Raw genomic sequence first — 57,671 nt, 5'->3', positions numbered from 1 at the left:
GGAACCTCCGGGAAAATTACCGCCTGAATCTGAACCGCATGCTGTAACCGGAAGCGCATGCCGATCGGAATCGTTCAGGCGTTCAGGCGATCGGAGCGGCTCGCCATGACGATATTGACGCGCGGAGGCGGTCTGTGATAGGATAATTTCTGCCGCGGCAATTTAGCGTGATAAACTGGTAAACCAATAAAGCGGACGGGCGCCGGGATAATGCCGGGGAATACCGGAGCGGCGGAACAGCAGGAACGTGGGAGCAATGAGGGAGGACTGGAATGATGAAAAAGAAAATGGTATTCGGAAACACGGCATCCGGGAGAAAGGCGCTTGGAAAGGCGGCGCTTGCGCTGACGGCGGCTCTGCTGGCGGGGGCTTTCGCCGGCTGCGGCAGCAGTGAGACAAAGACCTTTACCGTCGGCTTTGACGCGGAATTTCCGCCCTACGGCTTTATGGGCGACGACGGCGAATACACCGGCTTCGATCTGGAGCTGGCCGAAGAGACGGCAAAGCGCAACGGCTGGACGTTTGTCGCGCAGCCGATCGACTGGGATGCCAAGGACGCCGAGCTGAACGCCGGAACCATCGACTGCATCTGGAACGGCTTTACGATGAACGGCCGGGAGGAGCAGTATACATGGTCCGCCCCGTACATCGACAACAGTCAGGTCTTTGTCGTGCCCGACGACGGGAGCATTTCAAGCCTTGCGGAGCTCGCCGGCAAAAAGGTCGGCGTGCAGAAAGACTCGAGCGCCCTGTCCGCTCTCGAGGGCGACGAGGCGGAGCTGGCTTCGACCTTTGCGGAGCTCACGCAGTATGCGGATTACAACATGGCGTTCATGGATCTTGAGCAGGGGGCGATCGATGCGGTGGCCATCGACATCGGCGTCGCAAGCTACCAGATCGGGAAACGGGACGGCGGCTTCCGCATGCTGGACGAGTATCTGTCCACCGAGCAGTATGCCGTCGGCTTCCGGCTGGGAAACGAGGAGCTGCGCGATGCGGTGCAGAAGACGCTGGATGAGATGGCGTCCGATGGAACGGTGGCAAAGATCGCGGAAAAATATGCAGACTACGGCGTACCGGAGGCGCTCTGCATCGGGAAGTAAGGATGAATCCGCGCGGGGACGGGGAGAAATATGAGTACAGAAACGATTTTCATACAGCTGATGGGGGGCATGGGCGTCACGGTCGCCATCTTCATACTGACGCTGGTGTTTTCCATGCCCCTCGGCATGGTGGTTGCGCTGCTCCGGATGACGCGGAGCCGGCTCCTCTCCCTGCTGGTGCAGGTCTATATATCCGTTATGCGCGGGACGCCGCTGATGCTTCAGCTGATCGTGATTTATTTCGCGCCCTTTTATCTGTTTCATATTAAAATCTCCTCCTCATATCGCTTTGTGGCGGTAATTTTAGCCTTTGCGCTGAACTACGCGGCGTATTTTGCGGAAATCTACCGCTCCGGTTTTCGATCGATTCCGGCGGGGCAGTATGAGGCGGCGCATGTCCTCGGTTACAGCCGTGCGCAGACATTCTTTCATATCATTCTTCCGCAGGTTGTGAAGCGGGTTCTGCCTCCGGTCACGAACGAGGTGATCACGCTGGTCAAGGACACCTCGCTGGCCTTTGCCATCGCGACGGCGGAGATGTTTACCATTGCAAAGCAGATTTCAGCGAAAGAGGCCTCTCTCATGCCGCTGATGGCGGCGGGAGTGTTTTATTACATCTTCAACGTTCTGGTGGCGTGGGTCTGCGCCCGGATCGAGAAGCACTACGATTATTACAAAATATAAGCCGGAGCTGGGAGCGACCATGATGAATCTGCTGGAAATCAGTCATATGAAAAAGAGCTTTGACGGCGTGCCGGTGATTGAGAATATTTCTCTCTCCGTCCGGGAGGGGGAGGTGCTCTCCGTCATCGGGCCCTCCGGATCGGGAAAATCGACGCTGCTTCGCTGTGCGACGCTGCTGGAGACGATGGACAGCGGCGAACTGCGCATCGGGGGACGGTGCGCGGCACGGGAGGAGGGCGGACGGAGCGTCTATGCGCCCGCGCAGGAGCTCCGTCTGATCCGTCGGGAGCTGGGGCTTGTGTTTCAGAGTTTTCATCTTTTTCCTCATTATTCCGTGAAGAAAAACATTGTCGAGCCGCAGCGCATCGCGGGGCGCTCCCGGGAGGAGGCGGAGCGGAAAGCCGATGAACTCATGGAGAGCCTCGGCCTCTCGGATCACGCGGCCAAATATCCCTGCCAGCTCTCCGGCGGACAGCAGCAGCGGGTTTCCATTGCGAGGGCTCTCGCGCTGGACCCGAAGATCCTGTTTTTCGACGAGCCGACCTCGGCGCTCGATCCGGAGCTCACGGCGGAGGTGCTGCGGGTGATTCGCGCTCTTGCCGGAAAGCGGATGACGATGGTGATTGTCACGCATGAAATGGAGTTTGCGCGGGAGCTGTCCGACCGCATCGTATTCATGGAGAACGGCTATATTCAGGAGGAGGGAACGCCCGAGGAGCTCTTTTCCACCGAAAATGCCCGCGTGCGGAGCTTCATCGGCCGCCTCCGGGCGTGATGCGCCCCGCGAGGCGAAATACACAGCGGCCCTGCATGGAGGAAACTTGGCGCCGCAGCGGGAGGGAAAACGTGCTATGATAAAGACGATTCTGTTTTTGCCGACGTTCTCCGCCCGCGGCGGGGGAGCGGCCTCGTATGATATTCCATGGAGGTAAGTACATGCCGACAGACCGTTACAGCAGCCCGCTTTCCGAGCGCTACGCAAGTCGCGAAATGCAGTATATTTTCTCGCAGGATATGAAGTTCACGACATGGAGAAAGTTGTGGATCGCGCTTGCGGAGGCGGAAAAAGAGCTGGGACTCGATATTACGAACGAGCAGATCGAGGAGCTGCGCCGTCACGCAGAGGACATCAATTACGACGTGGCGCGCGAGCGGGAGAGAAAGGTCCGGCATGACGTGATGAGTCATGTCTACGCCTACGGGCAGCAGTGCCCGAACGCGGCGGGGATCATTCATCTGGGCGCGACGAGCTGCTTTGTCGGCGACAACACGGATATCATCGTCATGCGGGAGGCGCTGCAGCTGGTCCGCCGCAAGCTCATCAGCGTGATTGCGGAGCTCGCGGATTTTGCGGAGCGCTACCGGAATCAGCCGACCCTCGCGTTCACGCATTTCCAGCCGGCGCAGCCGACGACGGTCGGCAAGCGGGCGGCTCTCTGGATCAACGAGTTCATGCTCGACCTCGAGGAGACGGATCATGTGATCGGCAATCTGAAGCTCCTCGGCAGCAAGGGGACCACCGGAACGCAGGCCTCGTTCCTCGAGCTGTTTCACGGCGATCTCGGCAAGGTGGACGCGCTCGATCCGATCATTGCGGAAAAAATGGGCTTTGACGCCTGTGTCCCGGTGTCCGGGCAGACCTATTCCCGCAAGGTGGATACACAGGTGGCAAACGTTCTCGCCGGGATCGCGGCCTCCGCGATGAAGATGGCGACGGATATCCGGCTGCTTCAGCATCTCAAGGAGGTGGAGGAGCCCTTTGAGAAGAATCAGATCGGCTCCTCGGCCATGGCCTATAAGAGAAACCCGATGCGCAGCGAGAGAATCTGCTCGCTTGCCCGCTATGTGATGGCGGATGCGCTGAATCCGGCGTTCACCTCCGGGACACAGTGGTTTGAGAGAACGCTGGACGACTCCGCGAACAAGCGCCTGTCCATTCCGGAGGGGTTCCTTGCGGTCGACGGCGTTCTGGATCTGTGCCTCAACGTGGCGGACGGCCTCCGGGTCTACCCGAAGCTGATCGAGCGTCATCTGCGGGCGGAGCTGCCGTTTATGGCGACGGAGAACATCATGATGGACGAGGTCGGTCAGTACGGCGGAAACCGGCAGGAGCTCCACGAGGAGATCCGGCGGATGTCCATGGAGGCCGGCCGGAGAGTCAAGGAAGAGGGACTCGACAACAATCTGCTGGAGCTGATTGCCGCTAATCCCATGTTCCATGTGACGCTGGAAGAGATGGAGGCGAGAATGGACCCGCAGCTCTATGTGGGCTGCGCGCCGCATCAGGTCGAAAGGTATCTGGAGACGGTGGTCCGGCCTGTGCTGGAGGCGAATCGGGACGCGCTGGGGGCGACGGCGCAGATCAACGTCTGACGGTCCGACACAGCCGACAGGCAATCGGCAGGTGACGGCCAATGGGCGGCCGGATGGTGGCCGGCCGATGAACAATGATCAGCGGAGCGGCGACCGGACGACATGGCATAAGTGTTAATTAGGATAAATATTAAAAATATCGATTTTATTTATATCAGGAGGGAATATATACTGGTAGACGTTGCATGACGACCGTTGCAGAATCCAAGGGAGGCCGAGGGATATGGTAAAGGCAGTTGTAGGTGCAAACTGGGGCGACGAGGGCAAGGGCAAGATCACGGACACGCTCGCGGACAGCGCGGATGTGGTCGTCCGTTTTCAGGGCGGTGCGAACGCGGGCCACACGATTGTGAACGAGTACGGCAAGTTTGCGCTCCACACGGTTCCGTCCGGCGCGTTTCATCAGAATATCATGAATATCATGGGGGCGGGGGTCGCCTTTGATATCGAGAAATTCATGCGCGAGATCGAAGAGATCACGGGGAGGGGTGTTCCGATGCCGCAGCTCATGATTTCCGACCGCGCGCAGGTTATGATGCCGTACCATGTGCTGCTCGATTCTCTTGAGGAGGCCCGTCTTGCGGGCAAGAGCTTCGGCTCCACAAAGTCCGGCATCGCGCCGTTCTATTCCGACAAGTTCGCGAAGATCGGCTGGCAGATCAATGAGTTCTATCAGGACGACGATGTGTTGATGGAGAAAATTAACCGCGTGGCGGACATCAAGGACTGCCTGCTGGTCAATCTGTATCATACGGACCCCATCGACCGGGAGGGGCTTCTTGCGTGGATCCGGGAGCAGAGGGAGAGGGTGCGCCCCTTTATCGGGGATGTTTCCTCGTACCTTGCGCAGGCGATCCGGGAGGGAAAGGAGATTCTTCTCGAGGGACAGCTTGGAACCATGAAGGATCCGGACCACGGCATCTATCCGATGGTCACCTCCTCCTCGCCTCTCGCCGCCTTCGGCGCGGTGAGCTGCGGCATTGCGCCCTATGAGCTGCGGCAGATCGTGGTCGTGACCAAGGCGTACAGCTCCGCGGTCGGAGCGGGTGAGTTTGTCTCGGAGATCTTCGGCGACGAGGCGGTTCTTCTGCGCAATCACGGCGGCGACGGCGGCGAGTACGGCGCGACGACGGGAAGACCCCGGCGCGTGGGCTGGTATGACTGCGTGGCCTCGCGCTACGGCTGCCGCGTGCAGGGAGCGACCGACGTGGCCTTTACCGTGCTCGACGACCTTGGCTATCTCGACGAGATTCCGGTCTGCGTCGCGTATGAGCTGGACGGAAAGGAGACGACGGAGTTTCCGACCACGGCAAAGCTCGCGGAGGCGAAGCCGGTGTACCGGGTGTTCAAGGGATGGAAGTGCGATATTCGCGGGATCCGCCGCTTTGAGGAGCTGCCGCAGGAGGCGCAGGACTATGTGAACTTTATCGAGGGGCGGCTCGGCTTCCCGATCACGATGGTCTCCAACGGTCCGGCCCGTGAGGATATCATTTACCGCGAGAGCCCGCTGAAAAGGTAGACGGGCGGCGCCCTGCCGCGAAACCCGAAAGGGGCTCCGTACAGGGGAAAAGCAGAAAAGGAGGCTGTGCGCATGACGGCGAATCTCGAATGGTATCGGGTATTCAATCATGTGGCGCAGTGCGGCTCTCTGACGCTGGCTGCCGAGCAGCTTTCCGTCTCCCAGCCGGCGGTAAGCCAGTCCCTGAAGCAGCTTGAGGGGGCGCTGGAGACACAGCTGTTTGTCCGGTCGTCCCGCGGCGTCAGTCTCACCCGGGAGGGGGAGCTGCTCTGGTCATATGTCCGCCGCGGCTGCGATCTCATCGAGACGGGGGAGAAGAAGCTGCGGCAGATGCAGAATCTGGACATCGGCGAGCTGCACATCGGGGCCAGCGATATGACGCTGCGCTTCTATCTGCTTCCGTATCTTGAGCGCTTTCATGAGCGCCATCCCGGCGTAAAGGTGATCGTCAACAACGCCCCGACGCCGGAGACCATTGCTATGCTCGAAAACGAGAGCATCGATTTCGGCGTCGTTTCCGGACCTCTTCCGTCTCTGCCGCATATTTCGGCGATCCCGGTGCGGGAGATACAGGACTGCTTCGTGGCGGCGCGGCGCTTCATCCAGTATCGGAACCGGATGATGGATCTTCACGATCTGGAGGGGCTCCCTCTGATCTGTCTGGAGCAGAGGACCTCGAGCCGGGCATATATTGACGCCTTTATGTCAAAAAACGGTGCGGAGATTCATCCGGAATTTCAGCTTGCGACCAGCGACATGATTGTTCAGTTTGCTCTCCGGAATCTGGGGATCGGCTGTGTCGTGCGCGATTTTGCATTGGATTATCTGGAGAGCGGACAGCTTTTTGAGCTGCGCTTCAACAAATATATTCCGAAGCGCAGCTTTTATGTGATTCTGAGCAGAAAGAGCGTCCTGCCCGCGGCGGCGACGGCGCTTCTTTCGCTGATCCGGGCGGATCTGGACAATACGGCGGAAAGAGTATTATGACGAAAAAAATAAATACAGTGATTTTTGATATCGGCGGCGTTCTGGTTGACTATCATCAGGAGGAATACTACCGGAGAAGGGGCTATGCTCCGGAGACGGCGGCGCGTCTTGCCGCGGTGACGATGCGTTCAAGCTGGTGGGACGAGTATGACCGGGGGCTCCTCTCCGACGAGGAGATCCGCGGCTGTTTTAAGAAAAATGCGCCGGAGCTGGCGGAGGAGATCGACGCCTCGCTGACGCATATGGCGGGCATTGTCACGAAGAGAGAGACGGCGATTCCGTGGATCCGCTCGGTAAAGGCGCGCGGCTGCCGCGCGCTGGTGCTGTCCAATTTTTCGCACACCGCCTATGAGGACTGCCGGGAGGACGCCATGCAGTTTCTGGACGAGACGGACGGCGGCATCCTGTCGTTTCGCGAGCATGTGATCAAGCCGGAGCCGCTGATCTACGAGCTGCTGCTCGGGCGCTATGCGATCGATCCGGCGCGGGCGGTGTTCATCGACGATACGCAGAAGAACCTTACCGGAGCGGAGCGCTTCGGCATCCGCACGATACACTACCGGAGTCAGGAGCAGGCGGAGAGCGAGCTGGACGCGCTGCTGGGGCGCTGAGCTGCGTCTGCCGCGCGGCGTCAGACAGGAGGACAGAGCAGTATGAGCAGAAAAAAATATCCGTGGACGTTGAAGCGGACGGCCGCGTGGCTCTGCATTGCAGGCCTCGGGGCGATGTACGTCATAACGCTCCTTGCGGCGTTGACGGCAAGACCCGGCGCGGCGGCGCTGTTCCGGGCAAGCCTTGCCCTCACGGTGTTCCTGCCGGCCGTGTGCTGGCTTGTGATCTGGCTGTACGGCATCTTTGCGGGCCGGCGGACGATCGCGAGTCTCGATCTTTTGAATTCCGATCCGGAATCGAGAAAGAGGATGGAAGAGGAGCTGCAGGGAAAAACGGCCGCGGAGGACGGGCCGGAGAACCGGAAGTGACCGGGAGACCTGCCAAGGGCGGCCGGCTCCGGTAAGGAGGGGGAGTATGATTTCACGGGTGATCGGACAGGGCTGGAGGATGCTTCCGGCTAAAGATATAGAAGCGGCAGTGCTCTGCGATGCGGCTTCCCGGGAGGACTTCGGGGCTGGTAGGACCGGCTTCGCGGAGGAGTGCGGCGAAGTGTACGGCATTGTGCAGGCGCGCGGCGGGATGCCGGCCTCTGTGCCGGGGACGGTGTACGGCACGCTCCTTGCAAACGGCCTCATCGGCGATCCGTTCTGGCGGGATAACGAGCTTGCGCTCACAGGGTGTATGGACAGGGATTACACATTCGTGACGGAGCTCTCGCCCGAGGCGGAGGAGCGGGACGCGGATCAGTGGATCCTTTGCTTCGACGGGATCGATACGCTGGCGGATGTGTACCTCGGGGGCCGGCATCTCGGCAGTACGGACAATATGCACCGCACATGGGAATTTGACGTTACGGAGCTCCTGCGGACGCTCCCGATGCCGGCGGAGCTCAGGGTCGTTCTCCATTCTCCCACGGAATATATTGCGCGGGAGGACGAGCGGGTGCACGCCGGCGGAACGCCGGACGCCATGATCGGCTTTCCCCATATCCGCAAGACGGCCTGCATGTTCGGCTGGGACTGGGGGCCGCGTCTGCCCGATGCGGGGCTTTTCCGCCCGGTTCGTCTGCTCTCGGTGAAGCGGGCCCGCCTCACCGATGTGCGCCTCTCGCAGCGGCATCTCATCTCCGGCCGGAGCGTGCGCGGGAATCTCACGGACAGCGTTCTCATCAGTCTGGATACGGAGGTCACGTGGGCGGGTGCCCCGTCTGCGGAGGAGGAAGAAAAGCTCTGCACGAGCCTCCGCATCGTTTCGCCGGACGGGAGCCGGAGCTGGGGGAGCGACGACGGAGAGCTTGAGATCGATCACCCGGAGCTCTGGTGGCCGAACGGCTACGGTCCGCAGCCTCTCTACACGGCAGAGGTTTCGCTTCTGCTGGGCGGGGAACTTCTGGATGTGAAGACGCTCCGCATCGGTCTTCGCACCTGCACGGTGAACCGCGATCCGCTCCCGGCGGAGACCCGGGATTCGCACATGCAGGGGCAGGCGGAGGATACGGAGCCGGGGGAAAATTTTGCGCTTGAGGTCAACGGGCTGCAGATTTTTTCCATGGGTGCGGATTATATCCCGGAGGATTCTCTGCTCGCTCGGCAGTCGCGGGAGCGGACGGCGAGCCTCCTGAAATCCGCGGCGCAGTGCCATATGAATACGATCCGCGTCTGGGGAGGCGGCTATTTCCCCGACAACGATTTCTACGAGCTGTGCGATGAGTACGGGCTGCTTGTCTGGCAGGATTTTCTGTTCAGCTGCGCCGCCTACGAGCTGGAGGATGCGTTCGAGGAGAATTTTTCGCAGGAGATCCGCGACAACATCCGCAGGCTCCGTCATCATGCCTGCATCGCGTTCTGGTGCGGCAACAACGAGATGGAGACGCAGACCCTCGAGGGCGCATGGGGGCCGTCGCCGAAGCAGCGCCTCGATTACATCAAGATGTTTGAATACATCCTCCCGAAGCTGGTGAAGGAGGAGGATCCGGAGCGTCTTTACTGGCCGAGCTCTCCGTCCTCGGGCGGGGATCAGCGGAATCCGTGGGCCGAAAATGTCGGGGACGCCCATTACTGGGGCGTCTGGCACGGCGGGGAGCCGTTTACGGCATACCGCGGTCACCATTACCGCTTTCTGTCGGAATTCGGCTTTCAGTCCTTTCCCTGTCTTGCGACGGTCAAGAGCTTCACGTGCCCGGAGGACCGCAACGTGTACTCCCGCGTCATGGAAATGCACCAGAGAAATTCGGCCGCGAACGGCAAAATTATGAATTATCTGTCGCAGACCTATCTCTACCCGAAGAGCTTTGACGACCTGCTGTACTGCTCGCAGCTTCTGCAGGCGGATGCGATCCGCTACGGGGTGGAGCACTTCCGCCGCTTCCGCGGAAGCTGCATGGGAACGGTCGTGTGGCAGCTCAATGATATCTGGCCGGTGGCAAGCTGGGCGGGCATGGATTATTTCGGCCGGTGGAAAGCGCTGCAGTATGCGGAGAAGCGGATGTTCGCGCCGGTGCTGCTCTCCTGCGAGGAGCACGGGGAAATCGATCAGCAACCGTTTCCGAACGCGCAGAGGAAGCCCGTCGATTTCTCGGCGCTGCTCCATGTCGCCAATGAGACGGCGGAGCCCTTTGAGGGAACGGTGCAATGGGCTCTCCGTCTGCCCGACAGCACGGTGGTTGCGGAGGGGAGCTTTGCGGTCTATGCCGAGCCGTTCGGAGGCACATGGCTGCCGTCGCTCGACCTGAATGCGCTGATCTCCGAGGAGGCCGCGGCGGAGAGCCCGGAGGGCCGGAGCGTTTCTTCCGCTGCGGTGCGGAGCTCCTCTGCAGCAGGACCGTTCAGCCCGCTGGACGTCCACCTCAGCTATGCGCTTCTGGATGCGGCGGGAGAGAGGATCTCCGGCGGCAACACCCTTTTCTGTGCGCCGAAGCACTACCACTTTGCGGACCCGGAGCTCCGGCTTCGCTGCGACGGAAACCGGGTGGAAATCACTGCCGGGGCGTATGCCAAGGCGGTCGCCGTCGAATCGGCGGACGGGAATCTGCGTCTGGACGACAACTTCTTTGATATGGAGGCCGGAACCGTCGTGCTCCGTATTGTGGATGAGGACGGGGAGCCGGCGGAGGAGGGCTCCCGTTCCGGCGTGACGGGGCTTGCGGCCGCCTATGTGAGCCGGAGCTTTGCGCAGGACGAGTTGGTTGCATGCAGCAGGCATATCCTCGCTGGAAACGGGGAGGAGGCCCGGCCCGCTGCGATCCCGCCCGGGCCGTACCGGGTGCGCAGCGTCTATGAGACGGCGCTGCGCTGAGGCTTTGTCTGATGGCGGACAGGGTGTCGTGGCAGCGTCAGTCCGGCGGACTTCCGGCGAATGAGCTCGGCGGACGGAAAGAAATTATTTGACAGGCGCCCCGCAGTATGCTAAGGTATCAACGGCTGTAAAGCAGTCAAACATAGAAAGCAGAGTTTTCCACTCTCACCCGGCGGCGCAGCTTCCGGTGTTGATATGGCGGTCATACCGCCCGCGTCCGCTTCTTTCGGCAGGACGGCCGACGCGGTGTCTATGGATTCTGACCAGTGGATGCTCTGTGTGTCCACTGGTTTCTTTTATATGCGGGGGACGGCAGGGCCGCACGGCGGTTCCGGTCTCTGCCCGGGGGAGGGTATCAACATTAATAACAACAGCAGAAACAGCAGAGGCAATGATTTTGCCGTGAATGAGCACATCCGCAGCAGAGAGGTCCGTGTGATCGGCGCGCACGGCGAGATGCTGGGGATTCTGTCGATCGGCGACGCGCGCAGAGCCGCGGAGGAAGCGGAGCTTGATCTCGTCATGGTTTCGCCCAACGCTCAGCCGCCTGTCTGCAAGATTATTGATTATGGTAAGTTCCGCTACGAGCAGTCCCGCAGGGACAAGGAAGCGAGGAAAAAGCAGAAGACCGTCGAGATCAAGGAGATCCGCCTGTCACCGAACATCGACGACAACGATCTGCAGACCAAGGTCACGGCAGCCCGCAAGTTCCTGACCCGGGGTGACCGCGTCAAGATCACGCTCCGTTTCCGCGGGCGCGAGATGGCGCATATGGGTGCAAGCGTCCACATTCTCACGGATTTTGCAAATTCTCTCGCCGACTGTGCGGTGGTCGACCGCATGCCGAAGGTCGAGGGCCGCACCATGACCATGTTCTTAGCTGAAAAGAAGAACTGAGAGGTTCATCGATCAGTTATTAAGAATCCAGATGTAAAAAACAGGAGGAAACAGCAATGCCCAGCATGAAGACAAACAGATCCGCCGCAAAGCGTTTCAAAATCAGCGGAAGCGGAAAGCTTATGAGATTCAAGGCGAACAAGCGCCACATCCTGACCAAGAAGAGCACGAAGCGGAAGAGAAATCTCAGACAGACTGCGCCGGTTGACGCGACGAACGTAAAGAGCATGCGCAAGATCATGCCCTACGCATAAGCGGAACGGCGGCAGAAACCCTGAGAACTCCGGACGACGGTGCGCGCCGGGAGCTTTTGCGGGGACAATCAGATTGGAGGATAATTCAGCATGGCACGTATTAAAGGTGGCTTAAACGCCAAGAAGAAGCATAACAGAGTTCTGAAGCTGGCAAAGGGATACCGCGGAGCCCGTTCCAAGCAGTACAGAGTGGCCAAGCAGTCGGTTATGAGAGCGCTCGCCTCTTCCTTTGCGGGACGCAAGCAGAGAAAGAGAGATATGAGATCGCTGTGGATCACCCGTATCAACGCGGCGGCCCGCATGAGCGGCATTTCTTACAGCAGACTGATGCACGGGCTGAAGTTGGCCGGCGTCGACATCAACCGCAAGATGCTTGCGGAGATGGCAGTGAACGACGCGGCGGGATTCGCAGCGCTTGCGAAGCTGGCGGAGGAGAAGGTTTCTGCGCCGGAAAAAAATTGATCATTCAAAAACTGTCTGCAAGGCCTGAACGGCATTCCTGCCGGTCAGGCCTTGTTCGTTTTTGCCATGAATTCGGGTGGCATGTCAAGAGTGTCCGTGCAGAAGGCCGAATTTTGGGGGACTGTTTGGGGCTGAGCTTCAGATTGTCCGGCGCAGTACCAGATTGGTGGAAATTTCAATATTGACCGAATAGCGATCTCCCGTTCGGATTGCGGAGAGAAGCCGCTCCGCGGCCACGATGCCCATATGGTGCTTTGGAACATGGACGGTGGAAAGCGGCGGTTCGGTATAGCTGCACATGGGGATGTCGTCAAAGCCTATGAGAGCGACATCCTCCGGGATGCGAAAGCCCTTTTCGCGGAGTGCCCGCATGGCGCCGATCGCGATCTGGTCATTATCGGCAAAGTAGGACCGGACGGGCTTTTCCCCGCTTTCCAATATAGCTGTCATATCGGCAAAGGCGCCGTCTATGGAGGGGGTCAATTCATGGACGACGATATTGGAAACAGACATTCCGTTGTGGCGAAGGGCCTTGTGGAAGCCCTCGGTGCGCTGATCAAAATTGTTGATGGGGTAAGAGGAATGAAGATACCCCGGCTGCACCTTGAGCTTTTTGATAAGATAATTGGCGGCGGTAAAGGCGCCGTCGGTATTGTTGATCTGAACAGAGTCGATGCGGGCGGAAATAAAATGATTATCGAGCAGGAGGCAGGGGATTTCGGCAAACGGAAGGATATTGAAATCATCCTGCTTCATTTCTGTCCCGAGGATCATGAGACCGGCGGTCTTCATATTGGAAAGCTCGCGGATCTGTATTTCCAGATCCTCGGGAGAATATACATTGACGAGGCTGACGCGCCAGCCCTCCTCCGCGCATTTCTGCTCTACCCCTTCGGTGAGTTCGGTGAAAAAGGAGCTGTCATTGAGAACGGCCCCGTGCTTGCGGTAATAAAGCAGACAGATGGTGCCGGCAGATGGCGCCGCTGGTCTGCGCGGCGGCATTCCGTATTTTTCCGCCGCTTCGAGTACACGGTTGCGGGTCTGTGTGGAGACTCCCGCCTTGCCGTTCAGTGCAAAGGAGACGGAGGTCTCGGATAATCCAAGGAGTTTTGCCAGTTCTTTGGAGGTCATGGGCATCCTGTTCCGGGGCGGTGCGGCTCCCGCAATCCTCCCTGCATTCGGATTCCCGCGGCGCTTCGCACCGCTCCATCCTCATGCAGGACTTTATGATTCTGTAGGACAGTGTATCAGAATAATAAATATCTGCAAGTCAAATGCCCCGCAGCAAGCTACGGGGCATGATTTAGTTTGTTTCCGATTTGTGCACCCCAAGGGGCGGGGGAGATTTGACCCTCGCGGCATTCGCCAAATGGACATGCAAGCATGTCCATTTGGCTCATTGCTCGCGGGAATAAACTTGGAAGAATTTAGAAAATATAAACTAAATTATAGATTTAAATTTAGAAAAAACCTTGCTATCATCAGGGTAATTACGGAGTCCCAGAGAAAGAATTTTGGATTTTCCGGATGTGGGAACGGGTGACTGCGGAAGCGGGGGGCGGTTTTTCAGGCAGGGAATGCTCCCGGAAAGGATGGAAAGGGAATGACGGCACAGATCAGAATCGGTTTTGCGCCCACACGGCGTGCGATTTTCAGTGCACCGGCCGCGGTGCGATACGCCGACTACACGAGAAAAAAAATGGATGAGCTCGGCATCGATTACGTAGATATCAGGGAATTCAATGAGGAGGGTCTTCTTTACGACGATGAGGATCGCAGGAAGATTGCACAGAAATTCAGAGAGGAGAAGATCGATGGACTCTTTCTTGCACATGAGAATTTCGGTACGGAATATGAGTGTGCGCGTCTTGCGAAAGAGCTGGATGTACCGGTGCTGCTCTGGGGGCCGAGAGACGAAAGACCTGATGCGAAAGGCTCACGTGAGCGGGATTCGCAGTGTGGTCTCTTTGCGACCGGCAAGGTGCTGCGCCGTTTCGGCGTTCCGTTTACCTATATGACCAACTGCGGTCTGGAGGATCCGGAGTTTGAACGCGGAATGCGGGATTTCCTGCGTGTCTGCAATGTGGTCAAGAAATTCCGCGGACTGCGTGTTCTGCAGATAGGGCCGCGGCCTTTCGATTTCTGGTCGACGATGTGCAATGAGGGGGAGCTGCTTGAGAAATTCAACATACAGCTCGCGCCGGTGCCGCTGCCGGAGCTCTATAAGGAGATGCACCGTCTGGAGGCGGAAGAGCCGGAGAAGATCCGCGGAGTGGTTGAATACTGCCGCGCCAATATGAACTGCGACATTGAGGAAAGATACCTGACCTCGGTCGCCTCTCTCAAATGTGCGATGCGGAATCTTGCGGACAGGTACGGAGCGGGCGCGGCGGCGATCCAGTGCTGGAATGCGCTGCAGGACGAGATAGGGATCATGCCCTGCGCGGCAAATTCCCTCCTTATCGAGGAAGGACTGCCGGTCGTCTGTGAGACCGATATTCACGGTGCGATCACGCAGATCATGGTGGAAGCGGCTGATATGGGCGAGCACCGCGCGATGTTTGCGGACTGGACGGTGCGCCATCCTGACAACGATAACGGTGAGCTTCTGCAGCACTGCGGTCCGTGGCCGATCAGTGTGGCGAAAGAGAAGCCCACGATCTGTGTGCCGGTTGCGTTTCCGCAGAACGGCGCGGTTTCCGCAGAGGCAAGGCACGGAAAAATTTCGATTGCGCGTTTTGACGGAGACGGAGGGGATTATTTTCTGCTGCTGGGCCATGCGAAAGGGATCGACGGCCCCTACACGAGAGGAACCTATCTCTGGATAGAGGTGAGCAACTGGAAGCGTCTCGAGGCCAAAATCGTCGAGGGCCCCTATATTCATCACTGTGTTGCCATTCATTCTGATGTCGTGCCGGTTCTGTATGAGGCGTGCAAATATCTGGGCATCACGCCGGATCTTTATGATCCGATCGAGGATAAGGTCCGGGCCTGTCTGCGCGGTGAGGACGTTGTATTTGATGAAATCTGAGCCCTGAGGCCGTGCATGAGCTCCGGATGGTGCTTGAGATGGTATTGTGTGCTCTGCGCCCACAGAGAGAGCGCGGGGTGCCGGAAGAGCTCCGGCAGGGGAAAGGAGGATCGGAATGGAGAGCATGGAAAATCTGAAGCGCAGGGCATATGACCTTCGCAGGGATACGCTCGATATCATCATGGCGGGCGGCGGAGGCCACATCGGCGGCGATATGAGTGTCATGGATACACTGATCGAGCTGTATTTCAACCAGATGAATATTTCCCCGGAGAACCGGGAGGATCCGGATCGGGATTATTTTATTCTCAGCAAGGGACACGCCGTGGAGGCGTATTATGCGGTCCTGTGCGCGAGGGGCTTTCTTGATCTGGAGGATGTCAGGGCGCGTTTCTCCCGCTTCGGGTCGCCTTATATCGGGCATCCGAACAACAAGCTGCCGGGCATGGAGATGAATTCGGGCTCTCTTGGCCACGGTCTTCCCGTGGCGGTGGGACTGGCGCTCGGCAACCGGATGAGCGGGAGGGACAGCCGCACCTATGTGGTCATGGGTGATGGTGAGCTCGCGGAGGGCTCGGTGTGGGAGGGCTTCATGTCCGGACATATGTACGGACTGGATACGCTCTGTGCCGTAATCGACAGGAACCGGCTGCAGATTTCCGGCAGTACGGAGGACGTCATGGCGCAGGAGAAGCTGGCGGACAGAGTGCGCTCCTTTGGCTGGCACGTCGTGAATGTGGAGGACGGCAATGATCTTGATGCGCTGCATGCCGCCTTTGCAGAGGCCCGTGAGACAAAGGGATGTCCCACCTGCCTCATAGCGAATACCGTCAAGGGCAAGGGAAGCCCCGTAATGGAAAACAAGGCGGAGTGGCATCATCATGTGCCGACGGTGGAGGAATATGAACACATCGTCCGCGATCTGGATGCAGGAAAGGAGGCGCTTCTCAATGTCTAACCGTATTCCGAACCGCAAAGTGATCTGCGATGTTCTGATGGAGCATGCCGTGGTCGACAAAGATATTGTCGTGCTGTGCAGCGATTCCCGCGGCTCTGCGTCGCTCACCCCGTTCTTCGAGCGATACCCGGGGCAGTCGGTCGAGGTCGGTATCGCCGAACAGGATCTCGTCGGTATCGCGGCGGGACTTGCCAAGAGCGGAAAGAAACCTTACGCAGCCTCTCCGGCGAGCTTTCTCTCTACGAGGAGCTATGAGCAGGTCAAGGTGGACTGCGCCTACTCCGGCCAGAACGTCAAGCTCATCGGGATTTCCGGAGGCATCAGCTATGGTGCTCTGGGCATGAGCCATCACAGCGCGCAGGACATCGCAGCGATGACAGCCATTCCGGGCATGCGCGTATATCTTCCTTCGGACCGCTTCCAGACGAGAAAGCTGTTCGAGGCCCTTCTGGCAGATGAGAAGCCGGCCTATATTCGGACAGGAAGAAATCCGGTGGAGGACGTCTACACGGAAGAAAACTGTCCCTTTGAAATGGACAGGGCGACGCTTGTCCGGGAGGGGAGCGATGTGGCGATCCTCGCCTGCGGAGAAATGGTGCGCCCTGCGGCGGATGCAGCGGAGCTGCTCGCGGCGGAGGGCATCAGCGCACAGGTCCTTGACATGTATTGTCTGAAGCCGGTCGACAGGGAGGCGGTGCTCCGCGCGGCACGGACAACACGCGCCATCGTCACGGTGGAGGAGCACGCGCCGTTCGGGGGACTGGGCGCCATAACCGCGCAGATCGTCTCGGAGAACGATCCGAAAAAGGTGCTGGAAATCGCACTTCCGGACGAGCCCGTCATCACGGGGACTTCTGCGGAGGTTTTTGACTATTACGGTATGAATGCAGAGGGCATTGCCCAAAAGGCAAAGGAAGCGCTTGCCTGATGCCTGCGCTGCGCGGATACGGGAGAGACGTCTGCCGGGACAGGCCAGACATAAGGATGAGACGATGGGAAAGTATATTCTGAGCATCGACCAGAGCACGCAGGGGACCAAGGCTCTGCTCTTCGACGCCGGGGGCAGGCTCATGCAGCGGGCGGATCTCGCACACAGGCAGATTGTGAGCGAACGGGGCTGGGTCAGCCATGACCCGGAGGAGATCTATGCGAACACGCTGCAGGCCGTCAGGAATGTGGTGGACAGATCCGGGATTGACAGAAAGGAGATCGCAGCGCTCGGCATCAGCAACCAGCGGGAGACCACGGTGGCTTTTGATGATGCGGGGAAGCCGGTCTGCGATGCCGTTGTCTGGCAGTGCGCGCGGGCGGCGGAGCTCTGTGAGCGGATAGCAAAAAGCGGAGAAGATATTTCGGGGAGGGTGTATGCGGCGACGGGGATCCGCCTCTCTCCGTACTTCCCTGGGGCAAAGCTCGCATGGATACTGGAAAATGTGCCGGAGGCGGGACGCGTTCTGAGAGAGGGGCGTCTGCGTATGGGGACGATGGACAGCTATCTTGTGTACCGGCTTACGCACGGCAGGGTATACCGCACGGACTGCTCCAATGCTTCGAGAACGCAGCTGTTCAATCTGGCCTCGCTCTCGTGGGACAAGGAGATATGTGCTCTGTTCGGCGTGCCGGAGGAGGTGCTCGCGGAGATCACGGATTCAGACGGCGACTTCGGGGAGACGGACCTTGAGGGCTACCTTCCGTACCCGATCCCCATCCGGGGTGTGCTGGGGGATTCGCACGGCGCACTGTTCGGTCAGGGCTGTCTCGAAAAGGGCATGATAAAGGCGACCTACGGCACCGGCTCGTCGATCATGATGCATATAGGGGACAGGCCGGTGCTTTCCGGAAACGGCTTGGTGACCTCTCTTGCGTGGAGAATGGGGGGACGTGCGGAGTATGTCCTCGAGGGAAATATCAATTATACCGGCGCGGTCGTCACATGGCTCAAGGATGATCTGGGGCTTATCGATTCCGCGGGACAGACGCAGACGCTCGCAGAAGTGGCGAATCCGGATGACCGCTCCTATCTTGTGCCTGCTTTCACGGGCCTTGGGGCCCCTTATTGGGCTCCGCATGCGAGGGGGCTGCTCTGCGGCATGTCAAGGACGACAGGGCGTGCGGAAATCGTGCGTGATGCCCTGCAGTGTATTGCCTATCAGATCACGGATGTTCTGCGCGCGATGCAGGCTGATACGGGACTGCCGCTCCGGGAGCTCCGTGTGGACGGCGGGCCTACCGGCAACCGTTACCTTATGCAGTTTCAGAGCGACATCACCGGGATCCCGGTCGCGGTTCCGCCGACCGAGGAGCTCTCCGGAATGGGTGCTGCTTATGCGGCGGGGCTCGCGGTCGGTCTTTATGACAGACATGAGCTTTTTGACAGTGTGGAGCGGCGGAGCTATCAGCCTTCGATGAGCGGGCAGGAGGCGGATGAGCTCTACGCGGGCTGGAGGGCTGCCGTGGGCATGGCGCTGCATAAATGACAATACGCAAACAGATATTCATTGCCCTTGTAACCGTCGCGGTGCTCACCACGACGGTTCTTGGCGCTGCTCTTTATTATTTCTCCAGCCGGACGATACGCGAGGAATATCAGTCCGCCCATGCGGACGGCATACAGGTTGCGAATCATGTTCTGGAAATCACGCTGAAGTCCGTCGTTGATGAAGAACGGTCGTTTCTTGCGAATACTGTCTTTCGGAGTGCATTTGCGGAGGAGAATCCGGGGAGCCGGACGTTCACGGCGAGCGGCAGCCGCATCCTGCTCGACCAGCTTCAGAAGCCGCTTTTTTCGGGAAATGCCGTGCGGGATATTCTCGCAGTCAACATGGCGGGCAATATCGTTTTTGCCTCGCAGAATGATTCAAACCGCAGCTATATCGTTCCGTACCAGACAGAGGAAAATATTCTGCAGAGAGCATGGGTGGCGGACTGCGATGCAGCAAAGGGGCGCGAGGTCTTTTATGTCGGCAACATTCTCTTTGACAGCGGCAGAGATGATGCTTTCTCGGTGGCCAAGCTCCTGCTGTCCGCCTCGGGGGAGCCGATGGGGTATCTCGTTTTTAATGTGCGGAAATCGTCGCTCGCGTCGGCTTTCGGGACCCCGAAGGAGGGATATGACAATTCGGAATATCTGATCCTTGCGGCAGATGCGCCCGGGAGCGGGGAACACAGCGCGGCTGGGAAGGTGAGGCCGGTGTATACCTCCCTTCCCGCAGACGATGAGGAGCTTGCCGGGATTCTCGCGGCCTTTGGGGGACAGGGCCGAGGAAGTTATGTTTTTGCGCAGGAGAACAACCGGATCAGCGGCTGGACTGTGGTCAGCGCTATTTCAGAGGCGGAGCTTTTCTCCCGCAGCCGCCTCGTCGCGATGACGGCGCTTCTGCTGGCATTTCTGCTGATCGGGCTGGCAATTCCGGTTTCGGCCCGTGTTTCGCGGACGATTACTGCGCCGCTGTCGGTGCTGGAGGGGACGATACGGAGTGTCGGCGAGGGAAATCTGCGCGTCGAGGCGAGCTTTGACGACAGCGAGGCGGGGAGGATCGGAAACCGCTTCAAGGATCTTGTCAACAATAATCTGGAGCTCAAGGATCGACTGCTTCAGTCAACGATCCGGGAGCGGGAGTCGGAGCTTCTGCTCCTCCAATCGCAGATTAATCCGCATTTTCTGTATAATACGCTGGATACGCTGTATTTCATGGCCATTCTCAAAAACGAGGATGAAATCGCCGATTTCGTGCAGTCCCTCTCCGAAAATTTCAAGCTGAGCCTCAATCAGGGGGACAAGCTGATACCGGTCAGCAGTGAAATGCAGCGGATCGCGGCATACATGAAGCTCCAGAACTACCGTTTTCACGGCCGGTACACGCTGCACATCGATGTGGAGGAGAAGATGAGGGAGGAATATATCCTTACGTTCATCCTCCAGCCGCTCGTGGAGAATGCGGTTTATCACGGACTCGAGCCGAAGCCCGGACCGGGTACGGTCACAGTGCGCGGGAAGCGAAACGGAGGCGTGCTGGAATTTTCCGTTCTGGACGACGGGGTGGGGATCGCTGATGCTGATGCGCTGGATCACGGATACGGGATCCGCAATATCAGGGAACGCATCAGACTGTTTTACGGGGAGGAGTACGGAATCTGCTTCCGGAACCGGGAGAGCGGAGGAACTGTGGCGGAGATCCGTATTCCCTCTCTTTCCGGGAAGCAGGTTGAGCAGGCAATTAAGGAGTCGGGGCATGTACAGACTGGTGGTTGTGGATGATGAATACATTGTAGTCGAGGGGATCCGCGCTCTCCTTAGAAGGCTCGGAACCCCGGCGAAGGTGGCGGGGACGGCGCAGGACGGGCGGACGGCACTCACGCTCATACGGGAGACAAGACCGGATGTGGTCATCACAGACATACGCATTCCCTATATGGACGGTCTGTCTCTCATCGAGTCCTGCAGGGAGCTTCTGCCGGAGACGGAATATATTGTGATCAGCGGCTATCAGGAATTTGAATATGTGAGGACGGCGCTTCGTCTGGGTGCGCTGGATTATATCGACAAGCCGATCACGCAGGATAAGCTGGCGGCCGCTCTCGGGAGATACGAGGAGAGAAAGAGAGGAGATGCGGGGGCTTCCCTCCGGGAAAAAGACGGCAGAGCTTCGGAATGCGGCGAGACTTCAGAATGGCCGGGGGAGAGCTCTTTCGATGTGCATGCCGCGGCAGAGCGGGCAGAAGCCGGAGGCCATGCGGCGATCGTCCGGGTGCTGTCTTATATTCAGCAGAATTATGACAGGGACATCGGTCTGCTTGAGCTGTCGGAACTCGTGGGAATGAACCCGGCCTACCTCAGCGTCCTCTTTAAGGAAAATGTCGGGATTTCGTTCATCAAATATCTGACGGGGATACGGATCGAAAAAGCCAAACAAATGCTCGCGGAGGGCAGGAAAGCCTCGGAGGTCGGAACTGCGGTGGGATATAATGACCCGCACTATTTTTATGAAATATTCAAGAAAAATACGGGAATGACGCCCAGTGAGTACAAGGAGCGGGGGTAAAGAACGGCCATCGCTTCGCGTCGTGCAGCGCTGCGGCGGCGGGAAGCCGATTCCTGCCGCAGAAGCAGGGGACGGAAAAGGGAGAGGACATTTTCTGCGGCCTGTGCCGTCAAATCTTCAACACATCCAAAGAATCTCTGAAAATCCTAAAAAAAGCGGACGTAATATATATTTTTTGACCTTTTTTCACGGCATTGTGCCGTGATATTGTTCAAATATAAGGAAAACCAATCAATTTCGATGTGTAAAATCCACATCAAAACAAAAAAGGGAGGGTACAAATGAAGAAAAAGGTTTTGGCGGCAATGCTGAGCGCCGCGATGACGGCGGCTCTTCTTTCCGGCTGCGGCTCTTCGGCGGCTGATGTGCCGGCGGCGGGAGCGGCGGCAGAGACGGAGGAGAGTGCCGCAGCGTCCGGCGATTTTACCGGAGAGGATCCTCAGCTTGCAAAGGACTTCCACATTCTTTCGATCTGGGCGGAGGATAATGACAACGGCGTCCTTATTACCAGAATCTGTGAGGACTATAAGAAAATCAATCCGAATTTTACCTATGAGTATGAGCTGGTCGCTTCGGATGACCTGCGGCAGAAGGTTTCGACGCTGGCATCCTCCAACGACCTTCCGGACATGTTTGCCTATGAGTCCGGTAAGCCGATCGTGGACCTGATCGAGGCGGGTCGGATCACAGATATCGGTGCGCTTCTTGAAGAGGTCGGCTCTGCGGATTATGTGACGCCGTCCGCCACCTCTCTGCTGCAGACGCTTTCCGGTACCGACACAATCTATGACCTTCCGCTCGGCCTCAATGTGGAGGGCTTCTGGTACAACAAGGCGCTGTTCGAGAAAGCGGGCATTACGGAAGCACCGGCAACATGGGATGAATTCGAAACGGTTCTGCAGAAGCTCAAGGATGCCGGAATTCAGCCGCTCGCCTGCGGTGCGGCAGACAAGTGGGGAGCAACCCGCCTCATCAACGCCTATACGGTGCGCAGTCTCGGAGCGGACGCCATGCGGAAAGCGGCGGCCGGGGAGGCTTCCTACACGGAGCAGGGCTATGTGGATGCAGCAGCCAAAATTCAGGAATGGGCCGACAAGGGCTATTTCGGGGAGGGCGTCAATACGGTGGATATGGGCACGGCGGGTTCCATGCTGATGACCGGGAAAGCCGCTGTCTTTTATAACGGATCATGGTTCACCTCCAATCTCAATGATGCGAGCGCCAATGAAGCGGGAGAGGACGGGATCGGCTTCTTTAATGTCCCGGTCGTGGACGAAGCGGTCAGCGACGCCGGCGCCTATTCGATGAACTGCGGCAATATTCTCTGCCTCTCCAGTGCAAAGACGGATGAAGCGACCAAATGGTTCGTGAAATACTTTGTAGAGCATATCGGCGATGTGGCGATGGAGCTGCAGGGATCCATCAAAGGCTATACTTATTCGGCCCAGCCTGAGGATATGAGCGGCTACACGCAGCTCGTTCTCGATGAGATGGGCAAGGCGACCAGCGCTTTCACATGGTATGAATCCACCATGGTTTCCGAAGTCTCTGATGCGGCGCAGCAGAACGTACAGACTCTTCTGTCCGGGGAAATGACGCCGGAGGAGTATATGCAGTCCATTCAGGACGCGGCGGATATGGCCGGAATGTAACAGGCAGAGAATATGCAGGCGGGGCCGGCCGGCTCCGCCTGTGATGCGAAAATCCCGGCTTCAGGCGGTATGAGGTTCCTATGAAGAAGGTACTTGGAAATAAAAAAGCGATAGCGCTGTTTGTTCTTCCTCCTCTGATCCTGTACTCGATTATTGTGGTGCTTCCGGTTCTTTGGTCTTTCTATTATTCGCTTTATTCCGGGACGCCGGGACTGAAATGGAAATTCAGCGGCCTCGGAAACTATCTGAAGCTCTTTCGGGACAGGAACTTTCTGGAAGCGCTCGCCGTAAATCTGAAATATATCGGTTTTACCATGCTGGGGCAGGTCGGAGGCGGTCTTCTGATGGCGCTGCTGTTCCGCTTCTGGCTTAAAAAATATAAGAATATCATCCGGACCATCATTTTCTTTCCGACGGTTTTGCCCACGGTAGCGGTAGGCCAGCTCTTCGCCAAGATCTATGAGATTCAGCCCAATTACGGCCTTTTGAATTCGCTGCTCTCGAGGATCGGCCTGCAGCAGCTCGTACAGCCGTGGATCGGACAGGCCTCGACGGCTCTTCCGGCCCTGATTATCATGGATATCTGGACCGGCATAGGCTTTCACTCCATCATTCTCTATGGTGCGCTGCTCGATATTCCCGGAGACATCATAGAGGCGGGCCGGATCGACGGCTGCAGCAGCTGGCAGCTCTTCCGGAGCATTCTTGCGCCGCTTCTCAGGCCGATGCTCATCAGCTCTGCGGTGTTCTCCTTTTCCGGAACGGTCAAGATGTTCGAATCGGCGCTGGCTCTCACAAACGGAGGCCCGGGCACGGCGACGCGTTCTCTGTCCATGTATATGTATTCTGTGTCTTTCACCTATAACAAGGCGGGCTACGGATCCGTCATCGCGATCTTTATCTTCCTGCTGTGCATTTTCGGCTCGGGGCTCATTAATCTGTTTGACAGGAAAGAGGAGTGACAAGGCGGAAGAAACGCGCGGGATAATAGGGGTTATTATTATGAACAGCAAGAGGAACAGGAAGCGGCTTACAGTCTCCGGGACAGCGGTGAAGGTTATAATTTTTGTGATCTGTCTGATCGATATTTATCCGATCTTCTGGATGCTTACGGCATCATTCAAGAAATCCAGCGAATGGTCGGCCAAGCCGGCCTATGCGCTGCCGGACGGCTTCTACTTTCGCAACTATATCGACGCGTGGAACAGGGGGCACATGTCTACGTTTTTTAGAAATTCACTGGTGGACACACTGATTTCTCTGGTCTTCATCGTCATTTTCTCTTCGGCGGTGGGTTTTGCGGTGACCAAGATGGACTGGAAATTCAGGAATGCTGTCAACCGGTATTTTCAGCTCGGCATCATGGTTCCGGTCGCGACGGCGCTGATTCCTCTGTTTCAGATCTATAACAGCGCCGGACTGTATAATACGAGCAGCGCACTGATTCTGTCCTATATCGCGTTCGGGCTTTCCCTCTCGGTCTATCTGGTTACGGGATATCTGCGTTCTTTCCCGGATGAGATCATGGAGGCAGCGGTCATAGACGGCTGCGGCATCTATTCTCTGATGTTCCGCGTGATCGTGCCGCTGATGAAGAATGCCATCGTCACCGTGCTGGTGCTGCAGTTTTTCTTCAAATGGAACGACCTGCTCTTTTCGATGACCTTTGTGTCGAGCACGGAGCTCAAGACGATCCAGACCGGTCTGATGTACTTTTCGGATGAATTCGGCTCCAGAAACTGGGGCGCGATTTTTGCATCGGTATCCATGAGCATTGTCCCTATGCTGGTTCTGTACACGATCCTCAATAAGACAATCATCGAGGGCATGACGGCCGGTGCGGTCAAGGGATGACCTCGTCTGCACAAATTGCCTCTGATCACAGCCGCAAAATCGCCTGCGCGAATTTTGCGCCGTGCGCCTCGCAAGGGGCGCTTCGGCATGGGGATTAATACGGATTTTCTATGATGGAAAATATAGAAGAGCTTTACCGTTATATCGAAGAGAATACAGAAAAGACGCTGAAAGAACCGCGCAGCTTTATCCGCTTCCCTTTTATTGATCCCGGATCGGTTTATGACGGCAATGTGTGGGACTGGGATACATTCTGGTGTGTGTACGGGCTGCTCCCTCAGCTGGACCGGATGAAGGGCGGCACTCTTAAGGAGCGCGTCCTCCGTCATGCCAAGGGCAATGTCCGGAATTTTCTGGACTGGCAGCTCCCGGACGGCTATATCCCGATGATGATCGAGGCGGGAGAGTGGCCGGAGCCCTATCTCAATATTCAGCATAAGCAGGGGCGCCTCATGAACATGCACAAGCCTTTCCTGTGTCAGCAGATCGCATGCATCAGCGAATATACCGGAGACTGGTCGTGGATCACACAGAGCACGGAGCAGATCGCCCGCTATTTTGACTGCTACCGGCAGAATTACTGGAATGCGGCCTGCGGCCTGTATGTATGGCGCGACGACATCATGATCGGAATGGACAATGACCCTGCCTCTTTCGGCAGACCCGAGTCCTCGACGGCCAATATTTTTCTCAACAGCTTTATGGTGATGGAGCTCGCCGCGGCGGAAAAGCTGTTCCGCCGGGCCGCGGATGCCGCAGACGGGGGAAGAAGCGGCGGACCGCCGGAAGGCGATCGTGCGGTGAGAGAGCGGGAGGAACGGCGTGCCGCAGAGGCGGAGGCGCACAGGGCGGCGCTCGAAAAGGCGATTCACAGGGAAATGTATGACCGGAGGGACGGCTTTTTCTATTCGCAGGATGTGGATATCCGGACCCGGGCTTACGACTGGTTTCATCAAGGGCTCGGCGTTTTCTGGAAGACGATCCCGATACGCATCGCGGTATGGAGCGGCTTTCTTCCCATGCTCGCGGGATTTGCGACAAAGGAGGAGGCGGAAAGCCTCCGGCAGTGGTACAGGAGGAGCGAGGCTTTCGGGACGGCCTACGGCATCACGACGCTCGATAAGAGAGAGAAAATGTACCGGATCGAAGCTACGAATAATCCGTCCGACTGGCTGGGCCCGATATGGCTGGTGGCGAATTACTGTGTGTTCCGCGGAATGCTGAATTACGGCTTCCGAGCGGAGGCGAAAGAGATATATGAGGGAACGGTGCGTCTTCTTTCAAAGGATCTTGAGGAGCACGGCTGCCTGCATGAATACTATGACCCGGCGGACGGGCGGCCCGTCATGAACGGCGGCTTTCTCAACTGGAATATTCTGGTGCTGAATATGGCGGCAGAGATGGAGGAACAGGCGTAAACCGGCAGATGCTTTGCCGGGCTTATGCCTGTTTTTCTGTTTCGATAAGGCATGTCGAAAGCGTCTTGGCTTCTGACGGAGCGGTATGGAGCTCTGTCCCGTCAGGGCTGCTTGTGATGCGAACTAAATATTTCTAAACATATGGCGGAGACGGCATCATATTTTGTTGATAATAGCAGAAAGACATCCGATATAAAACGGCAAAATGCGAATGGAACGATAGCGGTTTCAGAGATAAAATCAGTATATCTGAACGGAACGGGCAGTGTATGAAATGTGTTTACTTATGTTTAGAAAAGTTTAGATTCCGAGAGAGGAGCAGTATAATTATGAAAAAGAAAGCGGTATCGATGGTATTGACGGCCGCAGTGGCGGCGGCGCTGCTTGCGGGCTGCGGAAGCACTTCGCAGGGGGCGGCTGCCGCAGCAGATTCTGCGCAGAGCACAGAGGAGGAGCCGGCAGAGCTTACGGTGTGGAGCTGGGATGCCTCCTTCAACGGAGCGGCCTTTGAGGAAGCGGACAAGCTGGATGATTCCGTCAAGGTCAATTTTGTCGAAATGGGCAAGGCGGATTGCCTTGAAAAGCTCCATACGGTGCTTTCCTCGGGCGTGACAGAGGGACTTCCGGATATTGTCACGATCAGCGACCTGAATGCGCAGGGATACCTGATGGCATATCCGGGCGCATTTCTGCCGATGGATGATTATCTGAATTATGATGATTTTGCTCCCTATAAAAAAGCGTATGTCTCCTATGACGGAGCCGGATACGGGGTTCCGTTCGATACGGGAGTGGCAGGGCTGTTTTACCGCTCCGATTATATCGAAGAGGCAGGCTATACGGATGAGGATATGCAGGAGCTCAGCTGGGATGAGTATGAGGAGCTGGGAAAGAAGCTGAGAGAGAAAGGACACTACCTCCAGACCTTCAATCCGAATGATGTGGCCAATATGCAGATCCTGCTCCAGTCTGCGGGGGCGTGGTTTACGGACGACGCCGGAAAGGCAGATTTTGTGAACAATGCGGCGCTGAAAGAGGCATATCGTCTGTTCCGGGAATTTAATGACGGGGACTTTGTCAAAAAGGTCAGTGACTGGAACGAGTTTGCGGGAGCGATCAATGGCGGTGATGTCGCCTGTGTCATTCGCGGCTCATGGATCACCTCCACCATCAAGGGAGGAACGGATCAGAGCGGGCTCTGGAAGCTGGCGCCCATCCCGACGCTCGATGGGGTAGAGGGAGCGGTTAACCGTTCCAACCAGGGCGGCTCCTCCATTTATGTCCTTGCGAACGGAGCACATCCGGAGGAAGCGGCAAGGTTCCTTGCAAAAACCTTCGGCGGCAGCACGGAGCTGTATAATGTACTTGCAGAAAAAGCCAATATCATGGGAACTTATCTTCCGGCATCCGATGTAGAGGCCTACAGCGCCGCGGATGAGTTCTTCGGAGGGCAGCAGATCAATGCGACGCTGGCCGGATGGATCGCGGAGATCCCGTCCATTAATCCCGGCGCCTACTCCGCCGAGGCGCAGGCGGCGCTTCTTGCTGTGACGCCGAATATTCTTGCCGGATCGGATCTGGATGCGGAGCTGGAGGCGGCGGAAGCACAGTTTAATGCCGCAGTGCAGGAATAAGAACAGAACTGCGGTGATCGGAAACGGGTGAGGGACTGCCGTATTAAGGAAAAGGCGTAGGGGCACAGAGGAATATCTGCCGGAAAGCACTGTGCCCTGCCGTCCCTGTCCTTAATGCGCACGGTCCCTTTTTGAACAGGAGCTCCTATGGGAAGAGGAAAAGGAAAACAGACTCGCACAGGCTGGGCAATGGTGGCGGCGGCAGGTGTATTTATCGGAGTTTTCGGCTATTGGCCCACCATACAGGCTTTTCTTCTGTCTTTTCAGACCGGCAAAGGAATCAACCTGAAATTCAACGGGGCCGCAAATTACAGAAGACTGCTGGGCGATGCGACATTCTGGGTCACGGCAGGCAATACGCTGCTGTATGCCGCTTTTGTCATTCCGATCATGATTCTGGCGGCCATGATCATTGCGGTCATTCTGAACGATCCCGTCATGAAATACAGGGGCGTATACAGGACCTGTATCTTTCTTCCCTGTGTCACCTCCATGGTTTCGTATTCTATCCTGTTCAAGTATCTTTTTTCGCTGGACGGGATCGTGAACCATCTGCTCATGGCGCTTCATCTGGTGAAACGGCCGGTAGCCTTCATACAGGATCCTCTCTGGGCAAAATTTGTCGTGATCGTCGCTCTGCTCTGGCGCTATACGGGATACTACATGATCTTCTTTCTTGCGGCGCTGCAGAATATAGACCCTTGCGTTTATGAAGCGGCAAAGCTCGACGGCGCAGGAACGGGGCAGACGTTCTGCCGCATCACGCTGCCGCTTCTTAAGCCCATCGTCTTTCTCACGGGGATCATGGCTCTCAATTCCATTCTTCAGCTTTTCGATGAGGTGGTGAATCTGACGGACGGCGGACCCGGCAATGCGACGCGCACCATTTCGGAATATATTTATGATCTTTCTTTCCGGTATGTGCCGAGCTACGGGTATGCGGCGACCGTCTCCTTTGCGGTGTTTATTCTGGTCGTAGCCATAACGCTCATTCAGAAAGCCGTTCTGAGGGATCGGGACTGAAAAGGAGGCAGAATATGAGATCAAAACAGATGAAAAATAAAAGGAGAAGCCTGCGCTACGGAGTGAGGCATATCTTTATGCTGTTGATATCCTTTCTGTCCGTCTTTCCTTTCCTCTGGATGCTCGTGAGCGCGACGAACAGCTCGGCGGAGATATCCATGGGCAAACTGCTGCCGGGGACGCGGCTTGTGGAGAACCTGCGGAACGCCTTTGAAGCGGCGGATATCGGCAGAGCGTTTCTCAATTCCGTTTATGTTTCCGTCATGGTCACGGTCCTTTCGATTCTTGTCTGTTCGGCGGCGGGCTACGCCTTTGCGATCTACCGCTCCCGGGCGACGGAAATCGTCTTCCTCATCCTGATCGCCTCCATGATGGTCCCGTTTGCGGCAAAGCTGATCCCCCTGTACAGGATTTTCGCGAATATGCATCTTCTTAATAATTACTGGGCCATTATTCTTCCGGCGATAGGGGCCCCGTTTCTGGTGTTCTTTTTCCGTCAGAATTCCGAGAGCTTTCCGAGAGAGACGATGCAGGCGGCCCGCGTCGACGGCTGCAGTGAAGCGGGAATTTTTCTGCGGATCTATATGCCGATGATGCGGTCGACCTACGCGGCGGCAGCGGTCTTTTCCTTTATGGCGGCATGGAATAATTATATGTGGCCGCTTGTGGCGCTGCAGAGCGAGGAAAAATATACGCTGCCTCTCATGGTTTCCAATCTTGCGGGGGGCTTCGCGCCGGATTACGGTATGATTATGGTGGGGATCGTGATTTCTACGCTTCCGACAATTTTCATTTTCTTCGTATTGCAGAAAAATTTTGTGGAAGGGATTCTGGGCTCGGTCAAATGAGTAAGAGAAAGCTGTTCGTGACATCAAGGGATATTGCACAGAGGCTGGGGATATCGGCGGCCAGTGTTTCTCTGGCGCTTAACAATCGTCCGGGAGTGAGCGCGGGGACGCGCGCCCGTGTTCTGGAGGAGGCGCGGAATGCGGGGCTTCTTTCCGAACCGGAGAATGAAAAGCGGAGGAAGATCCTGTTTCTTGAATATCGCAAAAACGGACAGGGCAGCAATCAGTCCTACTTTTCACAGACCTTTTCCAGCGTGATCGAGGGCGTGGAAAGACAGGCGAGGTGTAAGGAATGTGAGCTCAGCATTCTCACGGCCGACGCAGAGAATTTCGAGGAGGTGACCGGCAGCATCGACCGCAGGGGCACGGCGGGGCTTCTTGTCCTTGCCACGGAAATGGAGGAGGAGAAGATCCTGCTGCTTGACCGGCTCCGTCTTCCCATGGTCGTGCTGGACAATTACTGCGAGAGGGCGGATCTCAACTGCGTTATGCTCAATAATGAGCAGGGAGTGGAGCTGGCGATTTCCCATCTGGTCAGCAGAGGGCATGAGAGGATCGGATATATCCATGTGGAGGGAGACGCCGTCAACTTCCGGGAGCGGTATTTCGGGTTTCGCCGCGCCATGGAGCTTCACAGCCTTCCGATCCGCGAGGAGGACATCATACGCTTCTCCACGCTGTACGGCGGAGAGGCTGTTTTCTGGGAGCTGAAAAAGAAAATGGAGGGCAGGCATCAGATGCCGACGGCCTTTTTTGCGGATAACGATATTATAGCGGTATATGCCATCAAGGTGCTGCGTGAGCTGGGGTTTCGGATCCCGGAGGACGTTTCGGTGGTGGGCTTTGACGACATTCCGATCGCAGGACTTGTAGAACCGCCGCTCACCAGCGTCAGCACCTCCAAGCAGGAGCTTGGGAACTGTGCGGTAAACCAGCTTGTGAACCTGATGGACGGCCAGGTCGACGGCGTGCAGAAGACCGCGATAAAGACAAGGCTGATAGAAAGAAAAAGCGTCCGGGACATGGGCGGACGGCAGCGCAGCGGGACAGGGGGGAAGAAATGAGCTATGAGAAAAGACCGTACATTTTGTTCGGGGGAGATTACAATCCGGATCAGTGGGATGAACGGACGATCGCACAGGACATGAAGTATTTCCGGGAGGCACACATCAATACCGTGATCCTCCCCGTATTTTCGTGGGCCAGCCTTGAGCCGTCGGAGGGACAGTATGAATTCGGCCGGCTGGATCATATTCTCGACGTTCTGGAGGAGAACAGACTGCACTACATCCTCGCCACGCCGACCAGCGCGCAGCCCGCGTGGATGAGCAGGAAGTATCCGGAGGTGCTGCCCGTGGATATCGCGGGGAGGAAACGGACACACGGGATGCGTGTGTTTTTCTGCGTGAACAGCGAGAAATACCGGGAGAGGGCGGCGGCTGTCGCCGCCCGTATGGCGGAGCGCTACGGCGGCCGCAAAGGGCTCTCGGGCTGGCATATTGCCAACGAATACGGGACCTCCTGCTACTGCGATACCTGTCAGAGGAGGTTCCGGGAATGGGTCAGAGAGCGCTACGGAACGATAGAGGAGGTCAACACGCGCTGGCATACGTCCTTCTGGGGGCGCACGCTCACCTCCTTTGAGGAGATCATGCTCCCGACCGAGCTCAACGACGACTATCGCTTCTATCCCGCGGTAGAGCTGGATTACCAGCGCTTCAAGACGGATTCCACGATCGAATGCTTTGAGAACGAGTATAGGATCGTGAAAGCGGCTTCGCCAAAGCTGCCTGTCTTTACGAATATCTCCGGTTACCTCAAGAAGCTCGACCAGTTTGCGATGGTCCCGCATATGGATGTGGCGGGCTGGGACAATTATCCGGGGCCCCGGGACCCGCGGAGTCTTCCGGCGCTGAAGCATGACATCATGCGGGCGGCAAAGGACGGGGAGTCCTATTATGTGGCGGAGCAGTCCCCGGCGCAGCAGAACTGGCAGCCCTACAACAAGCTGAAGCGTCCCGGCGAGCTGCGCAGGCTCGCGTATCAGGGGCTGGCGCACGGATCGGACAGCAGCCTGTACTTCCAGATGCGGCAGTCGGTCGCCGGACAGGAAAAGCTCCACGGCGCCATCATTTCGAGGGTGGGAAGCGATACGACGCGGACCTTTCGCGAGGCCGCGCAGCTTGGAAGCGAGCTGGAAAAGCTGGGCGCCCGCTTTGTCGGGGGCAGGACGGCGGCGGAGGTCGGACTTCTCTTTGACTGGGATTCGTGGAGAGCGGCGGAGCTCTGCAGCGGGCCTACAAAGGATCTGGATTATCTGGAGGACGTGAGACGTTTTTATGAGCCTTTCTATATCCGGAACGTCCCGGTCGATATCCTTAAATCAAGCGCCTCGTTTGACCGCTACCGGATCATTGTGGCGCCGCTCCTCTACATGATGAAGGGAGATGCTGCGGAGCGTCTGGAGCGTTTTGTGCGGGACGGAGGAACCCTTGTCACGACCTATATGAGCGGGTACGCGGATGAGAACGACCGCTGCGTGTTCGGCGCCTGTCCGGGGCCTCTCCGCAGGGTGACCGGCGTATGGGTGGAGGAGACGGATGCTCTGTATCCGGATGAGTGCAATGCGCTGCGCTGGACGGACGGGGACTCTCCGGCATCTTATCCCTGCGATCTTCTGTGCGACCTCGTTCACCTTGACGGAGCACGGGCGATCGCCGTGTATGAAAAGGATTTCTATGCGGGCATGCCTGCGGTCACCGAGCACGCATGGGGAGACGGAAAAGCGTATTATGTGGCGACGAGGCCGTCGGCGGAGTTTCTCTCCTTTTTTGCGGGAAGGCTCCTTGCCTCCGCAGGCGTGCGCCCGGTCCTTGCCTCCTCGGGGCAGCTCGAAATCACAAGGCGGGACAGGGAAGGCGTGAGCACATGGTTCGTCATCAGCTTTGATGAGGCGGAGGGCTATGTGGAGCTCGGCGGGGAAGATTTCCGAAATCTCCTCACGGGGGAGACTCTGCGCGGGCGCACGGCGGTGGCGCCGGGCGATGTGCTGGTTCTTGGCCGGGATGCGCCGGCAGAGCGGAAAATATGATGGCGATACGTCTGCCGCTGCGGCTTAAAATTTTCCACCGCAATCACAATTTATCGGACTTCGAGGCGGGCCGGGGCTGCTTTATAATGAAGACGGAGCATTCATCCTGCTGTGAACCGGCAGGGGAGAGAAAAGAAAGGGCCTGAGGATATGAAAGTAGGTATCGTGTATACGAGTACGACGCCGGAGCTGAAAGAGGATGTGAACCGCGAGCTGCGCAGGGCTCTTGGGGAAGAGATTGAGATCTATGCGCAGGAGGATCCGTCGATCCTTGCCGAGGTGCGGGAGAACGGCTATGTGACGGCCGCCCCGGCAGCGCGTCTTTTCACGATGTTCATGAATGCGGTACAGGAAAACTGCGATGCGGTGCTGAATGTCTGTTCCTCGGTGGGAGAGGCGGCGGACTCTATGCAGGATGCGGCAAAGTATCTCGGCGTTCCCATCGTCCGTATCGATGAGGAGATGTGCCGTGAAGCGGTGCGGAGGGGACGACGCATCGGCGTAATGGCGACGCTTCCCACGACGCTCGCTCCTACCTGCAGTACGATACGCCGTGCGGCGAGAGAATGCGGAATGGCGGTGGAGATCACGGAATGTCTTGTGGACGGGGCATTCGGCTTAAATCAGGAGGCTTTCCGGGAGCGGATGGGGGAGTGCGCGGACAGGATCGCGGACAGTGCGGACGTCATCGTCCTTGCGCAGGGCAGCATGGCGTACTGCGAGTCCTATCTTGCGGAGCGCTGCCGCAGGCCTGTGCTCTCGAGCCCCCGCTTCGGAGCGGCGGCTCTCCGCCGCGCACTGCAGGACAAAGGAACGCTGATGCCGGACAGGAGGCGGGAAAACCATGCATAAGGTCATGCTGTCAGCGGCGCCGGTCCCGGCGTCTCCGCACCGCATCGATCCTGCCGCTCTGGCGGAGGATGTGCGGCAGTGCTGCCGGGAGGGAGCCGCCATGGTGCATCTTCATGTGCGGGATGAGAATGCGGCGCTCACCTCCGATCTCACGTTCCTTGCGGAAACCGTGCGGAGGATCCGGGAAAAATGTGACATCATCATTGAGGTATCCACCGGCGGCGTGTCCGATCTGACGATCCGGGAGCGCTGTGCGCCGTGCTTTCCCGATTATGTGGAGGCGAACAGCCTGAATGTCGGTTCCGTGAATCTGGGAAAAGCGGTCTACCGGAACCCTGCCGACGAGGTGGAGTACTGCGCGGCAAGGATACTTGAGAACCGGAAGCTCCCCGAGACGGAGGTTTTTGAGCTGGGGATGATCCACACGCTGCGGAGGCTCACGGAGCAGCTTCCGTTCCGGGATCCGCTTCTTGTCGCGCTTGTCTTCGGGCACGGCGGGGAGTTGCCGGCCACCCCTGCGGCGCTGCATCATATGCTGCAATTTCTGGATGAGAGCTTTGGCAGTCATGTCTGCGACAGGGCTCCGGCGCTCGCGTATCTTGGGGATCACATCGAAAGACCGGCGGAGGGCCGGGAGCTTCTGTGGGGTTATACGCAGGCGGGGCGCCGGGACTGGGATATGATGCGGTACGCGCTGGAGCAGGGAGCAGATTCCCTGCGCGTAGGCTTTGAGGATTCAGATTATCTGGAACCGGGGAGGCGGGCTGCGGTGAATGCGCCGCTCATCCGGAGGGCGGCGCAGCTTGTCCGGGAGGCGGGCTGTGAGCCGATGACGTCGGACGAGGCGCGCCGGCTTTTTCGCATCAACGAAGCGGGCCGGTGATCCCGGGGGAGGGAGGAACGGAGCATGTTCGTATCGAGAGAGAGGGAACAGACTGTCCTGAGCTGCCGGGAGCAGCGGGAATATTACGGGGCGATTGCCGCAAAAGCGGAAAACAGGGAGCGGATCGCGGCGGCGGAGAGGGAGCTCCGGGAGAGGGCAGCGGCCGCCGGCTTCTGCTGGGTGGTTCTCGACGATGATCCCACGGGAGTGCAGACGATCCACGATCTGCCGGTCTATACGGAATGGAGCGCGGATACCCTGCGCAGGGCTTTCTCGGAGCGGCTCCCGATGTTTTATGTCCTCACCAATTCCCGCGGACTTACGGAGACGGAGACGACGGCGCTGCACCGCGAGCTTGTGGAGAATCTCTGCACGGCGGCGGAGGAGACGGGGACGGCGTTTCAGATCATCAGCCGCAGCGATTCCACGCTCCGCGGTCATTTCCCGCTGGAGACGGAGCTGATCGGGGCCGGACTTGAAGAGCGTCTCGGCACCTCGCAGGACGGAATTATTCTCGCACCGTTTTTTCTTGCGGGCGGCCGGATAACAATAGGAAATGTCCACTATGTGCTGCGGGGCGATGAGCTCATCCCCGCGGCGCAGACAGAGTTTGCCCGTGATGTGAGCTTTGGCTATTCCCATTCCTTTCTTCCCGACTATGTCGAGGAGAAGACGGGGGGAAAGGTCCCGGCGCAGGAGGTCCTCAGCATTCCGCTGGAGCTCCTCCGGAGAGGGGATGCGGACGGAGCGGAGGAACGGCTCCTCCATGCGCGGGACGGCCGGGTGATCGTGGTCAACGCCCTCGAGCTCTCGGACCTCAGGGTCTTTGCTGCCGCGCTGTACCGGTGCATCGCGAAAGGGCGGCATTTCCTCTGCCGCACGGCAGCGGATTTTGTCAGGGCTGTCGGCGCGGTTCCGGATATACCGCTCCTCACGGCAAAGGAGATGTGTGCGGAGAGCCCGTCGGGACACGGCGGCGTCATCGTGGCCGGCTCCCATACGGAGAAGACGACGCGGCAGCTGGAGAGGCTGCGCGGTCTGCCGGGGCTGGACTTCATAGAGTTCGATTCGGATCTGGTCGTGAGCGGCGGCCTCGCGGAGGAGGCGGCCCGGGTGCGCATCCTCGCGGAGAGTGATGTGAAACGGGGGATCACGCCGGTCGTTTATACGAAGCGAAAGCGCCTCGAGCTGCCGGGCGACACGGCAGAGAGGGCGCTGCGGCGGTCGGTCTCGATCTCGGAGGCGCTGGTTTCCGTGATCGGGGAGATGGAGGAGACGCCGGCCTATGTGATCGCAAAGGGCGGGATCACCTCGAGCGATGTGGGAACGAAAGCGCTCCGCGTGAAGCGGGCGTGGGTGCTGGGACAGGTGCAGCCGGGGATCCCGGTCTGGCGCTGCGGCGGGGAGAGTCGTTTTCCGGGCATCCCCTATGTGATCTTTCCGGGAAATGTCGGAGAGGAGGACAGTCTCTGCAGAGTGGTGGAGACGCTTTCCGCGCGCTGAGCGGGACAGGCCTTCGGGAGAAAGGATGCTATGCTTACAGATACGAGGAAATCACCCTATGCAAAGGCTTCGCCTCCGGACAGCCGCGCCGTGGTCTGGACGGACGGGTTCTGGAGGGATGTGGAGCAAACTGTTTTTTCCGCCACGGTGCCGCAGCTGCGGAGGATGTTCGATTGCGCGGATATCAGCCATGTGGTTGAGAATTTCCGCATTGCGGCAGGAGAGCGGGAGGGAGTGTTCGACGGTACGGTTTTCGGAGACGGAGACTTTTACAAGTGGATGGAAGCGGCCATGTACAGCGCGGTTCGGACCGGAGATTCCCGGCTCCTTGCAGAGCTCGACGAATATATTGCGCTGATCGGCAGGGCACAGCAGCCCGACGGCTATCTCTCGACGAAACAGATCATCGGGGAGAAGAGCGGGACCGGCGCATCCCGTATGGGGGACATCAACGATTTTGAGGTTTACAATTTCGGCCACCTGTTCACGGCCGCGGCACTGCATTATCGTTTGACCGGAAAGGTTAATTTTCTTTCCGTCGCGGAGAGAACTGCGGATTATCTGGAAGGGCTCTATGAGGAGGCCCGGAGAAAGGGAGAGATACAGACGGCGGTCTGTCCCTCGCATTACATGGGGCTCATCGAACTGTACCGGGTGACCGGGAAGGACAGGTATCTGCGCCTTGCGAAAGAGGCGGTTACGCTGCGGGATTCGGTGCGGCACGGTCTTGACGACAATCAGGACCGCCTGCCGCTTCGGCGTCACCGCAGGATCATCGGACATGCGGTTCGCGCGAATTATCTCTATGCGGGGGTGGCGGATCTCTACATGGAGACGGGGGATCCGCAGTACCGGGAAGTGCTGGACAGTGTGTGGGAGGATCTGCTGCGCTCGAAAATCTACATAACCGGCGGCTGCGGCGCCCTCTACAACGGCGCTTCTCCCTACGGCAATTTCTTTGACCATCAGCTTGTGCATCAGGCTTACGGCTATGCCTACCAGCTGCCGAATATCACGGCCTACAACGAAACCTGCGCGAACGTCGGTCTCGTCATGTGGGCATACCGCATGTTCCTTGCGGAGCCCAAGGCACAGTATTTCGATATCATCGAGCGGGTCATGCTGAATACGAACCTCGCGGCGGTAAGCCTGGACGGGCTTCGTTTCTTTTACGAAAACATGCTGGAAAGAACGGCGCGGCTGGACTATGAGCTTGTCTGGAAACGGCATCGCACGGATTATATCCTGAGCTACTGTTGTCCGCCGAATCTGGCGAGAAACCTTGCGGAGGCCTCCGAATACTGCTATGCGCAGAGCGGAGATATCGTCTATACCGGCCTTTACGGCTCCTGCAGGGCGCAGCTCGTGCTGGCGGGAGGCGCGGCGTTTACACTCACACAGAGAACGGAATACCCGTCTGACGGCCGGATCGTCTTTGAGGTGTCGGAAGTGAAAGCGCGCGGTGCGGCAAAGCTCGCGCTCCGCATTCCGGTCTGGGCGCGCGGAGCCTCGGTCGCGGCGGGGGGTAAGCGTGTGCTGCTCTCCGGGGAGGACGAGGGAAGCTACTACGAGGTGCCGCTCGCCCTCTCGGAGGGGGAGAAAATAGAGCTCATGCTGCCGATGGAGATCCGACTTACGGCGGCGGACGATATGGTCGAGGAGGATCGAGGCAGGGCCGCAGTGGAGCGGGGGCCTCTCGTGTACTGTATGGAAACGGCGGATCTGCCGGAGGATGAGGCCGGACGCGGAATGTCGGGGCTTTGGCTTGCTTTCGGGGACCGGGAGAGCTTCCTGCCGGAGGAGCTGGAGATCGCGGGGAGGCGGATCCCGGCGCTCCGGGGGCGAATGAGACGCCGGAGCGCGGAGGAGAGGACGGCCGGAAGCGCTCTCTACAGGAGACTGGAGCCCGCGCAGTTCACCGAGGTTCCGGTCACGATGATCCCGTACTATGCGTGGGACAACCGGAGCGCTGCACGGGAGGCGGCGGACGACGGGACAGAGGATGAGATGCGCATCTGGTTCCCGGTCCTGTGGAGCTGAGCCGCACAGGACGGAAGAGCCCGCGCTTTCCATTGCGTACGAGCGGTTTGGGCGCGGAGCAGGCAGGGACAGAGGCAGACAGGAGGCAGGCGGTATGAGGATCACAGGACTGAAAACGGATTATCAGAAAGACCCCATAGGGATCGAGCTGTCCGATCTGAGCTTCACATGGCAGATCGAGGAGGCGGCGGGGGCATTTGCGGAGCATACGAGATTTATGCTCTCCGCAGATCCCTCATTCCGGGATCTCCTTTTCGACAGTGACAGGGACGAGGCGGACAGAAAGGGAAAGCTGCCTTCATGGTGCTATACGCCGGATATCACCGTGCAGCCGGCCGTGCGCTATTACTGGAAAGTGGCGGTCACGGACGACGCGGGGGACGCGGCGGAGAGCGGGACCGCTTTCTTTGAGGGCGGACATCCGGAGGGCGGATGGACGGGAAAGTGGATCCGTCCTGCCTTTTCGAGAGAAATTCATCCGGTCATGCGCAGGAGCTTTTCGATTTCCGCAAAGGAGAAAGCAGAGCTCTGCTCCGCGCGGCTCTATGTCACAGGGCTCGGACTTTATGAATGCCGTCTCAACGGCGTGAGAGTCGGAGAGCAGTTCCTCACGCCGTATTTCACGGATTACCGGTACTGGCTGCAGTATCAGACCTATGATATCGCGGGGCTCCTCCGGGAGGGGGAAAACACGCTCGATATCTGGCTCGGAAACGGCTGGTACAAAGGGCGCTTCGGTTATCTCGCAAACGGGCAGCTGCGGGAATACTACGGCGACACGTTCTGTCTTCTCGCGGACCTGTATCTGAACGGGGAGAACGGGAGCCGTGTCATCGGCACGGATACGGACTGGCACTGTCTTCGATCGCCGGTCGTGCTGTCGGGAATTTATGACGGCGAAGCCTATGATGCGCGGCTTACTGATATTCTCGCGGCTCCCCCGGCAGAAAAGCTCTGCCCCGTGAGGGAGGCGGAGGCTCCGAAAGCCTTGCTGTGTCCGATGCTCGGCGTTCCGGTCGTGCAGAGAGAGAAGCGGGCACCGGAGAAAATTCTCATGACGCCGGCCGGAGAGACGGTCCTTGATTTCGGACAGGAGATATCGGGCTGGGCGGAATTTACCGCGGATGTACCGGCGGATCACAGCATCGTGCTTGAATACGGAGAGGTGCTTCAGAACGGCTGCTTTTACCGGGATAATCTCCGCACGGCCGCCGCGCGCTACGAATTTATCTCGTCAGGCAGAAAGGAGAGGGCGGCAGCGCACTTCACCTTCTTCGGCTTCCGCTATGTCCGCGTGACCGGGATGAGCAGCGAGCAGGTCCGGACGGCGGATTTCACGGCGGTGTCGCTCTATTCCGATCTCGAGGAGACCGGCTTTATCACGACGGGGAACAAAAAGGTCAACCGCCTGATCGAAAACACCAAGTGGAGCGAGAAAGACAATTTCGTTGATATCCCGACGGACTGTCCGCAGCGGGATGAGCGCTGCGGCTGGACGGGAGACGCACAGATTTTCTGCGGCGCAGCCTCTTATCACATGGAGACGCCGGCTTTCTTCCGCAAGTATCTCCGGGATATGGCATGGGAGCAGAGGGAAAAGGGCGGTGCGGTCCCGTATGTCGTTCCGGATGTTCTGACGATCGGGCGGGAAAAGCTGGCGGAGCCGCCCTTTGCAATAGAGGAGGACGGATGGGGAGAGGCCGGATCGGCGGTATGGGGAGATGCGGCGACGATCATTCCGTGGACTATGTATCTGCATTTCGGCAACCGGAGGTGGCTGGATGCGGAATATGACAATATGAAGCAGTGGACGGACTTTATCCTCCGCATGGATGAGGAGCACTGCGGGGGTAGCCGGCTCTGGACCTGCGGCTTTCATTTCGGGGACTGGCTGAGCCTCGACGTGGAGGGGGATGCGGCCGGCATGAACAACCGCGAGGGCGGCACGGACAAATATTTCGTCGCCTCGGTCTACTACATGTATTCCGCGGAGCTCACGGCCGCCGCGGCTGAGGTGCTTGAAAAGACAGAGGATGCCGCCTTTTACGGCAGGCTTGCCGGAGAGATCCGGAGGGCTGTGACGGCCCGGTATGTGACCGGCCCCGGAACGCTCTCCATCCGTACGCAGACAGCCTATGCGCTGGCCGTCCATTTCCGGCTGTTCGAGAGCGGGGAGGAGATGAGGATCGCCGGGGAACAGCTTATGCAGCTGGTTCATGAATGGAAAGATCACCTGTCCACGGGCTTTGTCGGCACGGCCTATATCTGCAGTGCCCTGACGCAGACCGGGCATGGAAGAGAGGCTTTCACGCTGCTTCTCAATGAGGATTACCCGAGCTGGCTCTATGAGGTGAATCTCGGTGCCACAACGATCTGGGAGCGCTGGAATTCCCTTCTTCCGGACGGCAGTATTTCGGGAACGGGAATGAACTCCCTGAATCACTATGCCTACGGCTGCATAGCCGGGTGGCTCTACGAAAGCGTCTGCGGCCTGTGCATTGACCGGGAGGGGGCGAATCCGGGGACACAGGACAGCATCGGCGGTCAGAGCCTCATCATTGCCCCGCATACGGATGAAAGACTCGGGAGCGCGGAGGCCTCGGTGCGCTTTGCTGCAGGGCGCTATACCTCAGGCTGGAGGTTTTCGGAGGATGGGAGCCGCATAAGCTATCGCTTCTCGGTGCCGTTCGGCGGGAAAGCCGGGTTTGTGCCGGACCGCATATGCAGGCGTTTTATCCTTGATGGCGCGGCGGTGACGGAGGAAGAGCTGCACGGCCGGGTTTTCACAAAGGGAGAGTATCTGATCGAGGGAGAGCTGTGTCAGGAGAGGCCGTAAATGCGGCCTCTCCTGTCGCCTGTTGCTTCCTGCCCCCTTCAGCTATGTCTTCAAGGAAGTGTCCGGGGGAAATTTTGTGGACTATGTAAACAAATTTTGTCTCGGCAAGGCGCCGTCAGGGGATGATATTTTGCATTGCGGGCGGGAGCTGTGATAAAATATCTGGGAAAGCGGCGCGCAGCGCCGTGATGAAAATGCAGAGCAATACTTTTTATGGAGGACAAACGATGCCTTGGACAAGAGAAGAACTGAAAATGAGGGGAAAGATGGCGATGCACCGCTCCTACTGGAAAGCGGTTCTTGCCAGTCTTCTTCTTATGCTGGCGGGCGGAGCCGGCGGGAGCGCCGGCAGCGTGATGGGGCGCCTCGGCGGCTCCGGCGTGAATTCGTCTTCGGATTACACCACCCTCGGGGAGTACGGGAGCATTGCTGACAGCGGTCTGCTCGCCCTGCTGCTTTCTGTCGGACTTCTGGTTGTTCTGATCTCGGCGGCCGTCGGCATTGCGGTGTCGTTTTTCCTGCTCAATCCTCTGGAGGTCGGTGCGCAGAGATTCTTTATCGTCAACCGGGTGCAGGACACGGAGCTGCGAGAGATCGGCTTTCCGTTCGGCCACGGCTATATGAACGTGGTGTGCGTGCAGTTTTTCCGCTGGCTCTATACCTTTCTCTGGTCGCTTCTCTTCGTGATTCCCGGAATCATCAAGGGCTATGAGTACCGGATGATTCCGTACATTCTCGCGGAGAATCCCGAGATTGAGCGGCAGGAGGCGTTCCGCATCTCCAAGGCGATGATGGACGGGGAGAAGATGAATGCGTTTGTTCTCGATCTCTCGTTCATCGGCTGGCATCTTCTGAGCCTGCTGACCTGCGGCCTGCTCGACATTTTCTACACCAACCCGTACCAGCACTGCACCAACGCGGAGCTGTACGATACGCTCAAGGGAAAAATCTTCGGCAGTGCAGCCTGATCGGAGCTGGACGGACAGGATAGGAAAAAGAGTATTGCAAATCCTTTTGTCAGCCTATATAATAACAACTGCGCGTCGGGAGCGGTCATATCCCGACGGGCTTCGGGGTGTAGCGCAGTTGGTAGCGCACCACGTTAGGGACGTGGGGGTCACGTGTTCGAGCCACGCCACTCCGATGCGAGTACAGAGCCGGAAGAGATTGAGCGATCAATGTTTTCCGGCTCTCTTTTTATATATGACAGCGGCTCGCCCTGCGCGGCGCGCGGAACGGAGAGGATATGGCGGACAGAGTGTTTGATTTCGGGCAGGCGGCGGAGGATGCTTTGCCCGCCCCGGAGGAAAAGGCGGAGGCATCCTCCTGCCGTTTCTTTATATCGGACGCGCCGGAGGCGACGCCGGAGCAGCCGATCATGATGCTCGCGGATCCGGAGCGGCGCTTTGCGGATTCTGCGTCCGGCGTCTTTCTGGAGCCATCGGTTCGCGCGGCGTTTGCGTCCGGAGAGGGGCAGAATATGAGGACGGCGGACATTCTCCGCCTTGACAGCCGTTTTCGTGGCCTTGTCGAGTGGCTCGGGAAAAATCGGATCCGCGTGCGCCTTTCCGGGACGGGCACGGCGGAGGGCTATGCGGTCTGCCGTATCCGCGAGCTGGCGTCCGGCACGGAGACAAAGCTCTCGGCGGAGGACGGTTTTCTCCAGTATGTCATGGCAAGGCTCTTTGAGAGCAGCGCGCAGGAGGAGGCCGCCGGGGAGGAAAGCGAGGAGGACAGCGACGACATGAGGCTCACCAGCGTGCAGAGCCTCAGCGACTATCTGGACTGCGCAAAGAACACCATCCCGGCCAATATCCGCAAGTGGGCGCGGCGGAATCTTGCGGTGGCCCGCTCGGCGGAGGCCAGCCCCGAGGAGAAGCGCCATGCGCAGCACGCGCTGTCGGTCATGCTGAATGTGCGGTGGAAAGATTCCTATTTCGCGGCAATCGACCCGGTCCGCGCGCGGGCGATACTTGACGAGGCGCTCTACGGCATGGAGAACGTCAAGCAGCGCATCATCGAGACGATCATTCAGATCAACCGGACGCACAAGCTCCCGGCCTACGGGCTGCTGCTGGCGGGCCCGGCCGGGACGGGAAAGTCGCAGATCGCCTATGCGGTGGCCCGTATTCTGCAGCTCCCGTGGACCTCGCTGGACATGAGCTCGATCCATGATTCCGCACAGCTCACCGGGAGCTCCCGCGTGTATGCGAACGCGAGGCCCGGAAGCATCATGGAAGCTTTTTCTCTCGCCGGGGAATCCAATCTGGTATTCATTATCAACGAGCTGGATAAGGCGGATTCGGGAACCGCGCAGGGGAGCCCTGCGGACGCTCTGCTTACGCTCCTCGACAATCTCGGCTTTACGGACAACTATATGGAATGTACGATTCCGACGGCAGGGGTCTATCCGATCGCGACGGCCAATGACAAGAGCCGGATCAGCGAGCCGCTGATGACGCGCTTTGCCGTGATTGACATTCCGGACTATACGCCGGAGGAGAAAAAGACGATCTTTCTGCGCTACGCTCTTCCGAAAGTGCTGCGGCGCATCGGACTCGGCGAGGAGGAGATCGCGGTGACGGATGAAGCGGCGGAGATCGTGATAAAGCGCTTTGCCTCGCAGCCCGGTGTGCGTGATCTCGAGCAGGCGGCGGAGCATATGGCAGCGAACGCGCTGTTCCGTATAGAGTATGAGCATGTGGAGCGCGTGGTATTTGATGCGGAAACGACGGAGAAGCTGATGCGGTAAGGCGGAGGGGTATTATGGTTACGATCAAGGAGATAGCGCGTGAATGCGGCGTTTCCCCGGCGACCGTCTCCAATATTCTGAACGGGAAAAAGAATGTGGGGGAGGAGACGCGTAGACGGGTCATGGAGGTCGTCAAAGCCCGGGGCTATCGGCCGAATATCATTGCGCAGGGCCTGCGGAACCAGAAGACGCGGACGATCGGCATCATCGCCGAGGACTTCACCCAGTTCAGCGTCCCGGCGATCATCGACGGGGCGATGGCGGAGTGCGAGCATTTCGGCTACCGGACGACGGTGCAGAATCTGCGCCTGTATTCCCGATGGAAAGGCTCATGGTTCTACAACGCGCGGATGGTGAGCTCGGTTCTGGGCCCGGCGATCCGGGAGCTTGAGACCATCATGGTAGACGGCATCATCTATATCGCGGGCCACGGCCGCCGCTTCGAGGTTCCGCAGGTCGAGGGGATGCCCATTGTTCTGACCTACGCGTACCCGGACGGCGGGGAGACGCCGTATACGGTCATCGACGACCGGCAGGGGGCCTTTGATATCACGCGCTATCTCATCGAACGGGGGCACCGCAGGATCGGCGTCATTGCGGGGGCCATGGATAACCTTCACACGCAGCTCCGTCTGCAGGGGCATCAGGAGGCTCTCTTTGAGGCTGGAGCCCTGTACGATCCGACGCTGATCGTGTGCTCGGACTGGGAGAAAACCGGAGGCTATGCGGAGTGCGCAGCCCTCCTTTCTCGGGGCGTAACCGCAATTTTCTGCATGAATGACCGTATGGCGGGCGGCGTCTATCAGTATTGCCATGAGCACGGCATTATGGTCGGACGGGATATTTCCGTCGCCGGCTTTGACAATGAGCTGATCTCGGAGTATCAGTATCCGGAGCTTACGACGATGGAAATTCCGCTGTTCCGCTTTGGCACGACAGCGGTCCGCCAGCTCATTTCCCTCATGGAGCCGGACAAACCCTTTGCGCTCGGAGAGGAGCAGCGCGCGCTCGGCGATACGGAGATCGGGGACGGCCTCGGTATCCGCCTCCGCTGCCGCCTGATCGAGAGGAAGTCGGTCGTGAAACCTGCGGGGTGAACGTGTGCTTCCGGCAGCAATATCCGAGTACAGAAACCGACAATTTCTGACTGTTTCTGTTATAGAATAAATACCATGACCTGCTAATATGTACCCATATGTAAGTCGTTTCGGCCCGGACTCCGGCACAGGCGGAGTCCGGGTCATTTACACGCCTGTGAGGCAGCGGCTTCACACGGCGGATGGGGGCGGAATATGCTGAAAAAACATAATCACAGCGCGCAGCGCTGGTTCTGGTCGTATATGCGCCCATACCGGATCAGAATGGCGGCGGGGCTTGCGCTGGTGACGGCGACCTCGTTTCTGGCGGTGGTCAATCCCGAAATCACGGGCTATATCGTCGATGAGGTCATCGGGGACGGGACGCATATGCGGATGGATCTCCTGCCCCGGTGCCTGCTTGCGATGATTCTCGTCACGGCGCTCCGGAGCGTTCTGCGCCTGCTGTTTCTGTATCTTTTCGAGACGTCCTCACAGGGACTCCTCTATGATCTGCGGGACGGCGTGTACCGGAATCTGCTGCTCAAGGATTTTGCGTTCTACAACCGGGCCCGCACGGGCGATCTGATGAGCCGGCAGACCGGCGACATGATGGCGATCCGTCATTTTATCGCCTACGTGATTTACAGTCTCTATGAAAATACGCTGCTGCTCGTCGCGGCGCTGGTCATGATTTTTTCTGTGGACTGGCGGATCGGGCTTGCCATGCTCTGCACGCTGCCGCTGACGGCGGTTCTCGTAAAGAAGCAGAGACAGGAGGTGAGGCCGAAGTTCCGCGCGATCCGGGATCGCTTCTCCTCGCTTAACGCCTTTGTGCAGGAGAACATCAGCGGAAACCGCGTGGTGCGCGCGTTTGCAAAGGAAGAGTACGAGATCGGCCGCTTTGACCGCGAAAACGAAGCATACCGTGAGGCGCAGCTTGATGCGGCAGGGGTGTGGACGAAATATGTTCCGCTCTTTGAATTTATGGCGGCGGCGCTCACGGTAGTGCTCATGCTGGCGGGCGGATTCATGTGCATCGCGGGGATCATGTCCCTCGGCAGCATGGTTATGATCAACGGCTTTCTGTGGATGCTCAATATTCCTCTGCGCATGTTCGGCTGGCTCATCAACGACTGCCAGAATTTTGCTTCCTCAGTGGAGAAGATTTATCAGACCATCGAGGCGGAGCCGGACATCGTGACGCCGGTTTCGCCAAGGAGCGGGAAAAAGCTGCGCGGAGAGGTCGAGTTCCGCGATGTGAGCTACTGCGCGGAGGGCGAGACGATCCTGCGGCATGTGAGCTTCCGCGCGGAGCGGGGAGAAAAAATCGGGATCATCGGCAGCACGGGCTCCGGGAAATCGACGATCGTGAACCTGCTCTGCCGCTTTTATGACGTCACGGACGGCGCGGTGCTTGTGGACGGCGTCGATGTGCGGGATATGGATCTCGGAACGCTGCGCGACGGCATAGGCCTCTCCATGCAGGATGTGTTCCTGTTCTCGGACACCGTGGAGGGAAACATCGCCTACGGGAGGTCGGACTGCTCCTTTGAGGCGGTGCAGTGGGCGGCTCGGACGGCGGATGCCGACGGCTTCATTCAGAACATGCCGCAGGGCTACGATACCGTGATCGGAGAGCGCGGCGTGGGTCTGTCCGGCGGGCAGAGACAGAGGATCGCCCTTGCCCGGGCGCTGCTGAAAAAGCCGGTGATCCTTGTGCTGGACGATACGACATCCGCGGTCGATATGGAGACCGAGACGCAGATTCAGAACTCTCTGCGCGGGATCCGCGGCGAGACGGTCTTTATCATCGCGCAGAGGATCTCCTCGCTGAAGGACTGCGATCAGATTCTTGTCGTGGAAAACGGGGAGATTACCGAGCGGGGCACCCACGAGGAGCTGCTGGGGAAGAACGGCTATTACCGTCGGGTGTTTGAGCATCAGTACGCGGATTACGGGGGAAGCTATGGCAAGAAATAAGGTAGAGGACGATGAAATTCTGGAGGAGAGCTTTGACCTGAAGCAGGTAAGACGCCTCCTGTCCTATGTCGGGCCATACCGCAGGGATCTCATGGCGGCGGTCGTCATCATGATCATTTCCAGCGGGCTTTCGATGCTGGTGCCGATTTTTATGAAGAACGTGATGGACTCTGTCCAGTTTGCCGCGGGAGGCGGCGCGGCAGCGCGCGGGGCCGTGGTACGGAGCGTGCTGCGAAACAGCGCGGCGACGCTTGCCGTGGCGTTTGTTTGCGCCTGCATCATGCGCTGGAAGATCCGGCTGACGTCGCGTGTCGGGCAGGGCGTGATCTATTCTCTGCGGCGGACGCTCTTTGTCCATCTGCAGGAGCTGCCGTTTTCCTATTATGACGAGAGACCGCACGGCAAAATACAGGTGCGTGTCGTCAATTACGTGAACAACCTGAGCGATCTGCTCTCGAACGGCATCGTCAATACGATCACGGACCTGTTTTCGCTCGTGTTCATCTTTTTTTTCATGCTGTACCTGAATGTGCGCTTTACGCTGATCTGCCTGTGCGGTCTTCCGGTGCTCACGGGACTGATCATGTTTGTGAAGCACCGCCAGCATGTGGCGTGGCAGATACAGAGCAATAAGCAGTCGAACCTCAACGCCTACATTGCGGAGAGCATTAATGGGATCCGCGTGACGCAGTCCTTTGTGCGGGAAAAAGAGAACATGCTGCTGTTCGACCGCCTGTCCGAGCAGCAGAGGGCCTCGTGGATGCATGCGGTAAAGTATAACTTTCTTCTCTGGCCGGTCGTCGACAACATTGCCTCGCTGACGACGGCGCTGATCTATATGCTGGGCGCCGCATGGATCGCGCAGGGACAGACGGCGATCACGGTGGGGCTTCTTGTCGCCTTTACCGACTATGCGTGGCGCTTCTGGCAGCCGATCACGACGCTCTGCGGCTTCTACAATTCGCTGCTCACGGCGATTTCCTATCTCGAGAGAATCTTTGAGAGCATCGACGAGCCAGTCACGGTAACGGACCGGGAGGGAGTGGAGGAGATGCCGCCGATCCGGGGCGACGTGAGCTTCCGGAATGTGTGCTTTTCCTACGAGGACGGCGTGCGGGTGCTGAATGATGTGAGCCTTGCGGTGAGGGCGGGGCAGTCCTGCGCGATTGTCGGGCCGACCGGCGCGGGCAAGACGACGATCGTCAACCTGCTCAGCCGCTTTTACAACGCGGAGTCCGGAGAAATTCTGATCGACGGGAAAAATATCGAGGACGTCACCATCCGCTCGCTCCGCACGCAGATGGGCGTGATGATGCAGGACAGCTTTCTCTTTGCGGGCACAGTCATGGACAACATCCGCTACGGGAACCGCGAAGCCTCGGATGAGGAGGTGATACGGGCTGCCAAGACGGTCTGCGCCCATGAGTTCATTATCGGGCTGGAGAACGGATATCAGACGGAGGTGAACGAGAGGGGCTCGCGGCTGTCCGCCGGGCAGAGGCAGCTCATTTCGTTTGCGCGGGCGGTGCTCGCCGATCCGAAAATCCTGATCCTCGATGAGGCGACGTCCAGCATCGACACGGAGACGGAGATTCTGCTGCAGCGCGGCCTTGCGAATCTTCTGAAAAATCGGACCTCCTTTATCATCGCGCACCGGCTCTCCACCATCCGCAGCGCGGACTGCATTCTGTATATCGATCACGGCAGAATTATCGAGAGAGGCTCTCATGAGGAGCTGATGAGGCTTCCGGGCGGAGCCTACCGGAGGCTGTACGAGGCGCAGTATGCGCAGCTCTGAGCGGAACGCTTTAGGGCGCTTTGCCGCCTCCCGCTTCCGGAGAACGGGCTCCTGCGCTTTTTCATGCGGGTGAATGGGAACATGGTAAACAGGAACATAAGGAAACGCCGCGGTGAGGCCCCGCACAGCGTTGACTGTGACAGGCGCTTTCGCCGCGGCGGCTTGTTTTATCTTTTGTGCAGAGGAAACGGTGCAGCGCCGCGCGTCACTCTCCGTAGTAGAAATCATCGCCGGGGAGCGATCCGCCGACGGACTCCGGAGCCTGCTCATGCAGGACGGTGAGGAAGCCGGAGAGCTTCTCTTTCATCTCATTTCCGGAGATGAAAGTGATATTGCAGTAGGGCAGGGCTTTCTGCGCCACCGGCGCGGGGACGATGTCATACTGACCGACAAGCACCGCCGCGGCTTCGGTATCGCTGTTTACGGCCTCGACGGATTCCCGGTAGTGCTCCATGAACTCCATGACGGCGTCCGGGTGTTCCTTGAGAAATTCGTTGCGGACGATCGCGACGCCCATGACCAGCGCGGAGGGCTGTTCGCTCTCATTTTGAAGTGTGTCCCATTCTTTCGTGAGATCCAGATCGAGCTGCACGGACTCCGCCTTGGTCTGCGCCACCGTGGCAAAGGGCTGGGGGAGGAGCGCCAGAGCGTCAGGGTCGGCCAGCAGAGAGGCCAGCGCCTCCGCATGCTCGCTCTTCCACTCAATGGTCACATCGGCGGCGGGATCGAGCCCGTTCCTCTCCAGAATATAATGCAGAACATATTCCGGGACGGAGCCCTTGCCGCTCGCATAGATGGTTCGGCCTTTCATCTCCTGTACAGAGGAGACGGGAGAGCCGTTGTCCGCGATATAAAGTACGCCGAGCGTATTGATGGCGAGTACCGTTACGCCGCCCTCTGTCTTATGATAGAGGACAGAGGCGAGATTGACGGGAACGGCAGCGATGTCGGTTTTGCCCTGCACGATCATCGGAGGAATCTCATCCGGCGCGTCGCTGATGGTAAAATGATAGCGGTTGTCGGTAAGGGAACCCTGATCCGCGGCGTCCATAAAGGAAACCATGCCCATGGCGGTGGGACCTTTCAGCGCGGCGACATTGATGTCGACGGGATCCTCCGCGGGGGTCTTTGTTTCCGCGGCAGGCGTCCCGGAAGAAGCGGCTGCGGCGTTCTCTGCCTCCCCGGCGGGAGCGGCCTCCTCTGTGACGGCGGTCCCGGGGGCGCTCTGCGCTTTCCCCGCCGTGCCGCAGCCGGCCAGCGCCGCGGCGGACAGGGCCGCCGCAAGCAGGATGGATAAAACTTTCTTTTTCATTGTTATGATATTCTCCTTTCTCCCGGTCGGGGCCTGGCACGATTGCTGAGCTGCCTCCCGGTTGAATCTGTCAGACTGCATCTTAACAAGGGAGAGGGGCGGCGTCAACGGCTTCGGGGCCGGGAAAGTGTATGAAATCAGAGACAGGATCCGGCATCGGATCGGAAAGGGACGGATAATGATGAGCAAGAAGCGGATAATGATGAGGAAAGAGCGAACTGTGATGGAGGTGAAAGGGTGTGCGGTGATCACCGGGGCGAGCTCGGGAATCGGCCGCGAGCTTGCGAGGCGGCTTGCAGCGGAGGGATGGCCGCTGGTGCTCTGTGCGCGGCGGGAGGAAGCGCTCCGCGCGCTGGCGGTGGAACTGGAAAAAAGCTGCGGGGTGCACTGCGGGATGGTCGCGGCCGACCTTGGAACAGAGGAGGGAACGGAGACGCTGCTCCGGGCGCTGGAGGAGCGGGAGCTTGGGGTGTTCGTGAACTGTGCGGGCTTCGGACTCGCGGGGAGCTTTGCGGAGACGGAGCTCTCGCGAGAGCTGGAAATGCTGGATGTGAACGTGCGGGCCGTGCTGGTTCTGACAAAGCATGTGCTGCGGCGGATGAAAGCGCAGGGGCACGGCTGTCTTCTCAACGTGGCGTCCTCCGCGGGGCTCCTGCCGGCGGGGCCGTTTCTGTCGGCCTATTACGCGAGCAAGGCGTATGCGGCGAGCCTCACGCAGGCGATTCACGAGGAGCTGAGGGAGGAGAAAAGCCCGGTCAGAGTATCCTGTCTCTGTCCCGGGCCTGTCGATACGGAATTTAATGCTGTTGCAAACGTGCGCTTTGCCCTGCCGGGCATCACGGCGGCGTACTGTGCGGACTGCGCGCTGCGGGGGCTTGCGCGGGGGCAGGCGGTTATCGTTCCCTCGCTCCGCATGAAGCTCGCGGTCGCGGGAGCAAGATTTGTGCCGCGCGGCCTTCTCGTGCGCCTCACCGCGGGGCAGCAGAGAAAGAAGCTCTGAAATTTACGAAGACGCCGGACTTCAGAGAACCCAGACTTCAGAGAATCCGGACTGCGAGGGTTCCGGACAGCGCAGGGCGGGCACGCGCCGCGTCAACCGATGGACTGGCGCGAATACAGGCGGATCTGCTCGATCATGAAGAATACGGACCAGATGAGACTCATCCCGGTCGCAATGGCCAGAGCGTATTCAACCGTGAGATTCGTGTAGGCGTTGACCATGCTCCGCATACCGGCGACGGCAAAGCTCATCATGTAGTACAGCGGGCCGCCCGGCATCATGGGGATCAGCGTCGGGATGAGAAAGAGAATGGCCGGCGCTTTCTGAAAGCGGGCGAGAAGCTCGGCGTAGAGAGAGCCGACCGCGGTGGCGATGAGCCCCGGGATGAAGATTCCCATGTATGTGAAGTGGGGACGCGCGAGCAGAAAAACGCCCCATGTCAGAAACCCGCCCAGCACGGCGCCGGGAATGAGCTTTCTGCGCAGGCGGAACATCAGCGAAAAGCCAAGCGCCCCCGCGAGGGCCATGACGAGCTGAACCCGGGGAGCGGCGGCGATCTCAAGCGGAACGGGAACTCTCGTGATCAGCATGGCGACCATAAAGCCGATCGCAATAGCGCCGGACCAGAAGAGGCTCTCGATGAGGCGCATGATGCCCGAGAGCGTATCGCCCACCAGCATGTCCCGTACCGCGTTGGTGAGCGCGATGCCCGGGATCAGCAGCATGATGTCCCCGATCATGACCTTGTCGGCATGCAGCCAGTCGAGCGGGATGGCAAGGGCGCCGATGAGGCTGCCGACGAGGATGGAGCAGAGCAGATCAAAAATGAAAATATTCGGACAGAAGCGGTAGAAGCGCCTCTGCAGAAAACAGATAAGGAGCGCGAAAATACCGGCGGCTGCGGCATCTGCCGGAGTCCCTCCGAAAAAGACGCAGAAGCCGGCGGCCGCGATGACGCTCCCTGCGACGAAGCGGGGAACCTCCGGATCGCCGTAGCGGATATCATTGATCCGGCGGCGCAGCTCGTGGATGGGGAGAGGGCAGGCGGCGCATTCCCGACTGAGCGCGTTCAGGCGCTCAAGCCGGTTGAAGTTGGTCTCGGCGGCCGCGGAGCGGCTGATGCGGCGCGTCTGCGTCACCTCCTGATCTCCGGGGAAGCCCATCGTGACCATCAGGATGGACGTGATGACGAAAACATTCATTTTTGCCGCGCCGTACGCCTTGCCCATGCGGGAGAGCGTGTCCTCGACGCGGTTGATCTCCGCGCCGGACAGGAGCAGGGTTTCTCCCATATTCAGAAGCTGATGGAGGAGCGAGCGGAGCTCCTGACGGGAATATCCCGGATCGGCATGGGGAGAGGACGGATTTATATTGTTCATAGCGAACCTCGTGCGTCAGAGTCTGCGGGGGAAAGTCTCACCCGACTGCTTTATTATATGCTATAATATCCTCCGCGTGTGATTTATTTCCGCGGGTCATGGGCAGGATAAACATGCTGCACGTTCGTTCGCTGAATGCTGCGGAAATCAAATATCCCGCCGCCTGCCGCAGGTATCTGGCTCATGTGAAAAGGAACCCGGATTTCCGGCGCGCGGCGGCAATAAAAACCGTGATTGCAATAAATACAGAGAGGAATTCAGAAAGACCATGATGATTACCTATCCTGCGGTATTCCGTCAGAAAGAGGACGGGAGCTGGCACTGTGATTTTCCGGATCTTGCCGGATGCTACGGAGACGGCTCGACTGTCGACGAGGCGATCGACGATGCGATTGAGTCCGAGCGGGCGTGGGTGCTGGCCCGGTTCGAGGACGAGGAGGATCTGCCCCTCGTCTCCGGGGCGGAGGACATTCCGCTTGCGGAGGGCGAGCACATCCGTCAGATCGGCGCAATCATCAAGCTGATGGATGGCTTTGAGGAATAGCGGACGCTGTTCCCGCCTCGCCGGGACCGGCAGCGGGAGATGCTTTCGGCCGTGCTTCCGGCCGCTGCGTTTTCAGGCGCCGCATTTTTGTGGGTCGGAGACTATCGCCGCGGGCCGCTTTCTGCTATAATATGTTTTGTTTTTTCGTCCTGACTGCCCGGCAGCCGGTCACAGCGCTGCGGGAGAGTGATTTTGAAGAGTAGTTTTGATACGAGAGGATCAGATCATGAAGATGAACAGAAAAGCAATCAGCGCTCTTATGGCCGCCGCGGCAGCGGCCTTTCTTCTTGCCGGTTGCGGCGGCTCGGACAGCGCTTCCGAGGGCACGTCCTTTGCAAGCATCGATGAGCCGATTCCGGAGAAGCCCGTCGAGGAGGATATCCCCGAGGAGGAGCCCGAGGAAGAGGGGCCTGCGGCGACGGAGCTTCCGGACGGCATGTACCGCAGCGAGCTGACGGGCGAGGCGATCAGCGAGGAGCTCCGGGATCAGAAGCCGATCGCGGTCATGATCGACAATGAGAAGCAGGCGCTCCGCCACTACGGCACGGCTGAGGCGGATATCGTCTATGAGATCATGAACAGCACGGCCAATGACCGGATCACCCGCTTTATGGCGATCTACAAGGACTATGAGGATATCGAGCAGATCGGCTCCATCCGCTCCACCCGCCCGACGAACATTCTGCTGGCGGCGGAGTACAATGCGATGCTCTGCCACGACGGCGGCCCGTTCTATATTGACGCCTATCTTGCCAATGATTACGCCCAGCATTTTTCGGGAACCTTTTCCCGCGTCAAGAACGGCAAGAGCACGGAGTTTACTGAATATATTCTGAAAGGCGATGTGGCCGACAATTTTGCCGGTTCAAAATATTCCAAGGATTATGATCAGTTCAGGCCGGAGCAGGATACGCATTTCCAGTTCACCGATTACGGAACGGAGCTTAAGCTCAGCGACGTCTACGATTCCGTTCTGCCGGTGAAGACCATCGAGCTGCCGTTCAAGCATACGTCCTCCAAGCTGGTATACAACGAGGACACGAAGACCTATGATTTCTATGACTACGGCGAGATTCACAAGGATGCGGAGGACGATGAGGTCCTGACGTTCAAGAACGTGATTATTCAGGAATGTCCGTTCACGCAGTACGACGACAACGGCTATCTGATCTATAACTGCATCAACGTCGGCTACCGCGGCTATTACATCACGAACGGCGAGGCCAAGGATATCACATGGACCAAGACCAGCGATACCGATATCACCCGCTACTATGATTCTGACGGCAATGAGATCAAGGTCAATCAGGGGAAGACCTACATCACGCTGGTGCCGGACGATTCGTGGGATTCACTGGTGCTGAGCGAATAAATCGTATGGTATGCCCGTGCTGCATTTTGCGGCATCGCTAAAATATAAGTTCCCGCCCGGCTCCGTTGCCCGTGGCAGCTCCCGCTGCGCTCGCAGGTATTTGGCAATCGCCCTGCGCGCTGTGCTCAGATGGCTTTTTGCCTCATACCTGCTGCCTCGTCAAATGCCGGAATGCTTTTCTGCGGCGCGGTGAAAATTTTTTTTCTTGAAAAACGATCTGGATTTGACTAAAATTAATTATGAGACAGTCTCTCAACTTAGAAATCAGGACTCGGTGTTTTTTAGGAGAGCGGGTTCTGATTTCTTATGCTTTATATAACTTAAACGTTTTCGAGGGGGGCGACATTTTGCTGATTCAGCGTCCGCAACTCCTCCCGGCCCACTTGAACAGGAGTTGTTGACGAAGATGATGGCGGGAGGAAGATTCTGGAAGCGGACGATCGCAGTGGCGGGAATGGTTGCTCTTCTGACGGGGAACTTTTTTGACGCGGCGGCGGTCAGTGCGGCGGAGCTGCCGGCTGTGACGGCCGGAATGGAAAATGGAGCGGAGAACGCTTCGGCGGAGACGGCGGCAGAGGAAGCGCCGCCCGCGGCGGAGAGCGAAAATCTGACAGACAAGGCGGCGCCGGAGGAGACAGTCGGGACGGAACAGGCGGAAACCGCAGAGGAGGAAACATCGGAAGAGGAGGCTTCGGGGCAGGGGCTTTCCGGCGGAGAAATGTCGGGCGAGGAAATGCCCGAAGAGGAAATTCCGGAAGAAGAGACACCGAAAGAAACTCCGACGGAGGAGATCATGCTCTCCGTGGTGCTTCGGACGGAGGACGGGCAGGAGCTTTCGCCGGAGGGCGAGCTTCATCTGTTTGAGGACGCAGACGGAGACGGAGAAGAGACCGTTGTGCTTGCCGATGCGGCGCCGGAGCTGTCCGCAGAGGAGAGCGGCCTATCCTATCATTATGTCCGGGCGGAGCTGTCGGAGGACGGCGCGGTCTGTGAGATTGTCCGTCTTGAGAGGACGTCGGAGGAGGGCGTAAGGCTGTACCGCTATCTTCCCGTCTCGGCGGAGGATGCGGCGGAGAATTATGTCCGCATCGAAAAGGATGCGGTGCTTGTCTTCGTCTATGCGGCGGAGCAGGAGGAAAGCGGCGGAGACGCCGAGGCAGAGGAAAATCCCGGGGAGGAAACCACGTTCACGCTCCGTCATGTCGACGAGGAGGGAAACGCGCTCTCTGAGGACGAGCCGGTTCAGATCGAGGATACGCTGCTTCTTGATGAAGCGGAGGCGGCCTCGTTTGCGGGCTATGCTCTGACGAAGATTACGGTCGGGGACGAGCCGGCCGAGGCAATTGTCCGGAAAACAGCCGAGGCGCAGACGGAAGAGGAAGAGAACGAGAATCCGGCGCAGGGATTTTACTGGGCTGCCGTGCAGGACGGGGAGGAGCGGCCTCTTTCGGGAGAGGTGCTGATTTCCTATGTGTACCATCGCGTTTCGGCGGGGCATGTGACCTTTACGCTGGTGGATGAATCGGGGGAGGAGCTGAATCCCGAAAAATACAGCGGCATAGAGCTCCCGGACAGGACGGAGATTCCTCTTGCCGATGCGGGGAACCCGCCGGTTGCGGATGTCCGCCGGATTATCCGCCTCAGCGACGCGTACAGCTATGAATCGGATCGCTGCCGCTATGTCAGAGCGGCGCTCGGGACAAAGGACGGCAGAGTCATCCGCGCGCTTCGTGTGACGCCGGCGGCCGGAGAGAAGGAAGGCCCTATCGTCTCCTATACAGAGGATGGAGAAAGCTATACCGCTCTCGAAGAGGACACGACGATCTTCCTGCATTATGACAGCCCGGACTGGACACGGGCGAAGTACAGCTATTCCGGGAACGGGATGATTGTCACCGCGACGCTCAGCAGTCCCGGAGCCGTGCCTGACAACGCGGAGTTCCGCGTGACGCCGATCACGGGAGGCGAGGCCTACGACGCCTATATCCGCGCGCTGGATGAGAGCACGGGCTTTGCGCATCACGCAGGAAATACAGTGCTGCAGGATATCGCGTTCCTCGTGAAAGATGCGGAGACCGGGGAAGAGGTCGAGTTTGAGCCGACAGAGGGGAGTGTGTCGATCCGGATCCGCTTTACGGAGGGACAGCTCTCCGAGCGGGCCGCGGACGCGTCGATGATGCATGTCCGCCATCTGATGCTGCCGGAGCCGGTGAAGGAGCAGTACCCCACGACGATGCAGGCGAGCTTTGACGCGGGGGATGTGGTGACGGAGACCGTCGAGGCCAGTGCGAGCGGCGATGTCGTCGAGTTTTCTCTCGACAGTCTGTCCGGTACGGCCATCGACTTTTCGGGCTTTATCAATGATGCGAAGATTCAGCTCAACGGCGCGGATTACGACGGGCGTGAGATCGGCCTGTATGACCGTCTGACCTTTGAGCTGGATTATCAGGTGCCGGGGAACAGTCTCACGGCGGATAACCATACTATTGAATACAAGCTCCCGGAGAACTTCCGGCTGAAGAATGATATTTCGGGCGTGGTGTTTGCCAGCGACGGCCGCCGGATCGGCAGTTATACCATTACCAATGGCGCCGACGGACGGGCGAAGATCAGCATCACCTTTGACGACAGCTATGCGCAGAAAAATATATCAGGGCTCCCGATCAACGGTTATATCCGCTTCACGGCCACTGGCGAGGAGGCGAGCGGGGGTGAGGGCGGCAAGACGCCGATTCGCTTTACGGAGGATATTGTCCGTGAGATCCTGGTGAGGAAAAAGAGTTATCAGTCGGAGGATCTGCAGGTCGAAAAATCGCAGGGAGCCGTAGACAACGCGGCCGGCACGGTAAGCTACACCATACGGGTCACGAGCAAGAACGGAACGAGCAAGGACATTCTCATCGAGGACGATCTGTCATGCTCCTGTCCTCTGACGCTGGAGGCCAGAACGATCACGAAGAACGGGCAGACCTATGTGCCGAAGAAGAGCACGGAGTCGGGCACGGCGTTTTCCTATACCCTCGGGCCGATGCAGGCGGGCGATGAATACCGTATCACATATACGGCGAAGCTCACAGAGGGCGGCAATATCGACGCAACGGCGACCAACAAGGTTCATGTCGTGTCCGAGGACCCAGGAGGACACAAGATAGAGGACAGCGAGTCCATAAAGACGGAATTCCGTCAAAACATGGTGAGCAAGTCGGGCGCGCTGCAGACTGACGGTTCGATCGAGTGGACGATCAAGGTCAACTCCGGCGGCGCGAATCTTGCGGGCTGGAAGCTCTCGGATACGCTGAACGGCAAGGCATACACCGGGACGGTGCATATTTCTCCGTCGATCGGGGGAAACAGCACGATTACGCTTCCCTATACCTTTGCCAATACAGAGGACCGCAGAACCTACACGATCACCTATAAGACCAGGGAGCAGCAGGCCGGTGTCAGCTCCGTCACGAACAAGGTGACGGCGGAAAAGTCCGGTGAGCTGCCAAAGACCAGCGAGAGCACGGTGAGCATCGGAACGGCGCCGGGCGTCATGACGAAAAAGGCGGAGGGTGTTGCGCTGAAGTCAGACGGCAAAACCGTGATTCTTTCCTGGAACA

Annotated in this window: 45 protein-coding genes and 1 tRNA gene (2 of these 46 running past the window's edge); 43 read left to right on the top strand and 3 right to left on the bottom strand. The window is 58.5% G+C overall.

What is annotated here, in order from left to right; translation table 11 throughout:
- The 13 genes from E0E20_RS07870 to rplT all read left to right on the top strand — a co-directional run.
- Positions 1–47, top strand: partial view of a hypothetical protein gene (locus E0E20_RS07870; protein ID WP_130837648.1) — the 3' end only. The gene continues 844 nt to the left of window position 1, outside the view; the window shows 47 of its 891 coding nt (coding positions 845–891); the start codon falls outside the window, past its left edge; the stop codon is at positions 45–47.
- A 228-nt stretch (positions 48–275) separates the two neighbouring features.
- Positions 276–1,103 (top strand): amino acid ABC transporter substrate-binding protein, encoded by an 828-nt coding sequence (locus tag E0E20_RS14200; RefSeq protein ID WP_442911474.1) that lies wholly within the window; start codon positions 276–278, stop codon positions 1,101–1,103.
- Between the two features lie 30 nt (positions 1,104–1,133).
- Entirely contained in the window at positions 1,134–1,787 is a 654-nt protein-coding gene (locus E0E20_RS14195) for an amino acid ABC transporter permease (protein WP_242622716.1), read from the top strand.
- Between the two features lie 22 nt (positions 1,788–1,809).
- Complete coding sequence (locus tag E0E20_RS07860; protein ID WP_130837692.1) at positions 1,810–2,562, top strand: amino acid ABC transporter ATP-binding protein; 753 nt, start codon at positions 1,810–1,812, stop codon at positions 2,560–2,562.
- A 161-nt stretch (positions 2,563–2,723) separates the two neighbouring features.
- Entirely contained in the window at positions 2,724–4,160 is a 1,437-nt protein-coding gene (purB, locus tag E0E20_RS07855) for an adenylosuccinate lyase (protein ID WP_130837647.1), read from the top strand.
- Positions 4,161–4,383: 223 nt separating this feature from the next.
- Complete coding sequence (locus E0E20_RS07850) at positions 4,384–5,679, top strand: adenylosuccinate synthase (protein WP_130837646.1); 1,296 nt, start codon at positions 4,384–4,386, stop codon at positions 5,677–5,679.
- 72 nt (positions 5,680–5,751) lie between these two features.
- Positions 5,752–6,666 (top strand): LysR family transcriptional regulator, encoded by a 915-nt coding sequence (locus E0E20_RS07845; RefSeq protein ID WP_130837645.1) that lies wholly within the window; start codon positions 5,752–5,754, stop codon positions 6,664–6,666.
- Positions 6,663–7,277 (top strand): HAD family hydrolase, encoded by a 615-nt coding sequence (locus E0E20_RS07840; RefSeq protein WP_130837644.1) that lies wholly within the window; start codon positions 6,663–6,665, stop codon positions 7,275–7,277. The genes E0E20_RS07845 and E0E20_RS07840 overlap by 4 nt, the downstream gene beginning before the upstream one ends.
- A 42-nt stretch (positions 7,278–7,319) precedes the next feature.
- Positions 7,320–7,646 (top strand): hypothetical protein, encoded by a 327-nt coding sequence (locus E0E20_RS07835; RefSeq protein WP_130837643.1) that lies wholly within the window; start codon positions 7,320–7,322, stop codon positions 7,644–7,646.
- Positions 7,647–7,692: 46 nt separating this feature from the next.
- A complete protein-coding gene (locus tag E0E20_RS07830) occupies positions 7,693–10,572 on the top strand; it encodes a glycoside hydrolase family 2 protein (protein WP_242622715.1) in 2,880 nt (959 codons plus the stop codon).
- A gap of 300 nt (positions 10,573–10,872) precedes the next feature.
- On the top strand, positions 10,873–11,469 hold the full coding sequence (gene infC / locus E0E20_RS07825) for a translation initiation factor IF-3 (protein ID WP_130837690.1): 597 nt from the start codon (positions 10,873–10,875) through the stop codon (positions 11,467–11,469).
- Positions 11,470–11,525: 56 nt separating this feature from the next.
- Positions 11,526–11,723 (top strand): 50S ribosomal protein L35, encoded by a 198-nt coding sequence (gene rpmI / locus E0E20_RS07820; RefSeq protein WP_130837642.1) that lies wholly within the window; start codon positions 11,526–11,528, stop codon positions 11,721–11,723.
- A gap of 90 nt (positions 11,724–11,813) precedes the next feature.
- Entirely contained in the window at positions 11,814–12,185 is a 372-nt protein-coding gene (gene rplT, locus E0E20_RS07815) for a 50S ribosomal protein L20 (protein WP_130837641.1), read from the top strand.
- 138 nt (positions 12,186–12,323) lie between these two features.
- Here the strand turns inward: rplT and E0E20_RS07810 are convergent, their stop codons facing one another.
- Positions 12,324–13,316, bottom strand: a complete 993-nt coding sequence (locus tag E0E20_RS07810; protein WP_242622714.1) for a LacI family DNA-binding transcriptional regulator — start codon at positions 13,314–13,316, stop codon at positions 12,324–12,326.
- A 472-nt stretch (positions 13,317–13,788) separates the two neighbouring features.
- On the opposite strand from E0E20_RS07810, the gene E0E20_RS07805 reads away from it, so the two are divergent.
- From E0E20_RS07805 to E0E20_RS07680, 26 genes are all read left to right on the top strand, one after another.
- On the top strand, positions 13,789–15,216 hold the full coding sequence (locus tag E0E20_RS07805; protein WP_130837639.1) for an L-fucose/L-arabinose isomerase family protein: 1,428 nt from the start codon (positions 13,789–13,791) through the stop codon (positions 15,214–15,216).
- Positions 15,217–15,340: 124 nt separating this feature from the next.
- The gene (locus E0E20_RS07800; protein ID WP_130837689.1) at positions 15,341–16,174 is read left to right on the top strand and encodes a transketolase; all 834 of its coding nucleotides are present in this window, start codon (positions 15,341–15,343) and stop codon (positions 16,172–16,174) included.
- On the top strand, positions 16,167–17,102 hold the full coding sequence (locus E0E20_RS07795; RefSeq protein ID WP_130837638.1) for a transketolase family protein: 936 nt from the start codon (positions 16,167–16,169) through the stop codon (positions 17,100–17,102). The genes E0E20_RS07800 and E0E20_RS07795 overlap by 8 nt, the downstream gene beginning before the upstream one ends.
- Positions 17,103–17,166: 64 nt before the next feature.
- A complete protein-coding gene (locus E0E20_RS07790; RefSeq protein WP_130837637.1) occupies positions 17,167–18,651 on the top strand; it encodes an FGGY-family carbohydrate kinase in 1,485 nt (494 codons plus the stop codon).
- Complete coding sequence (locus E0E20_RS07785; RefSeq protein ID WP_130837636.1) at positions 18,648–20,432, top strand: cache domain-containing sensor histidine kinase; 1,785 nt, start codon at positions 18,648–18,650, stop codon at positions 20,430–20,432. Before E0E20_RS07790 ends, E0E20_RS07785 begins: the two co-directional genes overlap by 4 nt.
- Positions 20,407–21,216, top strand: coding sequence for a response regulator transcription factor (locus tag E0E20_RS07780; protein WP_165444030.1), 810 nt, complete (start codon positions 20,407–20,409; stop codon positions 21,214–21,216). The genes E0E20_RS07785 and E0E20_RS07780 overlap by 26 nt, the downstream gene beginning before the upstream one ends.
- A gap of 281 nt (positions 21,217–21,497) precedes the next feature.
- The gene (locus E0E20_RS07775) at positions 21,498–22,868 is read left to right on the top strand and encodes an extracellular solute-binding protein (protein ID WP_130837634.1); all 1,371 of its coding nucleotides are present in this window, start codon (positions 21,498–21,500) and stop codon (positions 22,866–22,868) included.
- 80 nt (positions 22,869–22,948) lie between these two features.
- Complete coding sequence (locus E0E20_RS07770; RefSeq protein ID WP_130837633.1) at positions 22,949–23,830, top strand: carbohydrate ABC transporter permease; 882 nt, start codon at positions 22,949–22,951, stop codon at positions 23,828–23,830.
- A 40-nt stretch (positions 23,831–23,870) separates the two neighbouring features.
- A complete protein-coding gene (locus tag E0E20_RS07765) occupies positions 23,871–24,722 on the top strand; it encodes a carbohydrate ABC transporter permease (protein ID WP_130837632.1) in 852 nt (283 codons plus the stop codon).
- Between the two features lie 110 nt (positions 24,723–24,832).
- On the top strand, positions 24,833–26,140 hold the full coding sequence (locus tag E0E20_RS07760; RefSeq protein ID WP_130837631.1) for an MGH1-like glycoside hydrolase domain-containing protein: 1,308 nt from the start codon (positions 24,833–24,835) through the stop codon (positions 26,138–26,140).
- A 329-nt stretch (positions 26,141–26,469) separates the two neighbouring features.
- Positions 26,470–27,774, top strand: a complete 1,305-nt coding sequence (locus tag E0E20_RS07755) for an extracellular solute-binding protein (protein WP_165444029.1) — start codon at positions 26,470–26,472, stop codon at positions 27,772–27,774.
- A gap of 147 nt (positions 27,775–27,921) precedes the next feature.
- Positions 27,922–28,797 carry a carbohydrate ABC transporter permease gene (locus tag E0E20_RS07750; protein ID WP_130837629.1) on the top strand — a complete coding sequence of 292 codons (876 nt, stop codon included), beginning with the start codon at positions 27,922–27,924 and terminating at the stop codon, positions 28,795–28,797.
- Positions 28,798–28,811: 14 nt separating this feature from the next.
- The gene (locus E0E20_RS07745) at positions 28,812–29,645 is read left to right on the top strand and encodes a carbohydrate ABC transporter permease (RefSeq protein WP_242622713.1); all 834 of its coding nucleotides are present in this window, start codon (positions 28,812–28,814) and stop codon (positions 29,643–29,645) included.
- Complete coding sequence (locus E0E20_RS07740; RefSeq protein ID WP_130837628.1) at positions 29,642–30,709, top strand: LacI family DNA-binding transcriptional regulator; 1,068 nt, start codon at positions 29,642–29,644, stop codon at positions 30,707–30,709. Before E0E20_RS07745 ends, E0E20_RS07740 begins: the two co-directional genes overlap by 4 nt.
- The gene (locus E0E20_RS07735; protein ID WP_130837627.1) at positions 30,706–32,736 is read left to right on the top strand and encodes a beta-galactosidase; all 2,031 of its coding nucleotides are present in this window, start codon (positions 30,706–30,708) and stop codon (positions 32,734–32,736) included. Before E0E20_RS07740 ends, E0E20_RS07735 begins: the two co-directional genes overlap by 4 nt.
- Positions 32,737–32,886: 150 nt before the next feature.
- Complete coding sequence (locus E0E20_RS07730; RefSeq protein WP_130837626.1) at positions 32,887–33,588, top strand: aspartate/glutamate racemase family protein; 702 nt, start codon at positions 32,887–32,889, stop codon at positions 33,586–33,588.
- Positions 33,581–34,471, top strand: coding sequence for a 3-keto-5-aminohexanoate cleavage protein (locus E0E20_RS07725; RefSeq protein WP_130837625.1), 891 nt, complete (start codon positions 33,581–33,583; stop codon positions 34,469–34,471). Before E0E20_RS07730 ends, E0E20_RS07725 begins: the two co-directional genes overlap by 8 nt.
- Before the next feature lie 24 nt (positions 34,472–34,495).
- On the top strand, positions 34,496–35,974 hold the full coding sequence (locus tag E0E20_RS07720) for a four-carbon acid sugar kinase family protein (RefSeq protein WP_130837624.1): 1,479 nt from the start codon (positions 34,496–34,498) through the stop codon (positions 35,972–35,974).
- A gap of 30 nt (positions 35,975–36,004) precedes the next feature.
- On the top strand, positions 36,005–38,014 hold the full coding sequence (locus E0E20_RS07715; RefSeq protein WP_130837623.1) for a glycoside hydrolase family 127 protein: 2,010 nt from the start codon (positions 36,005–36,007) through the stop codon (positions 38,012–38,014).
- 94 nt (positions 38,015–38,108) lie between these two features.
- Positions 38,109–40,850, top strand: coding sequence for a family 78 glycoside hydrolase catalytic domain (locus tag E0E20_RS07710; protein WP_165444028.1), 2,742 nt, complete (start codon positions 38,109–38,111; stop codon positions 40,848–40,850).
- Between the two features lie 227 nt (positions 40,851–41,077).
- Entirely contained in the window at positions 41,078–41,818 is a 741-nt protein-coding gene (locus E0E20_RS07705) for a DUF975 family protein (protein ID WP_165444027.1), read from the top strand.
- A 103-nt stretch (positions 41,819–41,921) separates the two neighbouring features.
- Positions 41,922–41,994, top strand: a tRNA-Pro gene (locus E0E20_RS07700).
- 102 nt (positions 41,995–42,096) lie between these two features.
- The gene (locus E0E20_RS07695; protein WP_130837620.1) at positions 42,097–43,602 is read left to right on the top strand and encodes an AAA family ATPase; all 1,506 of its coding nucleotides are present in this window, start codon (positions 42,097–42,099) and stop codon (positions 43,600–43,602) included.
- A gap of 14 nt (positions 43,603–43,616) precedes the next feature.
- On the top strand, positions 43,617–44,699 hold the full coding sequence (locus E0E20_RS07690) for a LacI family DNA-binding transcriptional regulator (RefSeq protein WP_130837619.1): 1,083 nt from the start codon (positions 43,617–43,619) through the stop codon (positions 44,697–44,699).
- A 195-nt stretch (positions 44,700–44,894) separates the two neighbouring features.
- The gene (locus tag E0E20_RS07685; RefSeq protein WP_130837618.1) at positions 44,895–46,661 is read left to right on the top strand and encodes an ABC transporter ATP-binding protein; all 1,767 of its coding nucleotides are present in this window, start codon (positions 44,895–44,897) and stop codon (positions 46,659–46,661) included.
- On the top strand, positions 46,648–48,459 hold the full coding sequence (locus E0E20_RS07680; RefSeq protein ID WP_130837617.1) for an ABC transporter ATP-binding protein: 1,812 nt from the start codon (positions 46,648–46,650) through the stop codon (positions 48,457–48,459). The genes E0E20_RS07685 and E0E20_RS07680 overlap by 14 nt, the downstream gene beginning before the upstream one ends.
- Before the next feature lie 205 nt (positions 48,460–48,664).
- Here the strand turns inward: E0E20_RS07680 and E0E20_RS07675 are convergent, their stop codons facing one another.
- Positions 48,665–49,771: an ABC transporter substrate-binding protein gene (locus E0E20_RS07675; protein ID WP_130837616.1), complete on the bottom strand. Its 1,107-nt coding sequence runs from the start codon at positions 49,769–49,771 to the stop codon at positions 48,665–48,667.
- 199 nt (positions 49,772–49,970) lie between these two features.
- On the opposite strand from E0E20_RS07675, the gene E0E20_RS07670 reads away from it, so the two are divergent.
- Positions 49,971–50,771 (top strand): SDR family NAD(P)-dependent oxidoreductase, encoded by an 801-nt coding sequence (locus tag E0E20_RS07670; protein ID WP_242622712.1) that lies wholly within the window; start codon positions 49,971–49,973, stop codon positions 50,769–50,771.
- 92 nt (positions 50,772–50,863) lie between these two features.
- Here E0E20_RS07670 and E0E20_RS13920 read toward each other — a convergent pair whose 3' ends face one another.
- A complete protein-coding gene (locus tag E0E20_RS13920; protein WP_165444026.1) occupies positions 50,864–52,150 on the bottom strand; it encodes a threonine/serine ThrE exporter family protein in 1,287 nt (428 codons plus the stop codon).
- Between the two features lie 268 nt (positions 52,151–52,418).
- On the opposite strand from E0E20_RS13920, the gene E0E20_RS07660 reads away from it, so the two are divergent.
- The 3 genes from E0E20_RS07660 to E0E20_RS07650 all read left to right on the top strand — a co-directional run.
- Complete coding sequence (locus tag E0E20_RS07660) at positions 52,419–52,694, top strand: type II toxin-antitoxin system HicB family antitoxin (protein WP_130837615.1); 276 nt, start codon at positions 52,419–52,421, stop codon at positions 52,692–52,694.
- A gap of 226 nt (positions 52,695–52,920) precedes the next feature.
- Positions 52,921–54,066 carry a DUF3048 domain-containing protein gene (locus tag E0E20_RS07655; RefSeq protein WP_242622711.1) on the top strand — a complete coding sequence of 382 codons (1,146 nt, stop codon included), beginning with the start codon at positions 52,921–52,923 and terminating at the stop codon, positions 54,064–54,066.
- Between the two features lie 406 nt (positions 54,067–54,472).
- On the top strand, positions 54,473–57,671 hold the beginning of the coding sequence (locus tag E0E20_RS07650) for a DUF5979 domain-containing protein (RefSeq protein WP_242622723.1). 7,040 nt of this gene lie beyond the right edge of the window; only the first 3,199 of its 10,239 coding nucleotides appear in the window; the start codon lies at positions 54,473–54,475; its stop codon lies beyond the right edge, outside the window.

The organism is Lachnoclostridium sp. Marseille-P6806 (assembly GCF_900625025.1).
GTDB lineage: Bacteria > Bacillota > Clostridia > Lachnospirales > Lachnospiraceae > CAG-791.
Note: the sequence above shows the minus strand (reverse complement) of the source record. Positions and strands in the feature narration are given on the sequence as shown.

Bases quoted from the DNA above. Each gene is read 5' to 3' on its own strand.
- E0E20_RS14200 (WP_442911474.1), top strand. From the start codon at position 276: ATGAAAAAGAAAATGGTATTCGGAAACACGGCATCCGGGAGAAAGGCG.
- E0E20_RS14195 (WP_242622716.1), top strand. From the start codon at position 1,134: ATGAGTACAGAAACGATTTTCATACAGCTGATGGGGGGCATGGGCGTC.
- E0E20_RS07860 (WP_130837692.1), top strand. From the start codon at position 1,810: ATGAATCTGCTGGAAATCAGTCATATGAAAAAGAGCTTTGACGGCGTG.
- purB (WP_130837647.1), top strand. From the start codon at position 2,724: ATGCCGACAGACCGTTACAGCAGCCCGCTTTCCGAGCGCTACGCAAGT.
- E0E20_RS07850 (WP_130837646.1), top strand. From the start codon at position 4,384: ATGGTAAAGGCAGTTGTAGGTGCAAACTGGGGCGACGAGGGCAAGGGC.
- E0E20_RS07845 (WP_130837645.1), top strand. From the start codon at position 5,752: ATGACGGCGAATCTCGAATGGTATCGGGTATTCAATCATGTGGCGCAG.
- E0E20_RS07840 (WP_130837644.1), top strand. From the start codon at position 6,663: ATGACGAAAAAAATAAATACAGTGATTTTTGATATCGGCGGCGTTCTG.
- E0E20_RS07835 (WP_130837643.1), top strand. From the start codon at position 7,320: ATGAGCAGAAAAAAATATCCGTGGACGTTGAAGCGGACGGCCGCGTGG.
- E0E20_RS07830 (WP_242622715.1), top strand. From the start codon at position 7,693: ATGATTTCACGGGTGATCGGACAGGGCTGGAGGATGCTTCCGGCTAAA.
- infC (WP_130837690.1), top strand. From the start codon at position 10,873: ATGCGGGGGACGGCAGGGCCGCACGGCGGTTCCGGTCTCTGCCCGGGG.
- rpmI (WP_130837642.1), top strand. From the start codon at position 11,526: ATGCCCAGCATGAAGACAAACAGATCCGCCGCAAAGCGTTTCAAAATC.
- rplT (WP_130837641.1), top strand. From the start codon at position 11,814: ATGGCACGTATTAAAGGTGGCTTAAACGCCAAGAAGAAGCATAACAGA.
- E0E20_RS07810 (WP_242622714.1), bottom strand. From the start codon at position 13,316: ATGACCTCCAAAGAACTGGCAAAACTCCTTGGATTATCCGAGACCTCC.
- E0E20_RS07805 (WP_130837639.1), top strand. From the start codon at position 13,789: ATGACGGCACAGATCAGAATCGGTTTTGCGCCCACACGGCGTGCGATT.
- E0E20_RS07800 (WP_130837689.1), top strand. From the start codon at position 15,341: ATGGAAAATCTGAAGCGCAGGGCATATGACCTTCGCAGGGATACGCTC.
- E0E20_RS07795 (WP_130837638.1), top strand. From the start codon at position 16,167: ATGTCTAACCGTATTCCGAACCGCAAAGTGATCTGCGATGTTCTGATG.
- E0E20_RS07790 (WP_130837637.1), top strand. From the start codon at position 17,167: ATGGGAAAGTATATTCTGAGCATCGACCAGAGCACGCAGGGGACCAAG.
- E0E20_RS07785 (WP_130837636.1), top strand. From the start codon at position 18,648: ATGACAATACGCAAACAGATATTCATTGCCCTTGTAACCGTCGCGGTG.
- E0E20_RS07780 (WP_165444030.1), top strand. From the start codon at position 20,407: ATGTACAGACTGGTGGTTGTGGATGATGAATACATTGTAGTCGAGGGG.
- E0E20_RS07775 (WP_130837634.1), top strand. From the start codon at position 21,498: ATGAAGAAAAAGGTTTTGGCGGCAATGCTGAGCGCCGCGATGACGGCG.
- E0E20_RS07770 (WP_130837633.1), top strand. From the start codon at position 22,949: ATGAAGAAGGTACTTGGAAATAAAAAAGCGATAGCGCTGTTTGTTCTT.
- E0E20_RS07765 (WP_130837632.1), top strand. From the start codon at position 23,871: ATGAACAGCAAGAGGAACAGGAAGCGGCTTACAGTCTCCGGGACAGCG.
- E0E20_RS07760 (WP_130837631.1), top strand. From the start codon at position 24,833: ATGATGGAAAATATAGAAGAGCTTTACCGTTATATCGAAGAGAATACA.
- E0E20_RS07755 (WP_165444029.1), top strand. From the start codon at position 26,470: ATGAAAAAGAAAGCGGTATCGATGGTATTGACGGCCGCAGTGGCGGCG.
- E0E20_RS07750 (WP_130837629.1), top strand. From the start codon at position 27,922: ATGGGAAGAGGAAAAGGAAAACAGACTCGCACAGGCTGGGCAATGGTG.
- E0E20_RS07745 (WP_242622713.1), top strand. From the start codon at position 28,812: ATGAGATCAAAACAGATGAAAAATAAAAGGAGAAGCCTGCGCTACGGA.
- E0E20_RS07740 (WP_130837628.1), top strand. From the start codon at position 29,642: ATGAGTAAGAGAAAGCTGTTCGTGACATCAAGGGATATTGCACAGAGG.
- E0E20_RS07735 (WP_130837627.1), top strand. From the start codon at position 30,706: ATGAGCTATGAGAAAAGACCGTACATTTTGTTCGGGGGAGATTACAAT.
- E0E20_RS07730 (WP_130837626.1), top strand. From the start codon at position 32,887: ATGAAAGTAGGTATCGTGTATACGAGTACGACGCCGGAGCTGAAAGAG.
- E0E20_RS07725 (WP_130837625.1), top strand. From the start codon at position 33,581: ATGCATAAGGTCATGCTGTCAGCGGCGCCGGTCCCGGCGTCTCCGCAC.
- E0E20_RS07720 (WP_130837624.1), top strand. From the start codon at position 34,496: ATGTTCGTATCGAGAGAGAGGGAACAGACTGTCCTGAGCTGCCGGGAG.
- E0E20_RS07715 (WP_130837623.1), top strand. From the start codon at position 36,005: ATGCTTACAGATACGAGGAAATCACCCTATGCAAAGGCTTCGCCTCCG.
- E0E20_RS07710 (WP_165444028.1), top strand. From the start codon at position 38,109: ATGAGGATCACAGGACTGAAAACGGATTATCAGAAAGACCCCATAGGG.
- E0E20_RS07705 (WP_165444027.1), top strand. From the start codon at position 41,078: ATGCCTTGGACAAGAGAAGAACTGAAAATGAGGGGAAAGATGGCGATG.
- E0E20_RS07695 (WP_130837620.1), top strand. From the start codon at position 42,097: ATGGCGGACAGAGTGTTTGATTTCGGGCAGGCGGCGGAGGATGCTTTG.
- E0E20_RS07690 (WP_130837619.1), top strand. From the start codon at position 43,617: ATGGTTACGATCAAGGAGATAGCGCGTGAATGCGGCGTTTCCCCGGCG.
- E0E20_RS07685 (WP_130837618.1), top strand. From the start codon at position 44,895: ATGCTGAAAAAACATAATCACAGCGCGCAGCGCTGGTTCTGGTCGTAT.
- E0E20_RS07680 (WP_130837617.1), top strand. From the start codon at position 46,648: ATGGCAAGAAATAAGGTAGAGGACGATGAAATTCTGGAGGAGAGCTTT.
- E0E20_RS07675 (WP_130837616.1), bottom strand. From the start codon at position 49,771: ATGAAAAAGAAAGTTTTATCCATCCTGCTTGCGGCGGCCCTGTCCGCC.
- E0E20_RS07670 (WP_242622712.1), top strand. From the start codon at position 49,971: ATGATGAGGAAAGAGCGAACTGTGATGGAGGTGAAAGGGTGTGCGGTG.
- E0E20_RS13920 (WP_165444026.1), bottom strand. From the start codon at position 52,150: ATGAACAATATAAATCCGTCCTCTCCCCATGCCGATCCGGGATATTCC.
- E0E20_RS07660 (WP_130837615.1), top strand. From the start codon at position 52,419: ATGATGATTACCTATCCTGCGGTATTCCGTCAGAAAGAGGACGGGAGC.
- E0E20_RS07655 (WP_242622711.1), top strand. From the start codon at position 52,921: ATGAAGATGAACAGAAAAGCAATCAGCGCTCTTATGGCCGCCGCGGCA.